Origin of the sequence: Mucilaginibacter galii (assembly GCF_014635825.1) — a bacterium.
GTDB classification, from domain to species: Bacteria; Bacteroidota; Bacteroidia; order Sphingobacteriales; family Sphingobacteriaceae; genus Mucilaginibacter; species Mucilaginibacter galii.
Map to the genome: position 1 here is coordinate 1 of NZ_BMDO01000010.1, position 57440 is coordinate 57440.

Here is a 57440-nt window from a genome sequence, read left to right on the forward strand (position 1 = left end):
CTATTACAACTGGGAAAGGCCACATCAAGGTATAGGCGGTAAAAAACCTATCGAAATGACCACCCTAAACAACATATCTTAAATCATCTGTTTGTCCTCGAATTACTAAACCCTTACAATTGCGAGCGTTAGCGTGGTAAACGCTCGTCTTTATACTTGCCACGTCGCTATCGCTAACCGCAATGAGAAAAGGTTCAACAAAAAAAGAGACATGTTCATCGCATGTCTCTTTTTTATTATTTGGCTGCTACCAATTTCTTGGTATCTATTACCGTTTTAGCTTCTTTATGCGGATGATAATAGTTTTGTAAGAATTTCTTCTTAGAATCATGGTATTCGGTTACGCCGCCTAACATGTTTAACAGTTTAATATAACACCAGGCTAAATCTAACTGGTGCGGCAAGAAGCCCGAACGTGCACTTTTTGGGTATAAATGGTGATTGTTATGCCACTCGCCGGCCACAATACCAGGCCATAGTTGATTGATGGACATATCGTCGCGGTTGTAATCAGTACCGTCCTGGCGCATATCTTTACCTTTTCCGTGTCCTTCGTAGTTAAAGGTACGCACACCTACTGCCCAAAAACCGGCAGCGCCAAAAATGGTGCAGGCCAGGGCATGTCCGCCAATCATAAAAAACACGAAGTACCAAAATCCCCAGTTCAATAAAATTCCACCTATAGTACGCACCGGGTTAGCCAGTGTTCCCCATTTTTGGTATTGCGCATACGTGTTGGAAACCTGCCCGGTATGGGCCATGAGTTTTACACAGCGACCGTAGCTGTTTTCATCCATGTTTTGCGCAATGGGCTGGTGGTTAACATCAGCCAGAAAGCAGTATAAGAAACCACCCTGGGCATTATAAGGATCGCCGGGTTGATCAGACTTAGCATGATGCACGTGGTGCGATATCACGTAAATTTCTTCGGGAATTATCTTAAGGGTAATATTTTGCGTTATAAAACGCCAAACGGGGTTGCGAAACTTATATGCTCTGTGGGTGCAATACCTGTGGTACCAAACCGTACCGTGCGAACCCATTACCACCATACTATATAAGAAGGCCACAAGCACTAAGCTCCAGCTAAAGTATTTGAAAATAAAAAAGCCTAAACAAGTGCCCAAAACCACAATCATCATCCAACTGGTAAAAGAAAGCCAGTTTTTGCGGTCGGCAAAAATGTTTAGTCTCTTAAAAAACTCTTTGAATATAGCGCCGGGCGTCGGCTTAGATAAATCTCCCTCAACAGTTTTCCAGCCATAAGATGGCTCACGTAACACACTATCTATAAATGCCATATATTAAGTATCAGTCTACAATTAATTAGTGGTGTGTAAGGTAGGCAAATTATTCAGAATATTTCTAAATTAATTAACAACCTTGCCCCCCGTATTATGTTATACGTATTATGGAAGACTTTGGATTGACCCTGGCCATTAACGGCCAGCAAATAGCATCAACGGTTCACCCTCACATTGAGGGCGAAAGCACATATTACGATATTATTACCGACGATTTTACGATTACCATCTACAAAGACACTTTGTACACCTGGACGGCCTTTGTAAATGCTGGTTTCAGCAATGATGAAATTCAAAGCATCGGCGAGCAGCTGATCGATTATTAAATGCAAAAAAGGTCATTCTGAATTTTACAGAATGACCTTTTGTTGGCGTTTCAATTGGCCTATGGCTCAATAAAGCTACCATCTCCCCTCCTGCGCAATTGCCTGCCGTTACGCGATGGCGAACCGGTCCACTTTTGAAGATTGGCACGCACGCTTAACATAAAATAACGGCTTAACGCATTTGATAAGGTATTGGTAAAACCATTTTCGGTAGTTACCTGGTTTACAAAGTTATTTTGTTTAAGTACATCGAAAACCTGTAAACGTACGATTAAGTTACGTTTGGAGAAAAACTCGTTTTCTATATAAGCATTTACCACAAATGGATTGCGGCTTATATTGTTGCTGATACCGGTAATGAAGTTTTTGCTGGCACTATAACCCACTTGCAAGGTTCTATTCTTCATGAAGAAAAATCTTCCATCAATGGCTAAAGCTGTGGTACGTATATCGGTGTTGGATGCTGGGTTGGCTTCGAAAAAGTTGCGGGTCACATCGTAAGCAACGTACGGATTCACTTCTATAGACTCGTTAGGATTAATCCTTGGCCCGAAACGCTCGTTCAATCTCCAGGTATTTCTAAAGTTTTGCACGTTGTTCAGCATGGAAACGGTGCGATTATAACCAACACTTCCAATTAAGGATAAATTATACTTACGATCGGCCAATTGTTTGGAGATGTTGTAGTTACCATTCACATTGTAACTGCCGTTCAAGTTTACATAACGGGTTTCGTTTTTAAATGCCCCATAAGCATCAGGAATACGCACATTGTTGGTCACAATTTGATTGTTGACTAAAGCCGCCACCACATTGGCAGACAGGTTGAGCCTTGAATTGGAGATGTAGTTATTATACTGCGTGTTAATAGCATGCCTGAAAGCCGGTTTCAAATCGGGATTACCTACTACCGGGTTTTGCGGGTTTGACACATCGCGCACGGGCTGTATCTGGTTAAAAGACGGTTCGGACGGATTACCCTGGTAACTGAGGGTAAACCTTTGCTGCCGCGACCACGCATACTGAAAGCGTGCAATAGGGATTAGGTTAAAATAATTTTGGTCAGTCATTATATTTCCCTGACTCACCCGCGTGCCCCGCAAATTGGTTGGCACAGCAGTTAGCCCCAATGAAAAATTATATTTGGTTTTTGTAAGCCGGTAATTTAACGCAATGCGGGTTTCGGTAAACGAATAATCGTAAACATTACTTAACGAGTCTATCAAAAACCGCTGCCCGTTGGCTGATATATTGCTGGTGTAAGCCGTGTTATCGTATCCGCGGTAATTTACCTGCGCATTTAATTCCAGTTGTGATGATAGCGATAACGGCTCCACATAAGTAAAGCTTGTCCGAATGTTTTTGGTCAAATTATCACGCTCAATGTAACGATGAACCAGTGAATCTACATTACCGGTAGGTAAATAATATCTGATGGTGTTGTTCTGCTCATTGTCTACCTCCTGGTTTGAGTTGGTATAGTTGAACTGGAACGACAAGTTACGCCTTGGTTTCTTAAAGATGTGCTGATAAAGAATAAGTCCTCCCCAGTTTGGCGTTTTATTGTAACTGTTGTTAGCGCCCAACCTGTCCTGATGCCTTAAACCAGTTTCAAAACGTGATGAGGTATTGGTATTGTCTGACGATGTGAAGTTAATGGTCGGCGTTATCTGTAAATAGTTGGCGCTGTCTATCTGGTAATCCAGCTTAAAATCGAGCTTGTGATTGATTCTATTGTTTTGTGAATCGCCATTGTTGGTGAAGAAAATCGTACTGTCGCCACGATTGGCCGGTATGGTGTTAAAAAACTGCTCGCCATTGCTGTTGGTAATGGCGTGCACTTTGTTAATGCTATAGCCATAACTACCATTTACCTGCACCTTCTTACTCAACTGATCGGCGAAGCTTATGGTAGGTGCAATGGTAGTGGTAGTACCACCAGAACCACTGTTGCTGTTGTTATTGTTCCCTCCCCCGGCCGAACCGCCATTGGTACCTGTAGAAGCTACGCCATTTACGGTATTCCTGAAATCACCAATCACACCTATTTGCTGGTTGCCGTTAATACGCTGTAAAAATGCCCGGGCCTCATACCTGTCATTGTTACCGGCACCGGCACTTAAGCGTGCAATGTTGCCTACCGATCTATCGGCGCGGGTGGTAATGTTCAGCACCTTTTCGGGGTCACCGTCCTTAATACCTGTACGGGCGGCCTGATCACCGTAATCATCCACCACCTGAATTTTTTCAACAATATCCGCCGGTAAGTTTTGAATGGCTTGTGCCAGATTACCGCCCGAATATATCTTGCCGTTCAATTTAGCCCTGGTTACGGCTTGCCCCTGGTGTGTAAGCGAACCATCGGTGCCCACTTCCATACCTTCCATTTTCTTCAGCAATTCATCAACCGATGCATTTGGGCGCACTTTATAATCGCTGGCTTTATATTCTACGGTATCAGTTTTATAAGTGATGCTGGGCGTGCCGTTAACCACCACGGCAGCTAACTGGTTCGACTGGCCGTTTAAGATGATCGGATCCAGCACCAGCCTTGGCACGGCATCGTTGTTGAGCATTTTTCTCACCACCGGCCTGAAACCTATACTGGTGATACTTAAAACGAAGGTAGCCGATTTTACGTTTTTGAAAACGAAGATACCATCGGCATTGGTGGTGGTAAGCATGCTATCGGTGCCTGTTTTGAGCTTTACCGTAGCGCCTATGATGGTATTGTCGATACTGTCTTTAATAATACCGCTTACTTCTCTAAAGGGTAATGGTGGCTTGGCTGCGGCCCCGCTCCTGGCGGGCACCTGGGCATAAACGCCGCACGTGACCGTAATCAAAACGATTAAAAGTATAAGTTTCTTCATTGTGTAAGGTTATAGTTGAACATAGAGAAGGTTTTACGGTTTGGCTAACTTGTACTTTCCCCAAAAATCTGTTGGCGTCATCATTTCCATCAAGGCACCACCACCGCCAAAATTACCGCCGCCGCCGTTACCACCACCGCCAAAGCCGCCTCCGCCGCCTTGCCTGTTGCCACCGGCACCGCCCTGGCGCGCCTGGTCGCGGTTGTTACCGCCAAATTGAATACCGTTTAGTTTAAGATTGTAGGCAAGCTCGGTACTTTTATCTGCACTGAGCCCAATAAGATTTAAAGGGATGGCCAGTTCGTAAAACATACTGCCCTTGGCATCGAAGCTGATCCCGGTTTTGATACCGTAAGTATTGTAAATAGACACCAGCGTGTCTGTAATGTCTTTGATGCCGGTAACGCTTAACTCTTTGGCCGCGGTTGCGCTTTGTTTACGTGCAGCTACAATAGCGGCAGTATCGGGTGCGGTGGCGCCTTGTCCGCCACGGTTGCCGCCCGGTCTGAAACCCCGCATACCGCCACGGCCCGCCATAGGGTATTCTATTACCACTGCATCTTTTTCCTTTTTCTTTCCATCGGTGTTAATGGTAAAGGTTAAGCCGCCGCCCAATAACTTATTAATATTTGCATCGTCGGTACAAGTTATGGCGAGGTATAGGTTTTTGGCATCGTTGGCCAGGGTATAGCGTAAAGTAGTACTTTTGTTGTAAGCCGGCAAGTTGCCCCACTCAGTTAATTTACCATCTACTTTAACGGTAGCCGGTGCCTTTACACCGGCAGATATATCTGCATTTTGCTGAGCCAATGCCGGGAGGGCCGATAGCATGGCAAAAGAAATCCCTGTAAACGTGGTTAAAATGCTGCTTCGCAACTGCATAATTGTTGTGTTTGGTTTAAAGTGAGTAATGATAAAAATCAGCTGGTAAGACTTTAGATTTTTACATTGGTTTATAACCCGATGAACATTTTTACGAATTAGCGCATCGGTTGTTCTTAACAAACCAAATTTAGCAGCTTAATGCATTTTATATCAACCTGTCAAGTAATAAATTAAATACAATGGATTATGGTGCAAACTTGTTACACAATAAGTGTAAATGTATTATTAATTAAATTCGGCCATTAAACTATAAAACCGCCGGTCGGTCTAATTTGCAGCAAACATTAACTCATACTTTGCTATTATTGTATTTTACAAATACCCCGTGAAAAATTTACTTATATGCCTTGGTGTGCTTTTGATAAGCCACAATTGTTTTGCACAGGAAACGGTTGAGCGCAGCCGTAAACTTACGCCCGAAGTAACCGAAAAGTACCATGTGCTCAAAAGCGATTATGAAGTTAAACAAGGTATGTATTCTGCCTACCTAAAAAAGGTACTGGTAGCTGCCGGTAATTATACCAAGAATAAAAAAACCGGTACCTGGACTTTTTTTGACAGTAAAGGCAAAGTGAGCCAACGCTTTAATTATGATAAACTAACGCTCATATACGAGGCACCGCAAGATACTACCTCACACATTAGGTATGTGGTAGATGATTCTTTAAAAAACAACCCAGTATTTAGCCGCCCTGTGCGTATTGGCGGCAACTACTTTGGTTATCTGCCTTATATAAATGTGATTAAGCTTCCGCAAAACCTTGCTAACTTAAGTAACGAAACAGACCTGGTTTTAATGGAATTATTGATCACACCACTTGGCCGCTTAGCCGGGTATAAGTTGAGGATCACACCCATGTGGGCAACCAGGCAATACGAGGATGTGGTGCTCAACATTAATTTGAACTTATTGGCTGACGAAGACAAAGTTTTTGTTCCGGCTACGCTGAACAATGAACCCACGGCAGTGAGAATAGTTGTGCCCTGCTCTTTTTTCAAATCAGACTTGATCAGGCTTTAAAGTAGGATACACTATATACAAAAAAGGCTGCCTTGCAATTGCAAGGCAGCCTTTTTTGTACTTTATAAAAGCCGATTAGTGATCGTGGTGACCATCCGGACCATGTGCATGGCCATGAGATAATTCTTCCGGGTTAGCCGGACGCACGTTAATGATACCGCCTTTGAAATGTAATTCCTGACCAGCCATCGGGTGGTTTAAATCAACAATTACCGAATCTTCAACTACCGATACTACCTGGCCCTGAAAACGGTTGCCCTGGTTGTCTTGTAACGGTAATACAGATCCTACTTCAGGCATATCTGTACCATCAAACATTTCTTTAGGCAGGTTGGTTACCGCCTCGTCATTATATTCGCCATAAGCATCTTCAGCGCTTAATTTGAAGTCAAAGTTATCGCCGGTTGAAAGCGTGCTTAAATGCTCTTCAAACTTTGGCAACATTTGGCCTGCGCCATACAAAAATGTTAATGGCTGCTCCTGGGTTGCACTCTCAACCAAAGCTTCTGTGCCGTCTTGCTGGTTAACATACAAATCGTAAGTTAACGATACGACGTGTTGTGGTTCAATCTTCATTGGATAATTATTTTTATTAAAAGCTAAGAAAGCGCAATTTGTTTTAAGGCTTCCGTTACCGTGTTAGCGGGTAATCCGCAGGTTTTATCTTTGCAGATAAAGATACGGGTTTGCTCGGCTACGCGATTTTGCAGTAAAGGTAAATTTTCTTGCGTGCCTCCCAACATTATTTTATTAGGAATATAATTTTCTTCAAACTCTTTTCTCGATTGCTGAGCATCATTACCGGTAATGGCTATTTCATAAACTCCAAAAACTTCATCAAGTAATAACATAGACCAGTTGGAGTATGATGAACCATATTTTGCCATAAACGGCATTACGTTGCGCAGCAATTGCGCAGCTATATCTTCATACTGTCTATTTTCTAACAGCAAACTTAGTTGATGAAGGTTACGTGCCATTACCGAGTTAGAAGAAGGAATAACGCCATCCATAATTTCGCATTTTCGGGCAATTAATTCTTCATCATCATTGGCGGTGTAAAAGAACATACCATCTTTAGCATCATAAAAATGTTCAATGGCAGTATTGGCCAGCCGTTGTGCCAGCGCTAACCAGCTAAATTCAAAGGTAACCTCGTACAAGGCCATAAATGCTTCAATTACATGTGCGTAATCATCTAAAAAAGCTACCTGGTGATTTTGGTCGGTTACTGCTCCGGGTTTATATATCCTGATAAGCCGGCCGTTTTCTTTAATAAGGTTGCTGGTGATGAAGTTAGCATTGTTTAGCGCTAATTGCAGGTATTCTTCCTTGCCGAAGGTACGGTAAGCTTCGCAGAGGCCTTTAAGCATTAACCCGTTCCACGAGGCCAGTATTTTGTTATCCAAGCCTGGGCGTATGCGGTGGCTTCGCGCTTCAAATATTTTGTGTTTGGCTGCTGCCACTTTACCTCGCAGTTGCTCTACCCCCATCCCTAACTGACCGGCCAGTAATTCATCCTCCTCGCGCCGTAAAAATATATTGGTTTGCTCTTCTTCCCAGTTACCTTCTTCGGTTACATGGTAATAAATGCAAAACACATCGGCATCATGGCCTAAAATTTCTTCGACCTCCGCTTTGGTGAATGTATAGAATTTACCTTCCACGCCTTCGCTATCAGCATCCAGCGCAGAATAAAATCCGTGATCGGCCGATGTTAATTCGCGCTGAACAAAGCTGATGGTTTCTTCTACTACGTTTTTATACAGTTCTTCTTTGTTCCAAGTATAAGCTTCGGCATACAAACCAACCAGTTGTGCATTATCATACAGCATTTTTTCAAAATGCGGTACATGCCACTTACCATCAACCGAGTAACGGGCAAAACCACCGCCAATATGATCATAAATACCACCAAAAGCCATTTTGTGCAGCGTTAACTTTACTTGTTGTGCGATGTCGCTATCTTGCATTAAATGTGCATACCGCATTAAGAACTGCCAGTTGTTGGGCATAGGGAATTTTGGCGCGCGGGCCATACCTCCCTCCTTTTTATCCAGGTAACGTTTCCAGGCGTTTACAATGGCTTCTGGGTCTGCCTTGGTATACTCAGGCTGCTCGGTGATCAGGTCTACTGATTCATACTGTTGTATCCCTTCGGTCAACCGTACGGCATATTCAATAGCCTCATCCTGACGGTTGGTGTAAAAGTCTGACAGGCTCATCAAAACATTCATCCAGTCGGTTTTTGGGAAATAGGTACCGCCGTAAATGGGCCGCTGGTCGGGCAGGCAAATACAGTTCAAAGGCCAGCCGCCGCGGTTGGTCATCAATTGTACGGCGCTCATGTAAATTTGGTCTACATCGGGGCGCTCTTCCCTGTCTACCTTAATGCAAACAAAGTGCTCGTTCATTAAAGTGGCCACCTGCTCGTCTTCAAAGCTTTCATGCTCCATAACGTGGCACCAGTGGCAGGCCGAATAGCCTATGCTAACCAGTATGAGTTTATTCTCATCTTTAGCTTTTTTTAGCGCTTCGGCACCCCATGGGTACCAATCGACCGGGTTATTGGCATGCTGCAATAAATATGGAGATGCTGATTGGGAAAGACGGTTCATATATTATATATCGGATTTCGATTGTGGATGTCCTAATTTAATTATAAAAATTTAAGCTAAGCTAAAGCTTATCTCCTTAAAACTAACAATGCCGTACTGCTTTAAGCAATACGGCATATGCGCTCATCTAATTAACTGTTTAGTCTTCGTGCACATGGCCCTCGTGTGAGGTTAAATCGCCCTGGCTGTTACCTGTCTTATTATTAATATGTGTGCGTTCTTCGGCCGATGCCTCATGTTCGGTATGTTGTTTACCGCTGGTGCTTTCGGCCGTTATACCGCCTGTCATGGCAGTAACCACGCTATCGGGCAGCGTATTGTTCATCGCAGTTTGTACCTTGTTGATGATACCGGGCACTACCTTGTCAGTACCGGCCATTAAACCTTCGTAAGCTGCCTCAGCAATTTCCTCTGGCTTATAAAAGACCAATTTTTTGTAAGCAACAGTATCGGTGGCGTTTGCTTTATGAAAAAAGTCGGTATCGGTAGCGTTAGGCATTAATGCCGTCAGCGTTACGTTAGTATCTTTTACTTCCTGCACCAAAGCCTCGGTAAAAGATAGTACGAATGCTTTAGAAGCGGCGTATACGGCCATTAAAGGCGTAGGCGATTTGGCTAAAGACGAAGCAAGGTTTAAGATTCTGCCCTCGTTACGAGCAAGCATATCTTTAAGGTAATACTTGGTCAAACTCATCAGCGCAATAATGTCTAAATGCACCAAGTCAATATCGCGGTCCAAATCGGTTTCGGCAAAGGCGCCGTATTCTGCCTGGCCGGCATTGTTCACCAGTACATCAACAGTAATACCCCATTGGGTGGTTTGCTCATAAACTTCTTTTGCTGCGCCGGGCTTAAACAAATCTTTAGCCAAGGTTTTAACTTGTATGTTGTATTGCTGTTCAAATTGGCGGGCCACGTCATCAAGACGTTCGTCGCTGCGGCTTACAATAATGAGATTGTATCCGTCTTTGGCAAACAGTTTAGATAGTTCGTAACCTATTCCGCTGGTTCCGCCAGTTATTAATGCGTATTTCTGAGTAGTTGTCATGGCTTGTATATTTACTATAAACAACCACAAAATCCATTTTTAGTTTATTAATTTTCTCCGAAAGAAATAATCTTAGAATTATGGATACCTAAGCGCCAAAGGTAGCCTTCATGATTAGTGATCTGCTTATCAATTTAAAGCGGGCTTTGGCTTACGCCGGGCGAAATAAATTATAGCGCCAATAATATAGATCCACCCTAATAGGCCGGGCAAGATTTGGCTATACGGTTTATAATCTCCAAATACCGTTCCGGTAAAAGCAGAAGTAATGGCAATAAACGAACTGGTCATTTTATAAATATGCTCTGATAGCCAGAGCCGCTTGCGAACTTCAACAGACATAACTGCCCGAAAAACATCATATAAACAAACCACCAATAAGGCACCCAATATAGAGTAGGTAACTACAGGAGCCCAAAACATGCCGGTACGCTGCAAGTAATATACGTAGCCGCCGGCAATGCCTAACGATACTGAAGGCACTACGTAATCATACCACAATGGCCTCATACCCTTTAACCGCAAAGTTCTAACACCACTCCAGGCGGTGTACCCGCTTAGTACAGTAACCACCAATAGAAAAATGCTTCTTTTAAAAATAAGTACGCCAAATAAACCCGTTACCACCACCACAACCATGGTTCTAACATACCAACGGCCAGTGTTAATGTGCAAGCCTTTGCCTTTAGGCACAATCATGGTAATAAGGCCCAGCAACAAAGCAATGCTGCCAAAGCAAATATGAATTATAATATTAAGCCGGTGAGCCCACTCCATATACTGATAAGATTTAGTTAAAAATACGTTTAATACTTAGCGGAACACAAACTTTCGGACGGATGGCACGGTATGCCCGACGGATGGCGTCACGCAAAATGAATTGAAAGCTTTCGGCTTTATACTTTCGGCTTTCGGCCTAAAACTTTAATTTCGCAGTTCAAGAAAAGAGGAAAAAGATTTGGATTACTTAGAGGGATTAAATCCACAGCAGCGCGGTGCCGCCGAACAAATTAACGGCCCTGTAATGATCATAGCGGGTGCAGGTTCGGGCAAAACGCGTGTTATTACCTACCGGGTAGCTCACCTTATACATACCGGCGTTGATGCCTTTAATATACTGGTGCTTACCTTTACCAACAAGGCAGCCAAAGAAATGCGCGAGCGTATTACCAAAGTTGTGGGCCCCGAAGCCAAAAATATTTGGATGGGTACCTTTCACTCCGTATTTGCAAAAATACTTCGGGTTGAAGGCACCAAGATAGGTTACCCCAGTAATTTTACCATTTACGATACCGACGACAGCAAGAGTGTACTGCGTGCCGTGTTGAAGGAAATGAATTTAGACGATAAGCTGTATAGCCCAAACTATGTGTACAACCGTATATCGGCCGCTAAAAATAATTTGGTATCGTGGGCAGAGTATCAGCAAAACGAGCAGATCCAATCTGATGATCATGCCAACGGTCGCGGGCACCTGGGTAAAGTATATGAAATGTACGCTACCCGCTGTTTCCGTTCGGGCGCTATGGATTTTGATGATTTACTTTTTCAAACTAACCGTCTTTTAAAAGAACATACCGACGTACTTTACAAATATCAGAACAAGTTTAAATACTTAATGGTAGATGAGTACCAGGATACCAACTTTTCGCAATACCTTATTGTGAAAAAGCTTGCCGCCATAAATGAGAACATTTGTGTGGTGGGCGATGATGCACAAAGTATCTATGCTTTCCGCGGGGCTAACATCCAAAACATCCTCAATTTCGAAAAAGATTACCCGGACTTAAAAGTATTTAAGCTGGAACAGAATTATCGTTCTACCCAAAATATTGTGAACGTTGCCAATAGCATTATTTCCAATAATAAGGAACAGCTTAAGAAAAACGTATTTTCGGAGAAAGACCATGGTGATAAGATCAAGGTAAACCGTGCGTTTAGCGATAACGAGGAAGGTAAGACCGTGGCCGAGGCTATAATGCAAGAGCGTAGTACCAATGGCCAAAAGTGGAACGACTTTGCTATTCTGTATCGTACCAACGCACAGTCGCGCTCTATGGAGGAAGCTTTACGCAAGCTTAATATTCCTTACAAAATTTACGGCGGACTCTCCTTCTACCAGCGTAAAGAGATCAAAGATCTGATCGCATATTTCAGGCTTACTTTTAACCCTAACGATGAAGAAGCGCTAAAGCGCGTAATTAATTACCCACGCCGGGGCATTGGCGATACCACGGTAGATCGTATTATCTTATCGGCTGGTCAAAACAACATTACCCTATGGGAGGTGATTGTTGAACCGGGTAAATACCTTGATGGCCGCAGTGCTTCGAGTGTGGGCGTGTTTTCTACCATGATCCAGAGCTTTATGGTGGTTACCAAAACACTTTCGGCTTATGACGCGGCATTGCATATAGCCCAGCATTCAGGTTTGTTAAAAGATCTGTATGAAGATAAATCGGTAGAAGGCTTAAACCGATATGAAAACATCCAGGAGTTGTTGAACGGGATTAAGGAATTTTCGGAACGAGAAGATATTGAGGAGCGCAGCCTGGATGTATTTATGCAGGATGTAGCATTGCTAACCAATGACGATAACGACAAAAACCCCAATGCCGATACAGTTTCGTTAATGACCATCCACTCTTCTAAGGGATTGGAGTTTCCGCATGTGTTTGTGGTGGGTTTGGAAGAAAACTTGTTTCCTTCACAAATGTCGCTTAATTCGCGCACCGATTTAGAAGAAGAACGTCGCTTGTTTTACGTGGCTGTAACCCGGGCCGAAAATAAATTGACCATCAGTTATGCTACATCGCGCTTTAAATTTGGCACACTCATTAATTGCGAGCCAAGCCGCTTTTTAGATGAAATAGATGCGCAATACCTGGAACTTGATTTTAAAGCTAAGCCTCAAACTGGCAATCCATTCTTCGACGATGAACGTAAAGCTTGGAGCCGCAATGCCGATACTTTTTCAAAGCCCAAGGCTGCCACTGCCCCACCGGCCGGCAAACCGGTTAAAACCACATCCTTGCTGGCCAAAGCACACGTACCATCGCCGGGGTTTGCTCCGTCAGATACTTCGGGCTTGCAAGTAGGGATGGAAGTGGAGCACGAACGTTTCGGCTTTGGCAAGGTGATTAACCTGGAAGGCAATAAACCTGATATTAAAGCCACTATATTTTTCAAGGAAATTGGTCAAAAACAGTTACTTCTTAAGTTTGCCAAACTCAGAATTGTGAGTTAATTACTTTTAAACTAAAACAAAAAAGCCGCTAATTAGCGGCTTTTTTGTTTTATGGATATTTCTTCTGCACAATCGTTAAACGAAATTTGCTTTAAGCGTCTAACTAAAATCTATTAATACAAAGGAAATCTGTAACAACATTGTTATCGTATGTACCACAATATGAGTAATTCATTACTAAAATATTACCCAACAATTGGGGAATTAAATCAACAAGTTTAACTGTAATGAACATAATAATTGATTATTAGTGTAAAAAAGCCCTTTCTGTTTCATGGCATATGCTTTGAACATTAGGGTATACACCCTTTTCCCTAATAGGTGTTTAAACAAATTTTATGAGTGCCTTAATCAACAACAAAGCAGTAAATTCGGTAGGTAACAACATTCGTACACTGCGCCATCAGCGTGGCTGGAGCCAGGAGGATGTAGCCAGCCGTTTAGGAATTTCAATACCCGCGTTTTCAAAAATTGAAACGGGTATCACGGATGTAAATCTTTCGCGCCTGGAACAAATTGCAAACATCTACGAGATTAGTGTAGTGCAATTATTAGGCTTAGGTTTAACCGAAACCGAAAAGCAATACTCGAGTATGAGTGCAGCGCAAAAAAAGCTAACCGATCGTGAAGCAGAAATTGCTGATTTACAACGTAAGGTTATTGAACTGTATGAAGAATTACATAACAGAAAATCTGTTGCCGTATAAATACGTACGCTGTTTGTAATAACTGACACTTATGTTGTATTAAAAAGATACCACTTAAGGTTTTATGGCCCATGCCGCAGCAATTGATTAAACGATAGGTTAATTCCGTTTACTTATAATCAATTATTGCGGCATTTTCCATTAAATGAACTTTTTAAATGTTTTTGGAGTAATAATTGTCGCGGTGTAGTTGTAAAAATTACAGATTATGACAATGAACTATTTGCTTTCAACATCTCCAGATGCAGCAGTAAAGTTAGGTACCATCCACGACCCAGATACCAAACTTAAGGTAACAGTAATTGATCTGTTAAAATCTAAATTTAAACCCCGCAAGGGTGAAGTAAGATTCTTTGTTACCGCAGGTAACGAAACACTTGCATTTGAGACTCAGGGCTATCGCAAGCACCGTAAGTTACTGATTTTAGAAATGGTGGCCTGGTATTGTGTTTATTTAGGCTTGCTAGAAGCGCAGATACACTCAAGTTTACCTATGCTCAAGTTAGGCTAACATCATTGGTGTTAGAAACCGGCACGTTCAGGATTGTGAAGCATATCACTCATATCAATGATTTTGTCATCAATTTCCGATACGCACTTGATCATCATCTGTATACATTCTTCCTGACTTACCAGCCCCTCCCTTTCCAGGTTCATGAGTCCTTTTAAAGTGGCAATTGGTCCGCGTATTTGATGCGACAAATGCGAAGAGTATTCTGAAAGCTTCCTGTTCTTCAACTGAAGATCTTTTGTGCGCTCGTCAATGATCTCTTCCAGGTGATGATTGATCCGGTCGAGGTTATCTTTTTGGTTAGATACTTCGGCGTTTAAGGCCGTTAACTTTTTATTGGTATCGGCCTTACGTTTTACGTTGTTAATAAGCAGTACAATTACCAGCACTAAAAATACAGCCAGTACAACTACGGCAATAAATATAATGCGGTCATAATGCTGCCTGAGTAATATTTGTTCATTCTTTTGCCTCAAAGCTTCCTGACGGTATTTGGCCTGCGACAGGCTGATGGCAGCAGAAGTTCGTGAAGAGTAATTAATACTATCCTGCTGATAAATAACCTGCAAGTATTTAAGCGCCTGCTCATAATTCTTGCGTTTAAGTTCCAATTGGTAAGAAGTCAATTGGTAATCATGCAAAACACCCTCATTTTTCACAAGTGCAGCATAAGCCTTACCCTCTACTAAACTGGCTTCGGCCCTATTATAATCTTGTTCCGACACATAAATTTCGGCCAGTGTAACGTTGATCTGAGCTACACGTTGATTCAGATCCAGCTCTTTGGCTTTGTTCAACGCATCAAACAAGTATTTTTTCGCCTTATCTTTTGCCCCGGTTGAGTAGTTTATTACACCCAAATTTTGCAGCAAAGTAACCTCCAGTTCAGGATTGCCAATATTATTGATAATGCTGTAGCTCTTTTGGTAACTGTTTAGAGCCTTGGAATAGTTTTTCTGAAGCTGGTAAATGTTCCCGAAATTGAGGTATAAAGAAGCTAAAAGATTTTGATTAGCAATCTTCCCCGACTTGTAAAGATCCATTGCCGAATTTAAATATTCAATACATTTATCTGCATCAATGCTCATATATAACGAGCTGATGTTAAGATATATACGAACCTCACCTATAACGCTTTGTATAGATTGATATTTATCCAAAGCGAGAAGATAACTTTCAATTGCTCTTTCACTATTGCCTAAATAATATTCGCCCAAACCCTTAATACGATATGCGTCTGCAGCACCCTTTGCAAAGTTAACTTTGTTGGCCAGCGATAAAGCTTTATCGGCATACTTTACAGTTTGCGAGGCGTCGGTTAAACGCATGTCAAAACCCTTGGCAATTAAGTCTAATACCTGGGTGGTATCTTGCTTTATACTACTGATACCGGCACGTGCCGATGACGCGCTACTAATAACAATCAATAGAATTATACAAGCAAAAAATCTCTTCATTTAGGCCTTATTACGGTATGTCGTATCAAATGTTATAAATATATAAAGAATGGAGATGCAATAGGCCGAAAAATTATTTTTTTATTTTTTTGGCGATATTAAAAACTTCTTTACATTTGCAGTGTTACTTTAAATAACACACATAAAACACTATTAAACATATTATTATGAAAAAGATTTTTTTAATCGCAGCTTTCTTTGTTTCAACCGGAATCATTTCTTCTTGCACTAAAGAAAACAACGTAACTCCTGTTGCCAAGTCATTATCTGCTACTACTGAAGATGAACTTTCAGAATGCCAAAATTGCTTAGGTACCGGTGATGGTGGTGTTGATCGTCCTACTCCTCCTAAAAAACCGTGATCTGTTAAAGGCCCTGTTTTTTATTAATAATTCATTCTCCGTTTCTATGAAAAAGCTGATCTTACTTTCTGCATTATTTGTTGGCGCAGGCACCATGTACTCATGGAGCGATGTACAGCAGGGAAAACCCGCAACAACTACTACAGTAGCAACCATTAAGTTGGCCGAAGCAAAAGCTTCGCTTAGTAAACAACCTGCCCGAAGTTCAAAAAACGTTTTAGGCACAGCCGACGGAGGAATTTAATTAATCAGTTGATTTCATATCAATTTTTGCAAGGCTTTATAATATAACAGTTTTAGCTTATTATAGGCTATACAAATATATACATATAGCCTTGAAGTTAAGGGTAGTTTAATTATTGCGAAATGATTTTAAACTTATTGTGAATAAGCATTGTAAAGATTTCTCTGTAAAATAATACCTTAACAAGCAGCAAAATAGCTTTCATAAGTTATTAGTTACCTTTTGAAAAGCAATATAATGTTGGTAAATAATTCCCGGTGTGGATTAATTTACTTTACGGCGATATTTTTTGATGATGCTTATATACCTGTTTGGGTATTTATAAATTATATCTTTGTTGCCTTAGCAATTTAGATATGCAAATTATTAAACAGTACATCGAAGAAAATAAGCAGCGTTTGCTCGACGAGTTGTTTGACTTGTTGCGTTTCCCATCGGTTAGCGCCGATCCGAAGTACAAAGAAGCTGTTTTGAATACAGCGGATTATACAGCGGAAAAATTACGCGCAGCAGGCGCAGATAATGTTGAGGTTTGCCAAACAGCAGGTTACCCTATTGTTTACGGCGAAAAAATAATTGACAGTACCAAGCCTACTGTATTGGTGTACGGCCACTACGATGTGCAGCCGCCCGATCCTTTGGAGCTTTGGGAAACACCACCGTTTGAACCTACGGTTCGCGATGGTAAGATTTATGCCCGTGGTGCTTGTGATGATAAAGGCCAGTTTTACATGCATGTAAAGGCCTTTGAACTCATGATGCAAACCAACACATTGCCTTGTAATATCAAATTCATGATAGAAGGCGAGGAAGAAGTTGGGTCAAACAACCTGGGCATATTTGTAAAAGAGAATAAAGAGCGGTTAAAAGCTGATGTGGTATTGATCTCCGACACCTCTATGATCAGCATGGAAACCCCTTCACTGGAAACCGGCCTGCGCGGCTTGTCGTACCTGGAAGTTGAAGTGTTTGGCCCAAATCGCGATTTACACTCCGGTGTTTATGGCGGAGCGGTAGCTAACCCGGCTACCATACTGGCTAAAATGATTGCGTCGTTGCACGATGAAAACAATCACATTGCCATACCGGGTTTTTACGATGATGTAGTGGAACTAACCGATGAAGAACGTAAAGCGTTAAACTCGGCTCCCTACAACGAAGAAGAATACAAAAAAGATTTAGATATAGCCGAAGTTTGGGGCGAGGCAGGTTACTCAACCATGGAGCGTACCGGTACCCGCCCAACCTTAGAGGTTAACGGCATATGGGGTGGTTACATTGGCGAAGGCGCCAAAACCGTGCTACCATCAAAAGCCAACGCAAAAATTTCGATGCGTTTGGTACCTAATCAAACTTCAGAAAAAATTACGCAACTGTTTACCGAGCACTTTATACGTATTGCCCCGCCTTATGTAAAAGTGAAGGTTACCCCTCATCACGGTGGAGAACCGGTGGTAACGCCTACCGATAGCGTGGCTTACCAGGCTGCTCAAAAAGCAATTACCGAAGCATTTGGCGTAGAACCCATACCCACACGCGGTGGCGGCAGCATACCTATTGTTGCTCTATTTGAAGCCGAATTAGGCATTAAAACCGTACTCATGGGTTTTGGTTTAGACAGTGATGCATTGCATTCTCCTAACGAGAAGTACGATATATTTAATTACTACAAAGGCATTGAAACTATTCCGCTGTTTTACAAGCACTATGCGGAGTTGAGTAAGTAAGCTTTTCATATAATAAATAAACAAACAAACCGGCAAGCATTACTTGCCGGCTTGTTTGTTATAAGACTTGCTACATTCACATTCAAATATTCCTTGTAAATTGCAGCACTTATGATGCAATGGGAAAAACTGATCTCGGCAAAACGCTGGGGTGTTCAAGGCGATAGCAAGGCCGACCATGATTACGACCGCTCGCAATTTCAAAAAGATTATGACCGTTTAATTTTCTCTTCGCCATTTCGCCGGTTGCAAAATAAAACCCAGGTTTTCCCTTTGCCTGGCAGTGTGTTTGTGCATAACCGACTTACGCACAGTTTGGAGGTAGCCAGCGTGGGCCGCTCATTAGGAACCATCTTCTACAACAACCTTAAAAAGCAGGAAGCAGACATTGACATCCGCCTCCCGCTCATTAGTGAGGTAGGAAATATTGTGGCAGCCGCTTGTTTAGCTCACGATATGGGCAATCCAGCTTTCGGCCATTCGGGCGAATCGGCTATGTCGAGATATTTTACCGACGGAGACGGTATTAAATACAAGGAACATTTAACGGACGAACAGTGGCAGGATGTGATCCATTTTGAAGGCAACGCTAATGCTTTTCGCATTCTGACACATCCTTTTACAGGTAAAGGGAATGGTGCTTTTGCGTTAACCTACACTACACTGGCTTCCATCGTAAAATACCCATGCGCTGCCATTGCTGGGCATGTAAAGGGCAATATCCATCAAAAAAAATATGGTTTTTTCCAATCTGAACAGGCAGCATTTCAGTCAGTAGCCAACGAGTTGGGTTTAATTAAGGAGGCCGAACATCCGCTCATTTACAAACGTCATCCATTGGTTTACCTGGTAGAAGCCGCCGACGACATTTGTTACAGTATTATTGACTTAGAGGATGCGCACCGCTTAAAAATACTTTCCTATGAAAAAATAAAGGAGCTACTGATGCCCATATGCAATAGCATACGCATGGGTAGCTGGTTAGAAACCGAATTTGAAGACGAGGATGCCAAAGTAAGTATTATGCGCGCCAAGGCAATTAACAACCTGGTTACGGCCTGTTCACAGATTTTTTTAGACAATCAGGAAGCTATACTAAACGGCACGTTCAACCAAGGACTTACCGATGCATTAGACGAGCCTTTCCTTACACCATGGATGAACATCAGCAAAATATCTGTAGAAAAAATCTACAACTACCAATCAGTTGTGCAAATTGAGGTAGCCGGTTATAAAGTTATGGGCGGTTTACTCGAAGAGTTTATACCGGCGCTCATCAACAACAATTCTAAGTACGATGCCAAGTTAGTTGCGCTTATTCCAAAGCAATTTATTACCCGCAACACCGATGTATACTCGAAAATTCAAAGCGTACTCGATTTTGTTTCAGGGATGACAGACCTGTATGCTGTGGAACTGTACCGGAATATTAAAGGCATCTCTTTCCCTGCCATTCATTAAGCAATATACTTCAGTAAAAATCAACAACTATTTACTGCTAAATAGCACGGCAATCAGAAAGAACAAACCAATGGCCCCCACAATATAAGCCCAGTATTGCATTTTAATAAAAAACAGGGAATGATCGGGCTTTATTAAAAACTCTTGTCCGGTCGCTTTATCAATCATTACCCTATCCTTAGCTGGCGAATTAAAGTGGTTTCCTGCATACCAAATAGCTACTGCGGCTGCCAATACCCCAATGCATACATCGTAAGGTTGTTTGGGGTGAAAAATGGCGCTAAGCAAGAGCGTAGTTATAGCAACCACTGCAGCAGCAATAAACGGAACTAAGAAACCATAGCCTTTCCAAATAAATATCATATTGTCTTCAGATAAATAGTTAATAATCAAGCTTGCTTGCGTTATAAGTGTTAGCTAAGATATTTGTTTGCAGCAAAATAGCTTTGAACTAAAATTACCTAAACTCGCCAATGCTCGCACTTATCTAAAAATTCAGGATCGGCATCGGCACCAATACCCGGGGTATCGTTAATATGAAGATGATAGCCGTTATGGGTTACCCCATCCACACAAGGGTCTTCCAGGTGACCCAGCATACAGGTATCCATATCAAAAAACTTAATATTGGGACAACTGTAAACCAAATGCAGTTTGGCACTCAGGGCAATGCGGCTTTCCAGCATTCCACCCATCATACAGGGTACCTGATGTTCGGCAGCCAAATCATGAATTTTCAGAGCTTCCAATATACCACCTGATTTAGCCAGTTTGATATTGATATAATGGCAAGAGCCAGATTCTATTTGCTGACGAGCATCATGATGGCTGTAAACACTTTCATCGGCCATAATTTTAACTGGCGATAGCTGCATGAGTTGGGGCAGGCGGCTATTGTACCAGGTACGCATAGGCTGTTCGCAAAACTCCACACCCAAATCGCCCATGGCCTGCAAGGCATACACGGCATCATCGAAGCTCCAACCCTGGTTGGCATCAATCCTGATAAGCATTTGCGGGCCTATAGCCTGCCTAATCTTTTTCATACGCTCAACATCCTGCTGTGCATCTTTACCTAACTTTACTTTAAGTATGGTAGCTCCGCCTTCTTTAAATTTTATTGCTTTTTGAGCCATTGCCTCGGGGTCGGCAATACCTATGGTGATGTCGGTTTCCACCTCGCGCTTTTGTCCACCTAAAAACTTATATAAAGGCAGTCCCGCATTTTTAGCGGCAATATCATACAGCGCCATGTCAAAGGCACTTTTAATGGTATAGTTACCGGCGGTAAAATCATGCAATTGCTGCATACGTGCCGGGATATCGAGCGCATCCTGACTGTCCCACAGTTTGGCAAAATCGCGGGCCATGGCCAGGCAGGTATCCTGTGTTTCACCAACAATCATGGGGAAGGCCGAGCACTCACCCACCCCGTAGAAGCCTGCATCTGTATGAATACGAATGAGCACATTTTGGGCATACCGCATAGTACCGGTAGCAATGGTAAAGGGTTCCATTGCAATGCTAAAGCGGTAAATATCTATGTGTTTAATATAAATGTGCTGTTGCATATAATTGTTGAATAATACTATAACCTTTAAAATGACCGGCTGTTGTAAAATATTTTACAAAATTGTGTGCATAATTGTAGCTGCACCCACACAATTTAGTTTATATTTGCGTTACTCAGATATATTTGTAACTTATCAAATCTTATAGCCCGCTTGTTTACCTCTTTTTTAAGGTAGCGGGACTGACTAAAACCCTTACTTAACTAAATACATGGCTCAAAAAGTAACGCCTGCTGATTTTGATTATAATTCCACCCGTAGCAAGCTTTTATTAACCGAATATGGCCGCAATGTGCAAAACATGGTCAAATACATTGTTGCACTGCCTACCAAAGAAGAACGTAACCGTTATGCTAACGTAGTAATTGACTTAATGGGCTTCTTAAACCCGCATTTGCGCGATGTGGCCGATTTTAAACACAAGCTTTGGGATCACCTGCACATTATATCTGATTATAAGATAGATGTAGATTCGCCTTACCCATTACCATCGCCTGAGGCTATACACATCAAGCCCGAACCATTAGGTTACCCAAATAAACGCATCAGGTACAAGCATTATGGCAAAACCATTGAGCTGATGATAGCTAAGGCCAAAGCTATTGACGAACCTGCCCGCAAGCAACACATGGTGCAGGCCATTGCCAACTTCATGAAAATGGCTTATGTGCAATGGAACAAAGATTCGGTGACCGACGAAAGTATTTTAGCCGATTTGCGCGAACTTTCAAACGGTGAATTGAAGCTGGAAGATAATGTGAACTTGGCCCGCGTTGAATACCGCACACCGGTACAAAATACGCGCACCAATAATCAGAGCCGTAGTAATAATCAAAACCGCGGCACAAGCGGCGGACAACAAAACCGCACAGGCGGGCAGCAAAACCGTCCCGGCGGACAACAAAACCGCAGCAACAACCAAAACCGCAGCAACGGCGGCTCAAGAAAATACTAAGAAAAAGAGACAAGAAACAAGAGCCAGGAACCAAGATTTTTCATTTGCTTGAGAAATTTTGTTTCCTGGCTTTATATTTATTTCAATATTTTAGGTCTTGTTTCTTGATTCTTAGCTCTTGTTTCTTTTTTTTAAACATCTTTGCAGAAACAAATACAGTCATAGTGTCTGTTAAACACTATTTGGAATATATGAAAAATGCATTTGTAATTAATGGTGGTAAACCGCTAAAAGGCGAAATTATACCGCAGGGCGCTAAAAACGAGGCTTTGCAAATACTTTCTGCCGTATTATTAACCAGCGAGAAGATCACCATCAGCAATATACCCGATATCAAGGACGTAAATAAACTCATTGAGCTTTTGGGCGATATGGGCGTAACCGTTGAGCGTTTGGATGCCGATACTTATACTTTTGAAGCAGCCAATATTGATCTTGAGTTCTTTCACTCTGAGGAATTCAAGTCTAAAGGTGGCAGTTTGCGTGGCTCTATCATGATCGTTGGTCCGTTGTTGGCCCGTTTTGGTAAAGCCTCTATCCCTAAACCGGGTGGCGATAAAATTGGCCGCCGCCGTTTAGATACACACTTTTTAGGTTTCGAAAAATTAGGTGCCCGTTTTGATTATAACCCCGAGGACGGTTTCTTTAAAGTAGATGCCTCTGACTTAAAAGGCACTTACATTTTGTTGGATGAGGCCTCGGTTACGGGTACTGCAAACATTGTAATGGCTGCCGTATTAGCCAAAGGTATTACTACTATTTATAATGCCGCCTGCGAGCCTTATTTGCAACAGCTTTGCAAAATGCTGAACCGCATGGGTGCTAAAATTACCGGCATTGGTTCAAACCTGTTAACTATTGAGGGTGTAACCGAATTGCATGGCACTGAGCACCGCATGCTGCCCGATATGATCGAGATAGGCTCTTTCATAGGTCTGGCTGCCATGACTGGCTCAGAAATTACTATTAAAAACGTACAGTATAAAGAACTGGGCATTATCCCCGATACTTTCAGGAGATTAGGCATCAAGCTGGAACTGCGTGGCGATGACATTTTCATACCTGCACAAGAACATTACGAAATTGAAAGTTTTATCGATGGTTCTATCATGACCATTGCCGATTCTCCTTGGCCAGGCTTTACGCCAGATTTGATCAGCATTGTATTGGTGGTGGCTACACAAGCTAAGGGCTCGGTGTTAATTCACCAAAAGATGTTTGAAAGCCGCCTGTTCTTTGTAGACAAATTGCTGGATATGGGTGCACAAATTGTGTTATGCGATCCGCACCGTGCTACCGTAATGGGTTTAGATAAGCAGGTACAACTGCGCGGAATCTCGATGACCTCTCCCGATATTCGTGCCGGGGTGTCATTATTAATTGCCGCACTATCTGCCCAAGGACAATCTACAATTTATAATATTGAGCAAATTGAACGCGGCTATCAGCACATAGACGAACGACTTAAAGCATTAGGTGCCGACATTACCCGTATCTGATATTCATAAAGATACCAATGTTATAAAACCACTGCTTTAAACAAGCAGTGGTTTTTTTGTTTTAATATGTATTTGATATTATTATGCTGAACCTGTGGAAAACTTGCCGCTTCGTAAGTATCCAACAAGCTCATACTGACTAATTGCCAACTTAAGATCAACAACTAATACAGATTCTATACATTACCTTTACTACTCATGTTAGCCTATACGTTACAATTGTACAAAAATGCCTACTCAGGCTTATCGCGTAACAGCTGGTACTTGTCGGTGGTTATGCTGGTAAACCGCGCAGGCACCATGGTGTTGCCTTTCATGTCAATTTATTGCACACAGCAACTGCATTTCACCATTGCACAAGCGGGTATAGTATTGTCGATGTTTGGATTTGGCTCCTTAGCGGGTGCTTTTTTGGGTGGACGGATCACTGATAAATATGGATTCTATTACGTTCAGTTAGGCGCTTTGATAAGCGGAGGTATATTATTCCTGGTGTTGGGATTTCAGCAAAGCTTTTGGTCGGTTTGCATTACCACTTTTATTTTAAGCGTTTGTAACGATGCTTTCAGGCCGGCAAACTCCACCGCCGTGGCGCATTACAGCACGCCCGAAAACCGTACCCGTTCTTACTCGCTTAACCGGCTGGCCATAAATTTGGGCTGGGCAGTTGGCGGCGCATTGGGTGGTTTTTTAGCATCGGTAAATTATCACTTACTGTTTTGGGTAGATGGTTGCACTAACATCCTATCAGCCATGCTTCTTTATAAATTAATGCCACGCGGAGCAGCGGTTAAAAAAGTGATAGGTCAAAGTAAAAATACAATTGCTGTATTATCGGCTTATAAAGACAAAGTTTACTTGTTCTTTTTGCTATGTACCGTTTTATTCGCCGCCTGCTTTTTCCAGCTGTTTACCATGCAACCTGTATTTTACAAAACCCAGTGGCATTTTAACGAAACTTTTATCGGCGTACTCATGTCGGCCAACGGCCTGCTCATTATAGCTGTAGAAATGGTGTTGATACACAAGCTTGAAGGCAGGCGCCATCCTTTGGTATACGTGGCTTTTGGCATTATCATGATGGCTTTAGGCTTTGCGCTTACTAACATGCTACCGGTGGCAGGGTGGTCGGCCTTTATTATTATCCTATTCATCACCTTTGGCGAGATCATGAGCATCCCGTTTATGAACACATTTTGGCTGGCGCGTGCCAATCCAAACAACATGGGTCAGTATGCAGCTCTTTACTCCATGGCCTGGTCGGTTGCCCAAATAGTTGCCCCGTTGCTGGGCGGCGAGGCTATTGCGCGCAGTGGTTACCCGTTATTGTGGTGGCTGCTGGTGATCATATGTGGTATAGCAGCCTTGGGCTTTTTAAGTTTGTACCGGGTAAAAGAGCGACACATTGCTGTATCTACGAGCGCTAAAGTTACCTCAGAGTTAACTTAATATATTTAAATTAAAACCCACAGGTTTTTTGTGTGTTAGAAAAATCCAAACATACCGCTTATGATCAGTGCATTAATATTAGATATGGACAACACCGTTTTTCCAACAAGCTCCATCACCGACGAATTATTTGAGCCCATTTACCAACTACTGGAAAAGCATAAAGATAAAGTAGGCGAAGAAAACATTCAGGAGATCAGGAAACTGATGAGCAAAAAAGCATGGCAAAAAATTGCTGAGGAATACAATTTTAACGAAGAACTGACCAAAGAAGGAGCCGATATACTGCGTGAAACTACTTATAATAAACCAATAACACTATTTGACGATTACGCTCTCGTTAAAGAGCTTGCTATTGGTAAACATTTGGTTACCATGGGCTTTACCAAGATGCAGTGGAGCAAGATAAAAATGCTGAATATAGAAACCGACTACCAGGAAATTGTAGTGAACGACCCCGAGACAACAGAAGATACCAAAAAAGAAGTATTTGAGCGCATTATAAAAAAATACAACCTTAATCCACAAGAAGTTTTAGTTATTGGCGATGATCCGGAATCGGAAATTAAAGCAGGCAACGATTTAAAAATGCCCACTGTATTGTATGACCGTATGAACGAGTATGAAGACAAACATGCTACACACCACATTCATCATTATAGCGAACTAAAGGCTATTATAGAAAGGTATCAGGATTAGCTCAATCAATTTTATGGGCAAGTTTTGTCAATCTGAGCTTGTCGAAGACTTGTACGCCTTGCGAAGTCTTCTATAAGTTCAGACTGACATGGCATTATTATATCTTAAGCGTTTTGCAATCGTAGGCCTACAAAGCTAATACTCGTTCAATTGTAAGCTAATTCTTAAAAACAAATATTTTATCCCTCATGCGTTAACACCTTCACCGTAACCAGCAACTGCCCCAAATGCCTCATGGTATGTTCGGCCGAATGCGTATATAAGCCTATAACGGTAGATGAAACTTGTGCCCTGCCTACTCCCCTAACCTGAGTTAGTGTTTGTTCATTGGTTTGATGCAATTGGGCTAAAGCAAGATCTACCTGTCTGTTAAAATACTGCACTAAATCTTCGCTGGTAAAATCATTAACCGGTGGCTTGCCTTCATTAGCCAAATAATTCAATTGCTCTTCGTTCAAACTTTCGGCACGGGCATAAGTGAATAGCCGTTCTAATACACCGCTTAAATGCTGAAGATGAAATCCGGGCGACGCAAGGCCTGCAGGCTTTTTCCAAAGTAGTTTATCAGGAAAGCGGGCCATGAGTTCGTTCAACTCTTCGCGCGCCTGCAGTAGAGCATGAGCAACCGGTTGCAACAGAACCGGCATTTTGGGCAGTGGCCCGCGCAGCCATACTTCGGGTAGTTTATTTGCCATATACAAATTTAGTGTTACACCAATAATAACCTATTAGCGCCTAGCTTAAAGTATAAGAAAATTGATTTGAAGATGAGAATAAAATATCAACTATTTAATAATGTCAATTAAATATAACAATACAATCAGCTATATATCAATATCTTAACTACAATTCATCTTAACAAGCAAACATATGGTACAGTCATTGCTTATAGTGGATGATAAATTATCTCATCCCTATGATACGAAACAATACTTTCCGAAAAGCTAAATGGCTTATGCCCGTTTTGGCAATATGCACCCTGCTCATAACCTTTGAGAGCTGTAAGAATACCAAACGGTCAGATATGGCTCAAACCATTTACAAGGTAAATAAAAACAAAGCATTTAATAAAGTTACCCCCGAAGGCTTTGAGCCGGTGTTTACAAAGGTATTGGCCGAGAAGAAAAAATTGCTTCAAAACCCGGTACAAATTACTACCTTTTACGAGCAAAACGGTCATGATCCTGTGTTGGTTTTGGACCACATGGCCGGTGAAGACTTAAAGACTCTGGCCAGTTACCTTAAACGCTCTGGCGAACATGGCTTAGATCCAAAAATGTTCCAAGCCGATCAGGTTAATAACCTGGTAAACAAGTTTTACAGCAAAGACGCCATCAAAACTACTGAAGAAGCCTACCAAACTATGGCTGAGTTAGAAGTGATGCTGGCAAACTCATTGATTAATTATACCAACGCGCTGCAATATGGTGTAATTAGTCCCCGTAAAATATACGCCCGTTATTACACTGCTACCAAACGCCCCGATAGTGCATCTATGAGCAAGGTGTTTAGCATCAGCAACATTAAAAGCTTTTTAGATAGTGTGCAGCCGAAAAGCCCACAATACTTAGCTCTGCAGAAAGCGTTAAAAGAAAACGTACAGGTACCGGGAAAAACTGCCGAAGAAACTGACCGTATTTTGAAAGTAAACCTGGAGCGTTTACGTTGGAAAAACAAGCCATCAGAAAACAAATATGTATTGGTAAACATACCTGATTTCCGTTTGGATGTTGTTGAAAATGGTAAATCGACTATGAACATGAAAGTTTGTGTAGGCGAAGGCCGTAATATTGACCGTGCAGATAACTTGGTGGAGTATGATGAAAGCGACAAAAAAGACCGTCCTTTTTCACGCGAGACACCACAGTTGAACAGCATGATTTACCAGGTACAGGTTAACCCGGTTTGGAACATTCCAGAAAGCATTGCCAGCAAAGAGATCATGGTACAGGCAGCACAAGATCCTTACTATTTATCCAACAAAAATATTGATGTATACCAAGGTGGCAAACTAGTTGATAACCCTGAAACTATTGATTGGGCGTCGGCTAATAAGGCTGATTACTCTTTTAAACAACGCCCGGGTGATGATAATGCCTTAGGTAAGATCAAATTTTTGTTTAAAAACAATAGCAGCGTTTACCTGCACGACACCCCTGCCAAATTAGCTTTCGATAAGCCCATGCGTGCCGTAAGTCATGGTTGCGTACGTGTAGAACGTCCGCTTGATTTGGCTCATGCTTTGTTTGGCGATGGCAATCAATACGATAAAATTGCGCAGTATATGAGCATGGATAAACCAGATCCATCGGATATTCAGTTACCTAAAAAGACAGCTGTATACTTAACTTATGTTACCTGCTGGGCCGATGATAGTGGTACGCTACAATTTAGATCGGATGTTTACGGTTTAGATATTGTACTGTATGCCCACTTAAATAAATTCTTAACTGCCTAATAAACACAGGTTAACTTATGCCTAAACAAAGTGCAGGAATACTATTATACCGAAAACCTTCAGCATTGCTGGAGGTTTTTCTCGTTCATCCCGGGGGGCCCTACTATGTAAAAAAAGATTTGGGTGTTTGGAGTATACCTAAAGGAGAATTTGAACACGACGAAGACCCTTTAGAGGCGGCCAAACGTGAGTTTGAAGAAGAGACAGGTCAAATTGTAAACGGTAAATTTATACCACTGCAAAGCATTAAATACAAGAATGGAAAGCTGGTACATGCCTGGGCTGTAGAAGGTGATATAGACGTAGATAAAATAACGAGTAACACCTTTGAAATAGAACATCCTTACAAGTCGGGTAAATGGATTACCATACCTGAAGTTGACCGGGGAGGCTGGTTTGATATAGCTACCGCTAAAACTAAATTGATCCCGGCACAAATAGCATTGGTTGAAGAGTTAGCAAATACTCTTCAACCAAGCTAATTGTAAAACATTACTGTTGTGCTGGCGGTGTAGCCGGCTGTTGGGCAGGTGGCGGGCCTTGTGGGCGTGGGCCACGGCGCATAGGTTCAGGTGCTTTAACTTCTGGATGCGCACCCCCTTTATGACACATGTTGCAGTTTACGCCCATTTCCATCACCATACCTATAGAGTCTTTACCTGCTTTAAAATATTTTTTGTTAATATTTGAGGTCATGCGGTACATCTGGCGTGCCATTTCCTTTTCGGGCTTGGCATCGAGTGCCCAATCCATTTTCTTGGTTTCTTCGTTACGCGAATGGCAAAAGCCGCACTGCACTCCTAATGAAAGCTTCCAAGTGTCCATTACCGCATCAAGTTGCTTTTCGGTAATGTTCTTTGGAAGAACTTTTAGGTTTTTAAATTTCTTTTCTTCTTCAGGTTTGTTCTGTTTTATTGATGTGGCAGACACCAATACCACGGCCGAAAGCAGGCCTATAGTTACCATGATTTTTTTTCCGTGCAGCATATATTTAGTCAGTGTTTAGATTGAGCTAAATATAGCACTTCTAACCTGCATGACATAACTATGACACAATTAATGTTGTAACATTATAGTGATAAACATACAAACAATAGACAATGTAAATCATTACAACAGAACGAATAGCTTAGCAGTTATTAAGAAAAAAATCAAGTTAAGAACGGAGCAACTAATTGCTCGCTTATTTGCCATAGTTTGTTACGAGCTGATGCATTTTGAGCAGCTAAAGTTGTTTTAGCTACCTGGCTTTTTTTGAAGTATTGCCCGTTTAACTTAGGACTTAATTTAATTTGGCCTGCCAGGTAAATCGAAGTTTGGGCACCTTCACGCGGGGTAATCATAAAAGGCGACGCTAAAATTTTAAGGATAGCGTTCAAGCCGCCCATACCGCTCCAAAAGTCAGACTTTACCACGCCAGGGTGAAGCGCATAGGCTGTAATACCACTTTGGGCATACTTTTCGGCCAATGCTTTTGCAAAATATATATTAGATAGTTTAGCAAGACCATAAGCCTTCCAGGAGGAATAGTCTTGTTTAAATTGCACATCGTTCAACAATTGTGGCCTTGCCATTTTATGTGCTTCCGAACTTACGTTAATTACGCGTGCCTGTCCCTTTTGCAGCAACGGTAACAAGCTCATGGTTAGTAAAAAATGCCCCAAATGATTCATGGCAAAGGTAAGCTCTATACCGTCCTTACTTTCATGTCGACTTGGGTTAATACCACCTGCATTATTAATGAGCACATTGATGGCTATTAATTTACCTTTCAACTCATCGGCAGCCTGCTTAACCGTTTGCATATCTGCCAAATCGCAATGAATCACAAAGACGCTACGATTGCCCGACTGTTCTATAATTTCCTTCTTTAGTTCCTCGCCTTTAGCAACATTACGTACCAACAAATATAAGGCATGATCTTTTTTGGCCAAAGCTAAAGCGGTTTCTTTACCTATACCCGAGGTTGCACCTGTAATAACTGTTGTTCTGAAAGGCATCTTGGTGAGTAGTTAAGTAGTGAGTTGTTGATCAATTATCAATTGCTAAATTAAAGACTTAAAGCTTTCGATTTGTTTGCCTTTAGTAAAATCGCACAATCACTCACCACTTAACAAAGTGACTATTTCTGCATTACCATAACGCCATTCATTAGGAACGTGGTGCCGCCATCGGCTACCATATTGTAAACCTTTTGTATGCCACCTGCCTTTTCGGTTTTTTGCAGCACAGTGTAAGCCTCATACTTACCCGTTTTTTCGTTCAGGCATAAAACTTCCTGTCCTTCGGTCACCTCTCCTATTTTGCAGTTACCTTCTTTGGTCATCATGGGGTGATTGGGCGTGGCTTGCAGCAACTTACCGGTCAGCCTTACTTCCATACCGAAGGCCGTATTAATGGTCTTCGCCGATACCAGGGTAAGATGCGTTATAGCATAGTTCTTAGCTTCATGCGTAGTCAACTCTTTAACCTTTACAATATTTGATTGATGGGTAGCCGGATCTACAGTAAGTACCTCGTCACCCGCCTTTACTTCCTTTAAAAGCTTTTTGGCTCCGTTAGCCATTTGTACTACCTCATTACCCGGGAAGCAGATGTCGTTACCATAAGTAGCACCCTCTTCCTTCATTTCCTTACCTCCATTCAGCACTTTGTACTGCTGAAAGCTCATTTCTTTGGATAAAATGTAGGATAACTTCAAGATGAAGTTCTTTTCCTCTTTGTTGATGTTATCAATATCCTGAAAATACTTTTCCCATATTTTGCCATCGGCTGTAAAATCGGGCACCAGGGCTTTGTATACTTTACCTTTTTCGTTGGTATAGAATACCATCAGGCCAATTTCCTGCATGCCTTCTTTAGCAATGAGTTTGTACAGGTCAATTCGTTTTTTAAGGCCATCATCTCCGGTGATGAAGTAGGGTTTGCGGGCTTCGTAACGGTCAAGGATGTAAATATTTTCAAATTTCACATAGCTATCCTTATCCAAATCGGCTATAGCAAAGGTTTTAGCTTTATCATACTCGGCCATGGTAAGTGGACGAGGGTTCACCTTGGTTTGAGCCTGTACTAAATAGAATGAAGAGGCCAGTAGAAAAGTAAGTGTAGTTTTACGCATTATAATTCAATAAAATGTAAAACTCGCCATTGCTATAAATACAATGGCGAGTTGGGTATATATTAAGGTCAGTTAATATTTAAGATAGTTGTTTAAAGGCATCGGCGAAGGCTTGCATTTCGTCCATACGGCCAATACTTACGCGACACCAGTCTTTGTTGTTAAATTTCCAGTTCCTGATGCTTACCCCACGGTTGTTCATCTCCTGCGAAAACTTAGCGCCATCCATATTGATGGGAAACATCACAAAATTGGCTGATGATGGAATATAAGTGTACCCCTCTTTTTTAAGCACCGAATACAAGAATTCTTTAGAAGCCATGGTCTTCTTTAAAGCATCCTGTAAAAATTCTTTTTCCTGATAGGCAGCGGCAGCGGCAGCTACCGTAGTGGCCGATAAACTCATCATACCGGTTGCATAGCTCGACAGAATCTTAACCACTTCAGGCTGGGCTACTATGTAGCCGCAACGCAAGCCGGCAAAGCCGTATAGTTTTGAAAAGGTGCGGGCAACAATTATGTTCTGCCCGGCTTTAACAGCATTCATCATGCTCGATGCTTGTGGGTCGGGCAGGTAATCAATATAAGCTTCATCCACAAACACCACCGCTTTTTTGCTTACGCGCTCACAAAAGCCTTTCAATTTATTTGTATCAACAATAGTGGCTGTTGGATTATTAGGGTTACAGATGTATACCAAGCCGGTGTTAGGGCCTACTTTGGCTTCCATAGCGTCCAGGTCAAGCTTATAATCTGCAGTTAAGGGCACCTTGATCACTTTACTGCCCAGTTCGGCAGCGGTCGATGGTAAATCGTTGTAAGACGGATCACCGGTAATGATTTCAGCTCCATTTTTTCCGTAGTACATAGCAGCGGCATGTAACAACGGACTGGAACCGGCATCCATCAAAATGTTGCTTTGTTTCACACCTTCGAATTCGGCAATTTTCCCTATCAGTTCGCGGCTTTTCATGAAAGGATACTGATAGCTGGTTTCCATGGCATCCATCAAAGCCTTTTTAGCAGCGCGCGACGGACCAAACGGATTTTCGTTGGCCGAGAGCCTGGCTTTCATTACCGGTGCGCCCTGTAACAGATTTTGCTCAATAACGCGGTCGGAACCAAAAAAAGCAGATTTAACCTTCACCGGCATTGCCGAAAGTTTACTGAGCGCGCCTGAAAAAAAAGTGACGCTACCGGCCATAAAGGCGCTTGTTTTGATCCAGTTTCTGCGGTTAATTGAGTTTGCCATGGTTGTATTGTTTGTTGAATTGTGCTGATTCTATCCTTTGACGTTAGTATCGGGGTAAGCCACTCTTGCCTCGGTAACACGTCCATGCAGTGATGCTACCACACTCCTGGCTGATTCAAATGCCCCGGCCATCCAGGCGTTTAAATATGTTAAGTGCTCGCCTGCGAAATACACATTTTTATCGGGCTTTAACAGCGCCGGATAATAGTCTTTGCGGGTGGTATTACTGTAAACCGCCCAGCCACCCTGGTTATACTTGGTTTTGTGCCAGCTTACCGAAAACGAGCGTTCAAACTCCTGGTCGTATTGCGGGTGTATAAGTCGGCCTTTTTGCAAAGCCAGCTTTTCGCGGTCGGTAAAGCTCAATTCGCCCACACGTTCGGCCTTCTCGTTAAAATTATAGTAGCCAATTAAGATTCCTTTTTTGCTCAGGTAATCATAAGACGGGTAAAATATCTGAGTCAAATCGTTATTGGTATGCGTAATACCCCCATAAATATTTTCATCTTCTTCCCAAAAACGTCGTTTAAACTGCAAGCCTATTTTGCCAGTTTGGTTATAGCTAATAAAATCAATAGCCTTACTTACCTCGGGCGAAAAGTTGTTGTTCACATTACTCAGCACAGGCAGCGGTAGCGTGCAAATGCACATATCGCCATTGATCACTTGCTCGCCCTTAGCGTCTTTGTAAGTAATTTTCACACCTTCGGGCAAATTGGTGATGGCAGTTACCTCGGCGCTCATCTTGAGCATTGGAGCCACTTTCTTTTCCAACGCCTTAGCTATCTGATCCATACCGCCTAAGGCTTGAAACATGGTCATTTGCAGCTCATAGGTATACTCGGCCACGTTATAAAAATCGGGGTCCATCAGGCCGGAGTGTATCAAATCGGCCAGTTTGTTAGGGTCAGCTATCTTGCCCGGGCGATTACCAGCGCCCGGTGATTCCAGGTAACCGCGCCGGGCCGAAGCTTTATACAATTTATCTATGTCGAGGCCGCCTTCGGCCATCAGGTATTCAATTACTTTTTCAGCATCTTCTTTAGTCAATCCCGCATCAAGGTTTCCATGATCCATGGTTTTAGCCATCATTTCGGTCATATAGCCACGAATGTCGTTATGAACCTCGCGGTTACGGATCTTCTTATTAGAAAGCGGGCCTTTACCCTCTGCATAATAATAGGCGCTTTCGTTCACGTTATTATATACCTGAATAGGCACACCCAGTTCCTTACAATAATGCAGCGTTAACTGGTGATGGTGCGGTATACGCGACGGGCCTGCATTAAAATATAAGCCTTCATCAAAACTGGCAGTAACTGCGGGCTTGTCTAACTCACCATGTTTACTGCCATTTCGAATGCTCCAGCATCGGCCACCGGTCCGTTCTCGGGCTTCTAAAACGGTGCAGTTATAGCCTAATTTGGTTAACTCGTAAGCACAGGTCATACCCGCTAAACCGGCTCCAAGTATAATAACTCTTTTGCCGTTACCCTTACCTTCTAAATTGTAAGCGTGAGCGGGTGCCGCTTTTAGCATCCCTAAAGCCATCATGGCCGGGTACGCAGCGCCAGTTAACATAGCTCCCCGGCCTAAAAAATCACGTCTTGAGATAGATTTCAAAACTTTCGCTTGATTATGTAAAATATTACGTCATAAATATAAGTTATTTTAATCATTTTATATAAAACACTTAAATTATTCATCAGTATTAATAAATAAACATACAAAATCATAAAAAAAGCAAAAATTAAAAACGATTTTCTTATAAAATAGACTTTTTTATGACTTAAAGTAAATCTTGCTTGATTTTTAATATATCATCTTTTGTACGAAAGGTTTGATGGGGTTAGCCATTGTAGTTTTGAAATATTTTAACAATCTATTTGTTATTTACGAAAGTTTCGTAGATTTACGAAGTTATCGTAGAAATGGAAAAATTATCACAACAGGAAGAGGATGTCATGCAAGTAGTATGGCAAATGGGCGAAGGTTTTATTAAAGACTTTTTAGACCAAATGGCAGAGCCTAAGCCCCCCTATACTACCCTTGCTTCTACAATAAAAAACCTGGAACGTAAAGAATTTTTACGGGGGGATAAATTAGGCAACAGTTACAAGTACTCAGCCTTAATTAAAGAGGAAGATTACAAGAAGCGGTTTATGAACGGCTTTGTAAACAACTACTTTCAAAACTCTTACAAAGAACTGGTTACGTTTTTTGCTCAAAACAAAAAAATAAGCACTGATGAATTACAAGAGATCATCAAAATGATTGAAAACCCTAAAAAGTAACCGTTATGCCTGCTATACTCATGTACCTGTTAAAAGTAAATATAGCCTTGTTGCTGTTCTGCCTTTGCTATTATACGGTTTTAAGGCGCTTAACCTTTTACACGCTTAACCGGGTGTACCTAATTACGGCTATACTATTCTCGTCGTTATACCCGCTAATTGACTTTACCGCTATAATGCAACGGAACGAAAAATTAGTAGAGCCCATACAGGTGGCCGTTATAAATTTCAACATACGTGCAGCCAATTTTGCTCAACCTGTTGCCCAAACTAACTATTGGGAATGGCTGGTTATCGTTTTTTGGACAGGTGTTATTTTTATGGCTTTGCGATTAGCCCTGCAGTTTATATCGCTGTTGCAAATTTACCGCCGTTCTAAACCCGCTACTATAGACAATTATAAGGTTAGAGTAATAAGTGACGAGGCTAACCCTTTTTCTTTTTGGCAAAGCATCTATATAAACCCACACCATCATGGTGCCGAAGAATTGAGCTCTATCATAGCGCATGAACAGGTACATGTAAGTCAGTGGCACACCTTAGATATTTTACTGGCCGAAATTAGCCTGGTGTTTTACTGGTTTAACCCAGGCGTTTGGCTTATGAAAAAAGCGGTGGCCGAAAACCTCGAATTTATAACCGACCGCAAAATACTGCAACAGGGTATTGATGCTAAAAGCTATCAGTACAGCTTATTGTATGCCAGCTTTAATACATCGCCCAATGCCATGGTAAATCATTTCAATATATCTACCATAAAAAAACGAATTATAATGATGAACTCAAAAAGATCTTCGGCTTATAATTTAAGCCGCTACGGCCTTATTGCCCCGGCCGTTTTGGCTTTGGTTTTAGTCTTTGGCACCACTAAAGCCGAATTATTAAAAAAAGGAGCTCGCGAAGTAAAAAAGGCAACAGAAAAAGCAATTACTGCGGTCAGTTTAACATTGAACCACATCCCGGATAATACGGAGGGATTGGCTTCAGCAGACAAAGTAAAAGACGGTGCAACAAATCTTACTGCTGCCGCTGGTAAAAAAAGCAAGATAGACACCACTATTAAATTGGCTGGAATAAGTTTTACAGCCGATACACCTAAATACAAACCTGCCGCAAAAATGCATTTTACTGGTCCAGACAGCGGATTTTACGTTATTGACGGTAAACCTGTTAACGCCAGCGAAATGACCAATATAAACCCTAATGATATTGTAAGCATAAACATATTTAGCGAATTAAACTCAAGTAAGATATTTGGTAAAGGCGCCAATAAAGGTGGAGTATTGATCATAACAAAAGCCGGTGAAAACTCAGAAGTTGTTAAAAGTCTATTAAAGCAAATTAGTGACCTTAAAGGTACTGCCTCTGCTAAAGAGGCCGGCATTTACAATATAACTCCGCCTAAAGGTTCATTAAATTCTATTACGATAATGAATACCAAGGATAGTTCTAAGTTAGGAGGATCGGTTACGGTAACGGGTAGTGCCAGCTATAGCGAAAATGGCAAAGCAAATAAATACGTAGGGCAAGTAAATATAGCGTCTGTTGAATATTCGAAACACTATCCAAAATCATTTATGGACAGCGTGAATGGAAGCAAAAGACCGATTGTTGCTATTAGCACAAAGCATGGTATTACAGCTAACGATATAACAAGGGATTGGAGCCTTAAACATGACATTACCGCAAAGAATATCTTGGATGAGCAGCCAGGTATTATAATAAAAGGAATATCGGGTGTTAACGACCCTCTTTACATTATTGATGGAAAACCTGCGGAAGTAACCGTAATCAAAAGCTTAAAAGCATCGGCTATTGAACGCATTGATGTTTTAAAAGATGCATCTGCTACCTTAATATACGGCGAAAAAGGAAAAAACGGTGTAGTAATCGTAACCACAAAAGAAGCCGCAAAGGCAAACTCCTTAAGACCGGCAGGAAGTAAAAATTAAGACTAGCTAGCTTCGGCCAGCTTTTCTTTTTCTAAAATTTCGAGCAGCGCTTTTTCGGCAGTGTTCAGTTCTGAGGCCCTTACATCTTTGTCTTCATCCAGTTCCTTAATATATTTAAACAACGTACCTTCTTCGTAACTTTTAATAACTGTTGGATGCACGTAGTACTTTTTACATACTGTACGGGTGTTTCCTAAAGTGATGGCTACCTCATCAAGCACGCTGATAATATTCTTTTTACATTGCGTTTGATTTTCGTACTCGCCGGCCTCTTTAAAGGCATATAAAGAACTTACGCTACCCGCCCAGGTACGAAAATCTTTGGCCGTAAAGTCTTCCCCTGTTATTTGTTTCAAGTAAGCATTTACATCGCCCGAATCAATGGTGCAGCGCTGGCCTTCATCATTGTAATACTGAAATAATTCTTTACCCGGAATATCACGACATTGTTTAACCAAACGGGCCAGCTTTTTACTTTGCAGGTCTATTTTATGGTAAACACCTTTTTTGCCTTTAAATTCAAAGTTGATTTTGGTACCCTCTATCTTCACATGCTTGTCTTGCATGGTGGTTAAGCCATAAGAGCCATAAAGTTTCTTATACGATTCGTTACCCACACGAATACTGGTTAATTCCATTAAGCGCACCACTAATGCTAATACCTTATCATGATCAAGTTTGGGCCGGCTCAGATCGGCATCTACCTGCTGCCGTATAGCCGGCAAATGCGTAGCAAACGATTGCAGGCGATGATATTTGGATTGGTTACGCAATCTATTCCAATCGGCATGGTAACGGTATTGCTTTCTTCCTGCGGCATCGGTACCTGTAAATTGCAGGTGACTGTTCTCATAAGGCGAGATCCAAACATTGGTATAAGCCGGTGGAACAACCAGCTTGTTGAACCGCTGAATCAACTCTTTATCTTTAACCGCAGCACCATCCTTATCTAAATAGGTATAGCCTTTACCTGATGCCTTGCGCGTGTAGCCGGGCGATGTATCAGATACGTATCTTAATCCGGCGGCTTTGGCGGTGATCTTAGGGTCGCGGCCTATTTTTTCGAGTTTTTGGAGGAGGCGGTTCATATGATATAAAGAACAGCACAGTTGTATTTAAGTTTTGATAGTCCATAGTCCATAGTCCATAGTCCATAGTCCATAGTCCATAGTCCATAGTCCATAGTCCATAGTGTGAAGTTATCGTATCGCTGCTTGTTTCAGCCATTTTGAAACATCGTTTATAGTCTATCGACTCATAGGCTCTTAAAAACACTTACCGCATATTCTATTTGCTCAGGATGTATATCCAAATGTGTCACCAAACGAATGCGTTTGGTATCGGTATATCCGGCCTTAATACCTTTTTCCAATAACTTGGCTACCACCACATCGGCCGGGCCTTCGGTGTCAAACAAAACAATATTGGTCTCGGTTGGCATTACGCTGGTTACCCATGCACATTGGGCTAACTCGTCGGCTAGTATCTGGGCATGTTTGTGGTCAATTTTTAACCTTTCTACATGATGATCGAGTGCATAAGTTGCTGCCGCAGCCAGGAAGCCGGCCTGGCGCATGCCCCCACCAAATACCTTGCGCAAGCGGCGGGCATATTTAATGGTTGCCTTATTGCCCAATAAAACCGAACCTACAGGTGCACCCAATCCTTTAGACAAGCACACTGATATACCATCGAAGTGCTGACCATAATCAACAGCATTGTCGCCGGTATGAGCCAGTGCATTGAATATTCGCGCACCATCAAGATGCAATTTAAGTCCCCGGGCTTTACATAACTGTGCTATGGGTGCAATTTGCTCGAGCGAGTAGCACTTCCCCCCGCCTTTGTTAACCGTGTTTTCCAGCACCACCAAGCTGGTATGTGGGTAATGAATATTTTCTGCGTTAATTTCCGGTTCAATCATTTCGGCAGTTAGTATGCCACGCTCACCGTTGAGTAAACGGGCAGATACGGCCGAATTAAAAGCAATGCCCCCACCCTCGTAACGATATACATGGGCGGTTTGATCGGCAATAAGTTCGTCCAGCGGTTGAGTGAAGCACTTAATGGCAATTTGATTTGTCATGGTACCCGACGGGCAAAATATACCTGCCTCCATGCCAAACATGGCGGCCGCTTTAGCTTCCAGTTCGTTTATACTTTCGTCCTCCCCAAAAACATCATCACCTACCTTGGCGCTCCACATGGCTTCGAGCATGCCAGGGGTTGGTTTGGTTACCGTATCGCTGCGAAAATCAACAGTCATCATTACTTATTCTTTTTATATTTAGCTTTTCAAATATCTAAATCTTATGCGTACAATTTTACTTTTAGTGTGTATTTTGAGTGTTACATTTTCGGCAAAAGCACAAATGTTTGGTCGTGATTGGGTGGAAGGCCGTGTTTATGATCTAAATAACAAAAAGTTCAATGGCTTTATAGCATGGACACCTCCCGAGCCTACATGGGCAAGTAAGTTAGATGACCACTTATATTTTAAAGACGATAAGAAGAAGAAAAATGAAATAGAAGTACGATCATCAAAAATAAAAGGCTTTGTAATGGGTGCAGACAGTTTTGTAGTATCTCATGATATTCAAGTTGCCACAGCACCGTTTATAGCAGTTATTTTGAACAATCCAATCAAGCTGTTTGCATCTTACGCCACCAGATCAGCTCCGGCCGGAGGTATTGGACCTTTACCTATTGGTTTTTCATTCAGGAGAAGCAAAAAAGTTTTTTATTACGGCGTTGATCATGACTTATTAACCAAATTGGAAAAGAGCAACTTCATTGAAATCATGAGTGCTATCATGAGCAATAAACCCGATGTAGTTGCTAAGATAAAAGACAAAACATATAAGTATGGCGACATTCAAGACTTATTAGACTATTACTGGTTAAATCAGCCGCCGACGCAAACCAGCAATTAATACGTATACACTATCTCCTTTGGCTCAACGTTATATTCAATATTATAATTCCCGATGAAGTACTCGCTTATTATCTGCTTTATAACCCTTACATCAGCAGCCTTTGCCCAAAAATGGCAGCCGGGCTATTTTTACGATATTAAAGGCAACCAAGTACCGGGGCTTATACAACATAATCCGGGTGGCAAAGGCCCCATCAAAAATGAAGGCTTTATTATCTATAAAGACAACCCAAAGGCAAACGAAATTAAACTAAGTGCCAGCGATATCAAATATTATGTAATTGGCAAAGACAGCTTCATCGTAGCCCACCCACCTTCGTATGAAGTTTGGCCAAAAGGCGACCTTGACTTTGTTAAGGTAGAACTGGACGAGCCCCTGAAGCTTTATACTTACGGTAGCAGTAGCGGCGGAGGTGGTGGTTTTAGGGTATCACCCAGTTTTTCAGGAGGTTTTGGTACCGGCGGATACGGTGGTGCAGGTGTAGGCATTAACCTGGGCAGCGGAGGCGGTGGCGGTGGCAGATCGAGCCGTGTTACCTATTATTTTGGCACCGGTGTTGGCGATATGAGCCAAGTTACGCCCATGAATTTTATTGATGTAATGACCGATATCATGGCAGATGAACCCCAAGCTGTTGAAGCCATTCAACAAGGCAAGTTTAACATCACTAAAATGCTGGGGCTTGTTAACTATTATAAGCAATTAAAAACCAGTCGCAAAAAATCTGAGTAATTAAACTTCGACACCCGGTTTAGCATCTGTCAAATTCGTGCCCGCTTGGTCAGTTACTTTTGGCATGTGTAAATGCTCAAAATTTTTGACTAACAATTCATAAGTGATCATGAGCCAAACGGCAATACATGGCCAGGCTTTCATGACATACTTATTGATAAACGCATGCCTGATGTACCTTGGAAAGGCATCTGTAGGGCCCAGTCCGGTAATCAATACCAGCAATACAAGCAGCACAATATTTTTGCGGCTAAACGGATCTTCCTGCATAAATATCCAGATCATGGCTCCAGCCACTGCAATGATATAGGTAGGATGCTCAGATCCGGTACTAAATAAAACAATAAGCATTAAAGCCGAAGCTAAAACCTGGTACCTGAACCGTGCATATTTATACTGACCAAAGCGCAACAAAGGCAATCCGAAAGCTACTACACCAAACAACAAGAAAGGCCAGTTGGGTACCGTGGCATCGCGCAACAAATGGCGAACGCTTCCCATAACCGAAATATCTTGCGAACTGGTTAAATCGGCATTTAGCATATTCTTTTCATGTAACGATGTGTACCAGTCGGCGTAACATTGCAATACAAAATGCGGACTTGAAATCAACATCGGCAGGCATATTAATATCGCCAGCCAGAAAAATCCCCATAATATAAATGCTATCTTGTTTTTAGAAAACAGGAAAAAAGTAAGGCCTACTATAGGGTATAGCTTTACAAGCATACCTATAACAATAAACAATGTACCAAAAGCCTCGCATTTCTGCTCAATCATCAAGAAGCTGAGAATAATAATAGCAGCAATAATAGCATTGAACTGTATATAATGCGCCGAATTTCCAAATTCGACGATGCTGAACAGCAGGATAAACATCTTATGCTTGTTGGGCAGGGGCAGCAAATGCACCGCCCAAACAAATACACCAGCATTAAACAAGGTAAAAAGCAGGAACCCGGCGCCATCGGGAAGTAATGAGAAAGGCGCTACAATTAAGCTAAATAATACTCCGTAATGATTACTATCATAATATTCTTTAGGATAGTAATCATACAAATTGGTTTGCGCTACCGTATGGTAGTACACGTATTTAAATATAGAGTAATTGTTATACCGATTATTAAAAAACTTAAATACCCAGATAACAGTGGCAACCAAAAAGTATAGTATACCTACAAGGTTGTAATTGGTTAATTTCTTAGTCATTTGTAACAGCAGGATTACAAAGATATACTTACCTTAAGTACTGAGCAACTTATAAATTATACTACAAGTTTTGCGCTATTACAAAACCGGCAGCCCAGGCCCATTGAAAATTGTATCCTCCCAGCCAGCCGGTCACGTCAACGCACTCGCCGCCAAAATATAAGCCGGGCACTTTTTTGGCTTCCAATGTTTTTGACGATAGCTCGGCAGTGTGTACACCACCGCGCATAACCTCGGCCTTATCGTAACCTTTATCGCCTGCTGGCTTCACTTTAAAGTGATGGATTGTTTGTTCTATAAGTTCCAGATCTGCCTTACTTAACGATGCCAGATTTTTTTGCACCGGTAACTGGCTACTCAAAGCATCGGCAAACTTACGGGTATATAAACCGGCCAATAAGTTAAGTAAGGCTTTTTTAGGGTTTGCCTGCCGCTCACTCAAAATTAGTCTTGCAATATTTTGGTTCGGCAACATATCCATATAAAACTCTTCGCCGGCCTGCCAGTAAGACGATAACTGCAAAACGGCCGGGCCGCTTAAACCCCAATGAGTAAATAAAATATTTTCTTCAAAGCTGATCCTATCGTTCCATACCCTGCAAAAAATACTATTTCCAGAAAGCTGCTCGTACCATGCTTGGTCTTTACCGGTAATAGTCAACGGCACCAGCGCCGGCATGGGCTTAATAACATTTAACCCAAATTGCCGGGCTACACGCAAACCAAAATCGGTAGCACCTAATTTATTTACCGGTAAGCCGCCGGTGGCTATTACCACTTTAGGGGCATGAAGTGTATTTACCTTGCCCTGCCGCTCAAAAGTAACTGCAAAACCATACTGATGCTGCTGTATTGATTTTACATCAGTTTCCAGCCATATTTGCTGTTCTAAATCGGCACATAAGTTGGTGAATACCTCTGCAATATCTTTAGCCTTGTTGGTGGTTGGAAAAAGCTGGCCCAGCGTTTTTTCCTGCCCGGTAATACCATAGGTTTCAAAAAAACTGATGGTATCATCTACCGTCCACTGCCCCAGGGCCGATTTACAGAAATGTTCATTTTCAGAAATGAACTGCTGCGCCGTGGTATGCAGATTGGTATAGTTGCACCTGCCGCCACCACTTATTAAAATTTTAGCACCGGCACGGTTATTTTTTTCGAGCACCAAAGTGCGCTTTCCTAAAAAACCGGCTTGCACGGCACACATTAAACCGCAGGCACCAGCGCCAATTATTATGGCATCAAAGTTTGATAGATTTGTTAAATTTGCACACATGAACGAAGTTTCGCAAATATCGGAATTTGGCAAGATATTTATCTTTTTGATAACAGGCTTTGTTTTAGTAGGTATGACCTTGTTTTTAAGCAAGTTACTTTCACCTAACAAGCCCAACCCCGAAAAACTGGCCTCCTACGAGTGCGGCGAAGAGCCAACAGGCACCGCATGGATACCCTTTAATACCCGCTTTTATGTTATTGCCTTAATATTCTTATTATTTGATGTGGAAATGGTTTTTATATTTCCATGGGCAACGGTATACGCTAACGCCAGCCTTATTGCTGCAGATAACCGGTGGGGCTTATTTACACTGATAGAAATGTTCACATTTGCCGGCATACTCATCTTAGGCCTGGTTTATGTTTGGCGCAAAGGCGATCTGGACTGGATCAAAGCCAAACCCGTTATTCCTACCACTAACTCCCCTATTCCATTATCATTATATGAAGAGTTAAATATTAAACAAGCAGCATTTAAAAAAATATTAATTACCGAGCAAAGTACAGCAACACCTCACCATGAAGTACCGCCGAAGCCCGTTGTTGTAAATAAACCTATGTTTAAACCATCATTTAAGAAAGCATCAAATGAACCAGGGAATGAATGAAGAAGGTGGCATAGTAGTTACCAAATTGAACGATTTGATGAACTGGGCGCGCTTATCGTCTATATGGCCTTTAAGTTTTGGCATTGCCTGCTGTGCTATAGAAATGATGGGCATGTATGCTTCTACTTATGATGTTGACAGGCTGGGCGTATTTCCACGTCCATCTGCCCGCCAGGCCGATGTGATCATAATTGCCGGCACGGTAACCTTTAAAATGGCCGAACGCATTAAACGGTTGTACGAGCAAATGCCCGAGCCACGTTATGTTATATCTATGGGGTCTTGCTCTAACTGCGGCGGCCCTTACTGGCAACACGGCTACCACGTGGTAAAAGGGGTTGACCGAATTATACCGGTTGATGTGTATGTTCAAGGCTGCCCCCCACGACCTGAAGCTTTAATCGGAGCTATCATCGAACTTAAGAAAAAAATCGAGGGCGAAACGTTAATAAAAGTCTAAAACGCGTTCTGTAATGTTAATTTAAAATTAACATTATAAGTTACAACAAAAACAAACCAAATATTATATAGATTTGTAAACTATTTAATATTTAATGTAACTATTTGTTATCCAATAGCGTAAAAGAACAAAAAAACGAATATGAAAATTAATTACAATGCTCCATTGATTTGCTGTGTGTTGCTGGGAGCCGTAACAATTTTAAGCAGCGGTTGTAAAAGCTATAATGATGTTGCCGGACGTTACACGTCAAAGCACATTAAGGCGAACACAAACCAAGTTACTGCACAAATTCCGGAAACAGACGAATTAGGTTACATTTTATTTGCTTTAACAGATGTTGGTCAGGCCGACAATTCAATCTTAAATAAGGAAACTCCATATTACAAAGAAGTAATGAATAGCTTTGCCGGTTTTAAAAACCACAAGGCAGTTAAGTTGCTTAATGCAGATCTATTAAATGATGCAAAAAGTTTCAATCACTTCCGTAACGGCCTTTATGCTTTTACATTTAATGAGCGTAACCAACTGGCACTAAAAACGGATTATCGCATTGATTTAAACCGTGTAGATTTTAGACGTTATGCGCCATTAATACATGACTTCGCTGTAAAATCGAAGTTCCGTAAGTTTTACAAAGAGCACTCTGACGTTTATACTCAAATTATACAAAACCAAAGCGTGCAATTAGATATGAATTCTGCCTGGGCAAGTATGGGCAAAACTTATACAGAGCCTTTTCAAAGCTATAAAGTAATTTTATCGCCATTGATGAAAGGTTACTCAAGCTCATTGGCCATTAGCAGCCATGGTTTCCGCGAGTGTTTAATATTTTCAGAATCTGCCAGTAAAGCAATGTTGTACTCTGCTACCGTTCAACCTGTAAAAGGCAGCAATTACAACGATTAATTACTAAATAATATTTTTAAAGCCCGGCTCATTTACTTGAGCCGGGCTTTTTTGTGTTACCTGTTTTGAAGAGAAAGGTTCAATAAACTGATATTCGCCCATATAGCAGATGGATTCAATTGCTTAAATTTGGTGTAGGGTTTTTGAAAGATTTGGGTTAAAATTGCAAATCGAATTATGAAAGCATTTTATGGCGATTTAAGGCTGGGAATTTTAGGCGGCGGACAGTTAGGCCGCATGCTTATTCAACAAGCTGTAAATTATAACGTAACGGTTAAAATCTTAGATCCCGACCGCGAGGCGCCTTGTCGTAAATTATGCGATGAGTTTATAGTGGGCTCACTTAACGATTATGAAACCGTATATAACTTTGGCAAAAAAGTTGACCTGCTTACCATTGAAATAGAAAAAGTAAATGTTGATGCCTTAGAGCAACTTGAAAAAGAAGGTGTACTGGTATATCCGCAGCCGCGCGTGATCAGACTGATACAGGATAAAGGATTACAAAAGCAGTTTTTTAAAGAAAACGATATTCCAACAGCCGAGTTTCAGGTCATTTCTTCTCCCGAACAGCTTAAAGACAGCACAATTCCTTTTCCATACATTCAAAAGTTACGACGCGATGGATATGATGGCAAAGGAGTTTACAAGGTTGTTGATGAATCGTACCTCGAAAAAGCCTTTACCGAGCCCAGCCTCATTGAGCGTTGGATAGATTTTGAAAAGGAGATTGCGGTTATTGTAGCCCGCAACGAAAATGGCGACATCGAAACCTTCCCTATGGTGGAGATGGAGTTTAATCCGGAAGCTAACTTGGTAGAGTTTTTAATATCACCATCTACCCTGCCCTTTGCCGTGCAGCAGGAAGCGGCTGACATTGCTAAAAAAATTGCAGAAAGCTTGAAGATTGTAGGCTTGCTGGCGGTAGAGATGTTTTTAGATAAACAAGGCAAAATACTGGTTAACGAGCTGGCGCCACGTCCGCATAACAGCGGCCATCAAACTATTGAAGGTAATGTGGTATCGCAATTTGAGCAGCACTTACGCGCTATTTTCGATCAGCCGTTGGGCAATACCGATAGCCTGAGCAATGCTATTATGATCAATGTTTTGGGCGAACAGGGTTACGAAGGACCGGCCATTTACCAAGGCATTGAGAAGGTTATGAAATGTGCGGGTGTATATATTCACCTATATGGCAAAGCTTTAACAAAACCTTTCCGCAAAATGGGGCACGTAACCATCGTAAATACTGACCGCGAAAAAGCTATTGAAACTGCACGTTACGTTCAGGAAACGCTTAAAGTAATTAGCTAATAATTAATGGTTCATGGCTGGTAGTTCATAGCAGTTGTAGAACTTTTTATTTACTATGAACCATCAACCACAAATCATGAACCAATCTATAAAAGTAGGCATCATCATGGGCAGTACATCTGATTTGCCCATTATGCAGGATGCTGCAGATATACTTACCCAATTAGGTGTTGACTATGAAATTACCGTAGTATCGGCACACCGCACACCCGACCGGTTATTCGATTATGCAAAAACGGCTGCCGGCCGCGGTTTAAAAGTTGTTATTGCTGGTGCCGGTGGTGCGGCGCACTTGCCAGGTATGGTAGCATCGCTTACGCATTTGCCCGTTATTGGCGTGCCTGTAAAATCAAGCAATTCTATTGACGGCTGGGATTCGGTTCTATCCATCTTACAAATGCCTAATGGCATTCCGGTGGCTACGGTGGCATTAAATGCTGCTAAAAATGCCGGTTTACTGGCAGCTCAAATACTTTCTACAGCCGACGAGCAACTCACACAAGCATTAATTGACTACAAAAACGACTTAGCCAAAAAGGTTATAGACTCTGCTTCGGACATGAAAGCAAAAGGCCACCCCTCAAAATACGAGTAAGGGTTAAGAGTTAAGGGTTAAGGGTTAAGGGTTAAGGGTTAAGGGTTAAGGGTTAAGGGTTAAGGGTTAAGGGGAAATTCTTGACTTGATGAATGTTTCCCAAACTTAAATATACATACAAAAAGCCATTGTCTAATTAGACAACGGCTTTTTGTATTTGACTTTCATCTCAATCACCTGCAATTTAATTCAATGCAGGATTTTCGGGGAAATTAGCGATGTGCGCATAACGTTGACCAAGGCTAATCACTACTTCGCGCCAAAGATTTTGCTCATCGTGCATAAATAATATCTCCGGATTAAATTTGTTAGCCACTATCCATGTATCTTCCGCAATTTCATTATCCAATTGTCCTGGTGTCCAGCCGGAATATCCTGCAAAAAATTTAATTTCATCTTCATTGATCTGATAGGCAGAAATCAATTCTTTAACTTTTTCAAAACTACCTCCCCAATATATACCGTCCCATATTTCTACGCCACCTTCAATTTTATCGGGGCAACGGTGTATAAAGTGCAGGGTATTGTTAGCTACCGGTCCGCCAATGTATACCGGCATTTCTGAATAAGAGATATCAGGTAAAATATCGCTTAAATTATATTCACTCAGGTGATTAAGTACATATCCAAGTGTACCTTCTTCCGAATGTTCAGCCAATAAAATGACCGACCTCTTAAAATTAGGGTCCATCATAAAAGGTTCAGATATAAGTAAACGGCCCGAAGCCGGAGTAATTGAACTTAGCATGCGTTAATTATTTTATTAACATAACGTGAACTGTCGAAATATGTTCATTTTAACCATTTGCCCGCTAAAAGATAATCTCAATTAGTAAGTTTGCAATAATGGATCAAAAAGACATACAAAACCTCCGGCAAGATTACAGGGTTAGTACACTGCTCGAATCGGCTGTTAGCCCAAACCCTATAAAATTGTTCGATACATGGTTTAACGACGCCGTTAAAGCCGATATACACGAGCCAAACGCCATGACCCTGGCCACGTCAACACATAACGGCAGACCATCGGCCCGTATTGTTCTGCTCAAGGGTTTCGACCAAAACGGGTTCGTTTTTTACACTAACTACTTAAGCCGTAAGGGTAAAGAGATTGCTAAAAATCCACATGCAGCCATGGTGTTTTTTTGGGGACCTTTAGAACGCCAAATACGTATTGAAGGCACCATCGAAAAATTGAGTAAAGAGCGCTCAGAACATTATTTCCATTCGCGCCCTGTTGGTAGCCAGATAGGTGCCATTGTTTCGCCACAAAGCCAGGAAATTGACGGTCGTGAAGTGTTGGAAACCAAATGGACGCAACTGGAAGCCGAGTACGAAGGCAAGGAGATACCTAAACCGGCTTATTGGGGTGGATATATTTTGAAGCCAGAATTGATCGAGTTTTGGCAGGGCAGATCGAGCCGTTTGCACGACCGTATCTTGTATAAGAAAGCTGATAAGAATACCTGGAAAATTGTTAGACTGGCACCATGATTTTTGAAGACGTTAAACAATTGATCATCGAACGCCTGGGTAACGATGTAGTAATAGGCGAAGAAACAGGCGGTATGCAGCCAGCACTATTGATAGCGCCCGAACGCATTGCCGATGTTTGCCTCGAACTACGCAATAATCCGGCCACTTACTTCGATTTTTTAGCCTGCCTTTCGGGGGTAGACTATGGTACTGATGCAAGTAAGTTTGGTGTAGTATATCATTTAACGTCTATCCCCTATCAAACGCAGCTTACGCTTAAGATAAGCAAAACACAAGACCGCTTCTTTGACGATTTGCCGTCTTTTCCAAGCATATCATCAGTCTACCGCACGGCCGAATGGCATGAGCGCGAAGCTTACGACCTGGTAGGCGTATTTTTTGAAAACCACCCCGATCTTCGAAGAATATTATTGCCTGATGATTGGGAGGGATTTCCATTGAGAAAAGATTACGTTACTGCCGAGTATTATAAAGGAATAAAAATAGATTAGGGCTTTAATCTCCAAGTGGGGAGTGTTATAATGACTAACAACGCGTTACAAAAATATCATGAAAAGATAGCCGCTGCCGCAACGCAGGATATGGTGCTGAACATGGGTCCGCAGCATCCGTCGACGCATGGCGTATTGCGGCTGGAACTGATCACTGACGGTGAGATCATCAAGGAAGTGATTCCGCACATTGGTTACCTGCACCGTTGTTTCGAAAAACATGCCGAATCGCTTACCTACCAGCAAACCATACCTTTCACTGACAGGCTCGATTACCTGGCATCTATGAACAATAGCCACATTTGGGTAATGGGCGTAGAACGGATGCTGGGCATTGATAAAGAAATCCCCAAACGCATTGAGTATATTAGGGTACTGGTATGCGAGTTAAACCGCATTGGCTCACATTTGATTGCCATTGGTACTTATGGTATTGATATTGGCGCCTTCACTCCTTTCTTATGGTGTTTTCGCGACAGAGAACACATTATGGGCCTTTTAGAGTGGGCTTCTGGCTCGCGTATGCTTTATAATTACATTTGGGTTGGCGGCTTATTTTTTGATTTACCTGTAGGATTTGAAGAGCGTTGCCGCGAGTTTGTGGACTATTTTAAACCTAAAATGGTGGAGCTAAATAACCTCCTTACCGACAACCAAATCTTTATTAGCCGTACGGCAAATGTAGGCGTATTGCCCTTAGATGTAGCCATTAACTACGGTTGCACTGGGCCGATGTTACGCGGATCAGGCTTAAAGTGGGATTTGCGACGGGTAGATAATTATTCGGTATACCCTGAAATTGATTTCGATATCCCGGCCGGAACGGGTTTAATGGGTACTAAAGGCGATTGTTGGGACCGCTATAAGGTGCGGGTCGACGAGATCGAGCAATCACTAAAAATAATTGAGCAATGCTTAGACCGCCTGCAATCCGACCTAAAACGTACCCCTGATTTTGACCCGCGAGCCAAACTGCCCCGTAAAATTATACCTAAGGCACAGGATTATTATATGCGTGGAGAGGGTGCTAAAGGCGAATTAGGCTTCTACTTTGTCACCGACGGCAAATCGGAAGTACCCTACCGGGTTAAGGCACGAGGACCAAGTTTCAATAACTTATCTGTGATCTCCGAAATATCTAAAGGCGTAATGATAGCCGATTTAATAGCTATTATTGGTTCAATAGATTTCGTATTGGGCGAGGTGGACAGGTAACATTTGTATATGACAATTTACTTGAAAAGGTAAAAATTAAAAAATCCTTAAAACTAAAAAGCCTCTGATACCATATATCAGAGGCTTTTTAGTTTCATACAAATTGATAATTAATTATAAACCTTTACTAAAAATACATAATTCTTCACTTTTTCAAACTGCTGGGCTTTGCTCAGGCTCATTAAAGTGTTTTTGCTGTTCAGGCTAATTTTACTATTTGTCGAATCTTTGGTGAGCTGTTGGGCAACTTTAAAAAGGTATCTCGATTTTACGGCAAAGGCAGCACCTTCGGTTTGTGTTTGCTTACTGCTGATCATACCAATCAAGTTGCCTTTGGTATCTAACAACGGACCACCGCTGTTACCCGGGTTAACCGGCAATGAAACCTGGTAAGCAACCGTATCGCCGTTGTAACCGTTAGCAGAGCTTAAATACCCCCTGCCGTATACAATGGAATCACTTGGGAAACCCGCAGTGTATACATCCTCTCCTACGCTGCTTGCACCTTTGCGGAAATTGTAAGGAATGTTAGGCAAACCGGCAAATGAAACATCGTCTATCTTTAATATGGCAATATCATAAGCAGGTTCGGTATAAACTACTTTAGCACGATAAGAGTCGCCCGAGGCATTTTGAACGTATAATGAGTCAGAGCCTTTAATTACATGATAGTTGGTGGCAATGTAACCGTTAGATGTTAACGCAAAGCCCGAACCCCCAAACTTGCTTGGTGCCAATATTCGTTTGCCCGATTTAATATCGTGCAGCAGGGCATTGGTAGAGCGGTTAAGGTTTTCGGTAGTGCGGCGGTAGCTGTCTACCTCGCGTCTTAAAGCAATAACGTTGCTGCTGGTTTTATTGAAGTAACCGCTAACATACAGGGTTGCCAAAACTGCAAATATGGCAATAGAGGCGGCAACCGATATTTTAGAATGATGGTTACGCCACAGCTTTACCACCCAGCCTGGGTGCACGGTTAACTCCTCGGTTAAGGCATGAACATCAATTTCCTGGTGTATGGCGTTCAGGCGCTTTTCCAACTCTACGCGCTCACCGTATTGCTTAATTAGCCCGGTAAAATGTGCATGATCGGTAATGCGGTTATCAATCGTCGCGTTTTCGCGGCGCAGGGCTTCAAAGCGTTCCCGCTCCTCGCTGCTCAACTCGCCGTTAAGGTAACGCTCAATTAATTCTGTTAGTTGTAACTCACTCATCGTTGTACTTTTAAACGCTGTTCTTATTGTTAACCCTTGTCAGTCTGAGCTTGTCGAAGACCTCACCAAGCGGCAAATGCTTCGACAGGCTCAGCATGACAATTGTCATTAACTAATATTTTTAAACAGTCTCTTATACTTGCTGAAAAAACAATTTTTTCAACCTTTGCAGGCACTTGTATTTTTGAGTTTTAGCATTATCAGCATTAGTATATCCAAACCGCTCGCATATATCCTGCATGGAGTGGTTGTGGATATAAAAGTCTTCAATTATGGTTTTGCAAGGCTCGCCTAAAAGCTGCAATGCTCCTTCCATTTTCGTAAACTGCAAATCTCGTTCGGTATGCAGGTCACTTTCATCTTCCATGGGCACATGATCCTGAAAGTCTTTGATATCGCCACCGTAGCGGCTCATCTGGCTCAATCTCTTTAACCAAAGCTTACGGCAAACCGCGTAAATAAACGTTTTCAGTTTACTGCTTAGCTCAAAGTTTCCACCTTTAACCTTATTATAAAGAACAATGATAGCCTCCTGGTAAATATCCTTAGCATCATCGGCTGTGCCATTATTATTGATGATGAGTTGTAACACCATCGGGAAATAGGCCACGTACACCCTTTTAAGGATGTTTTCCGAATTGTTTAGTATGCCAAAAACAACCTCGCTATCTGTTGGTGCTGAACTATTTAACACTTTACTCACTATTTAATACTATTTATACGAAATTGTAACCCATTGTTTCTAAAAAAATTAAATTCAAATTTAAGTTGGGTTACTTTTTTCTGTTGGGGGCATTAATATAAAAACGCAGATACCCTATCAACAACGGTTGATACTGCGAAAACTGATACAACAAAATAATAAATAAAAGCCGACAACTTCTAAAAACAAAACATTATGAAAAACTTATTAAAATCTGCCCTCATTTTAGCTGCTGCTTCAAGCATGCTGGTAGCCTGCGACCCTGCTCCAAAAGGATCTGATGCTAACGCAACCGATTCTACCTCGGTTCAAACCAGTGCCGATAGTACCATTACTGTTGATACTGCTAAAACTGCCGACACCACCATGCTGGGCGATACCGCTGCCAAAGCTGGCGACACCATTACCAAGACCGTTAAAAAAACCACCGTTGTTAAAAAATCGGTAACTAAAAACGACTAATTATCAAACCGTTAACAGCGGTTAAAACTTTTTTTAAAAATAATTCAAAATAGCGGGTTACCTTTTGAGGTTACCGGTATTAATAAGAAAACTATTAATCACTTATTAAAAGAAATTAACATGAAAAACGCATTTAAAATTGGCTTTTTTGCTTTAGCAATCTCTGTATCTATGGTAGCTTGTAAAGGTTCTGGTTCTGGTTCAACTGCTGATTCAGCTGCTGACACTACTGTAGCTGTTGATACTGCTGCTAAAATGGATACTACTATGGCTCCAGCTACTGCTGATACTACAGTTGCTGTTGATACTACTAAAAAAATGTAATATCTGCTTCAAGCAAATAAAAAAGCCTTCCGGATATTTTCTGGAAGGCTTTTTTATTGGGTAAATATTTCATAAAACATAATTACTAAGTACTAGGCAATACCTGCCTAAATGGAAACGATCGCTCGCCCTTTGCAGCAATGGCTGCTTATTTAGTAAATGCTTGCTAAAAAATAAACTGTCTTAACTTTACTTTTTAGTGGTATCTTTTTTCGCAGTATCGGCGACGGCTACAGGTGTAGGCGTGGCCGCTATGATTGGCGCATCCATATTCGTACGGGCTGTTGGTTTACCTTTAGGCGTTTTAACACCGCCCGAACCCGAATAATCAAGCAGCGTGGCTCCACCGGTAGTGGTCATGGTTTTAGAAGTATCTTTGTTAGATACATCATAATTTGTAACCTCCCTTACCGAGTCAACACCATCTTTACTGGCACTTCCGCTATTGCAGGCCGTCATTACCGAAACACCGGCACCCAGCAAAATCATTAAAATTACTTTTTTCATTAATATACTTGTTGATGATATTTAAACAGCTAAAAGCTGCTATTGTATTTTTTTGCCAATATACAAAATAGCCTTAGTTTGCACCCAATTTATAGATAACTAAAAAGCATGCCGGGGTAACCAGCATGCTTTTTAAGTTTCAGATTATTGATACAGTAAGCTAAATCATGAGAAATTCAACTTACATGCTCAACTATGACTCTTGTCTTTCGGCATCGCGCAGGGCTTTCACCTTGTCGTGTGCTGCTTTTAAAGTTACTTCCTGCTCGGTAAGTATATCTTTAATGTAAGCCGGTACGCCCTCATCCTCAATAGCCGATTTATAGGCTTTTTGGGTGGCATCTTCGCCAAACTCACATTCTTCTAAAACGCTTTTAGGAGTATGGCCGCTAAAAAAAGCTTTCACGTTTAACCAGGTACGGTGAATATCGCCGCTGCTTGAGGTGGTGTTCTCAATGTCTTTATGAAAAGTTTGCACCTCGGTTGCTAAAGCCAGTTTAAATTTATGGCTATCTCCTATAAAGCTTGTAAATAATTGTTTCAGGTCGGCATCTTCAACCTCAACGGTTGCGCGCTCATAACCTTGTATACGATCGTTATGAATCTTGATCAGATCGTTTAATACTTCTACTGATTTTTCAGAATTGTTCATGATATTGTTTTTATAGATAAGTGTAACTTGAAGAGTTTACAGTAAAGTTATATTTCTATAACTATGATCTGCCTCTGAACAATGAAAGGATCCATAATATTAATCCTATTACAATAACTACGCCTATAATGGCAGTAACGGCACCAGCCTTAAATATACCGGCAATAAGATCGCAACTGCTCAGGGTCATAACCAGAACGGTGAGTGTTAATAAACTTAATTTTTTCATGAGGTAGATGTTTTAAATGTATAGATGCTTTATAAAGAGAAAACCTGCAAAAATTGTTTTGCAGGTTTTCTAAAAAGTTGGTCCTAAATTCTTATCATTAAGAGCAATGTGGCAAACGCAAAACTATTGGCTTCCTTACGGTTGCTGCATCGGCTTCGCTCCTCGCAATAACATGGCCTTACTTACCAAAAGCGCTTTTCAACTGGCTTACTGCATACCCTTCGGCTTCTTTAGCCTGTGGCACTAATGCTCCCATTCCAAAAAACTCGTGGGTTACACCATTATACACCTTACGGTCTACACTAACCCCGGCAGCTTTTAGCTTACCGGCCAGGGCTTCGCCGTCGCTCAATAGCGGGTCAAGTTCGGCATTAATAATGGTAAATGGCGGTAGCCCTTTTAAGTTGGCAGCAACTAGGTTAAGGCGCGGGTCTTTAGCCTCGGCAGCGTTGTTGGTGTATTTATCTGTAAACCACATCATCATGGCTTTATCTAAAGGCTTAGCTTCGATGTATTTATTGTATGATGTGCTGAACATATTTGCACTGGCAATAGGGTAAACGCTAACTACCTGTACCGGTGCCTGCACTTTTTTATCGCGTGCCATAATGGCCACGTTAGTAGCCAGGTTACCCCCTGCACTTTCGCCCACTACGGCAATCATTTTAGGGTCGCCGTTCATGGAAGCCGCGTTTTTAACTACCCATTGGTAAGCTTCGAAAGAATCGTTGTGTGCAGTTGGAAATTTGTGCTCGGGCGCTAAGCGGTAAGCTACCGATACCACTACGGCGCCAACCTGGTCGGCCAGGGTTTTAGCCGAGGCGTCATACACATCAATATTGGCAATTACAAAACCGCCGCCATGGTAATAAACAATTACAGGTAAAGCACCGGTAGCGCCCTGCGGAGTGTAAACACGCAGATGTATGTTGCCTCCGGTAACCGGGATATCTTTACCCATGGTATCAACCTTCATCACTGGCATTGGAATCTTGTAATCCTTCATTACATCCATCACGGCATCAGTAGCGGTGTGATTTTGACGCGCTTCGGCAGCAGTTAGCTGAGGAATTGGCTTATCGTGATAGCTGGCCAGTTTTTCAAGTACAGCCTGCATTTGCGGATTAATATCAGGCGCCCAAACCGGTTTTGGTCCTTTAGGTTTAACACTGTCTGGTGTACCGCCCTTTACAGTGTCAATGGTTTTTGTAATAGTAGTAGTACTGTCTGTAGCCGTATCGGTACTTTTAGAGGGGCCATTACAGGCAGCAACTACCGATGCAAGTGCCAGCATGGCCAGGCAGCTTTTTACAGGAGCTTTAATAAATTGAAGCGATGTTTTCATAGGTGTAGTTCGTATTATTTAATATCACCTACTTAACCCCAGCGCTTACTATTTGTTGATATTATTCGTTATATGTTTATGAAAGCACTTTGAGCAGCTATTTAAGGGCTAATTTCTTTTTAAGCTTACCTGCATAAGCAGATTTTGATTTAGGCTCCAGCAATTTGGTCACCGCAGCCGACACAACACCACCGGCTAAATAATATAATACCGACAGTAACTGCGTTTGCCTTGTATAGTTACTATGCTTTGGGTTTAAGCCCATTGGCTTGGGTAATAATACAGCGCCAATACCTGCAGCCAGGCCCAAACCCGGCCCTTTGAGCCAGGTTTTCTTTTTTCCTATACCGGTTAGGCTGTAGTAAAAGGTATTGCTCAATATATCGCCCGCCATGGTAATGTAGTATAATTTATCATCGGCAGGTGGCTTTATACCTACCTTGTTAAGCGCTTTAGTTAACGATTCCATGCCCAGCAAATCCATGCGGGGAGCCTCGTTATCTTTACTTTTTATGATCTGGTGTAAAACGGTAATGGCACATGCACCGGCCAGTCCTCCTAATAGCGCGTTCACTGCTTTCATACATCCTTAATTTAAGGTTAAAGGTTTGAAGCGGGTGTTTTGTTCGTTGCCTATATAACTTTAATATTGCAGCGCGCTACACTTTTACCGCGTTTGAATGCTATGCCCGTTTTAAAACTTGAAAATATTTGTGTAAAAAGTCAGCAGCAAACCTTGCTGAATAATATTAATCTTACCGTGCAAAACGGAGAGCATTGGTTAATTACAGGTGCCGCAGGCGCAGGCAAAACAGTTTTATTAAATACCATTGCCGGTAGGTTGAGGCCATTTTCGGGCAATATAGAAACAGCGTATAAGACCAACCAGCAGCCATCGGTTTTATGGAACCCGGTTAGCCTGGTGACCTCCAAACATCATTTTAAGGATATTACCAATACCAGCAACCTGTATTATCAGCAGCGCTATAACTCGTCGGATTCAGACCAGGCATTGACCGTTATACAATACCTGCAAAACAGCATTATACACGAGCATGATAACAACAACTGGACGGTAGAAAAAGTAGTTAGCCTGCTACAGCTTCAACATTTATTGGATAAAGAAATTATCAAGCTTTCTAACGGCGAAACCAAAAGGTTGCGCATTGCATCGGCTTTACTGCACCAGCCCAGGCTGCTACTGCTCGACGATCCGCTTTCAGGACTGGACTATGATACGCAACAGCGCTTCGGTGATATTTTAGCAGAGATCATTGCAGCAGGAGCTACTATCATGATGTCGGGTAGCGGGCACGAAATACCGGCACCCATTACGCATGTAGCTATTATGAAAGATGGGACCATTGTTGAAACCATGCCTGTTGCCGAGTACCGGCCCGAAACCGAAACGCATTTACCCCCAATAGACAGGCAACAGATAGCGCAATTAACAAGTGGTGTTAAATCATCTACTTACAACGACATCGTAAAAATGGCAGATGTTACGGTGAAATACGATGAGCTTACCATTTTGAATCAAATTAACTGGCTGATTAAACCGGGCGACCATTGGGCGCTGTTTGGGCATAACGGTGCCGGTAAATCAACCTTGTTAAGTTTGATCAACGGTGATAATCCGCAAGCTTATGCCAATGATATTGTATTGTTCGATAAAAAGCGCGGAACAGGCGAAAGCATTTGGGATATTAAAAGCAAAAT

General features: G+C 41.9%; 58 protein-coding genes (1 of these 58 running past the window's edge). 30 read left to right on the forward strand and 28 right to left on the reverse strand.

Annotated elements, in window-relative coordinates; translation table 11 throughout:
- Nucleotides 1–236 precede the first annotated feature (236 nt).
- Nucleotides 237–1301, reverse strand: coding sequence for a fatty acid desaturase (locus tag IEV61_RS16250; protein ID WP_188418105.1), 1065 nt, complete (start codon nt 1299–1301; stop codon nt 237–239).
- Between the two features lie 110 nt (nt 1302–1411).
- Between IEV61_RS16250 and IEV61_RS16255 the strand changes: the two genes are divergently transcribed.
- Nucleotides 1412–1630: a hypothetical protein gene (locus IEV61_RS16255; RefSeq protein WP_188418106.1), complete on the forward strand. Its 219-nt coding sequence runs from the start codon at nt 1412–1414 to the stop codon at nt 1628–1630.
- A 59-nt stretch (nt 1631–1689) separates the two neighbouring features.
- Here the strand turns inward: IEV61_RS16255 and IEV61_RS16260 are convergent, their stop codons facing one another.
- Both IEV61_RS16260 and IEV61_RS16265 read right to left on the reverse strand, forming a co-directional pair.
- Nucleotides 1690–4503, reverse strand: coding sequence for an outer membrane beta-barrel protein (locus tag IEV61_RS16260; RefSeq protein ID WP_188418107.1), 2814 nt, complete (start codon nt 4501–4503; stop codon nt 1690–1692).
- 33 nt (nt 4504–4536) lie between these two features.
- Complete coding sequence (locus IEV61_RS16265; protein ID WP_188418108.1) at nt 4537–5385, reverse strand: hypothetical protein; 849 nt, start codon at nt 5383–5385, stop codon at nt 4537–4539.
- Nucleotides 5386–5713: 328 nt separating this feature from the next.
- On the opposite strand from IEV61_RS16265, the gene IEV61_RS16270 reads away from it, so the two are divergent.
- Entirely contained in the window at nt 5714–6409 is a 696-nt protein-coding gene (locus IEV61_RS16270; protein ID WP_188418109.1) for a hypothetical protein, read from the forward strand.
- Between the two features lie 75 nt (nt 6410–6484).
- On the opposite strand, the gene IEV61_RS16275 is transcribed toward IEV61_RS16270, so the two are convergent.
- The 4 genes from IEV61_RS16275 to IEV61_RS16290 all read right to left on the reverse strand — a co-directional run bounded on the left by IEV61_RS16275 (nt 6485) and on the right by IEV61_RS16290 (nt 10852).
- Nucleotides 6485–6985: an FKBP-type peptidyl-prolyl cis-trans isomerase gene (locus IEV61_RS16275; protein ID WP_188418110.1), complete on the reverse strand. Its 501-nt coding sequence runs from the start codon at nt 6983–6985 to the stop codon at nt 6485–6487.
- 23 nt (nt 6986–7008) lie between these two features.
- Nucleotides 7009–9027: a thioredoxin domain-containing protein gene (locus tag IEV61_RS16280; RefSeq protein WP_188418111.1), complete on the reverse strand. Its 2019-nt coding sequence runs from the start codon at nt 9025–9027 to the stop codon at nt 7009–7011.
- 139 nt (nt 9028–9166) lie between these two features.
- Nucleotides 9167–10075, reverse strand: a complete 909-nt coding sequence (locus tag IEV61_RS16285; RefSeq protein ID WP_188418112.1) for an SDR family NAD(P)-dependent oxidoreductase — start codon at nt 10073–10075, stop codon at nt 9167–9169.
- Between the two features lie 129 nt (nt 10076–10204).
- A complete protein-coding gene (locus tag IEV61_RS16290; protein WP_188418113.1) occupies nt 10205–10852 on the reverse strand; it encodes a hypothetical protein in 648 nt (215 codons plus the stop codon).
- Between the two features lie 181 nt (nt 10853–11033).
- Here IEV61_RS16290 and IEV61_RS16295 point away from each other — a divergent pair, with 181 nt between their 5' ends.
- From IEV61_RS16295 to IEV61_RS16305, 3 genes are all read left to right on the forward strand, one after another.
- Complete coding sequence (locus IEV61_RS16295; RefSeq protein ID WP_188418114.1) at nt 11034–13322, forward strand: ATP-dependent helicase; 2289 nt, start codon at nt 11034–11036, stop codon at nt 13320–13322.
- 338 nt (nt 13323–13660) lie between these two features.
- On the forward strand, nt 13661–14029 hold the full coding sequence (locus tag IEV61_RS16300) for a helix-turn-helix domain-containing protein (RefSeq protein WP_188418115.1): 369 nt from the start codon (nt 13661–13663) through the stop codon (nt 14027–14029).
- 214 nt (nt 14030–14243) lie between these two features.
- On the forward strand, nt 14244–14540 hold the full coding sequence (locus tag IEV61_RS16305) for a hypothetical protein (RefSeq protein ID WP_188418116.1): 297 nt from the start codon (nt 14244–14246) through the stop codon (nt 14538–14540).
- A gap of 11 nt (nt 14541–14551) precedes the next feature.
- Here the strand turns inward: IEV61_RS16305 and IEV61_RS16310 are convergent, their stop codons facing one another.
- On the reverse strand, nt 14552–15997 hold the full coding sequence (locus tag IEV61_RS16310; RefSeq protein ID WP_188418117.1) for a tetratricopeptide repeat protein: 1446 nt from the start codon (nt 15995–15997) through the stop codon (nt 14552–14554).
- 167 nt (nt 15998–16164) lie between these two features.
- On the opposite strand from IEV61_RS16310, the gene IEV61_RS16315 reads away from it, so the two are divergent.
- The 4 genes from IEV61_RS16315 (at nt 16165) to IEV61_RS16330 (ending at nt 19791) form a co-directional block, all read left to right on the forward strand.
- A complete protein-coding gene (locus tag IEV61_RS16315; protein WP_188418118.1) occupies nt 16165–16359 on the forward strand; it encodes a hypothetical protein in 195 nt (64 codons plus the stop codon).
- Between the two features lie 46 nt (nt 16360–16405).
- Complete coding sequence (locus tag IEV61_RS16320) at nt 16406–16603, forward strand: hypothetical protein (protein ID WP_188418119.1); 198 nt, start codon at nt 16406–16408, stop codon at nt 16601–16603.
- 356 nt (nt 16604–16959) lie between these two features.
- The gene (locus IEV61_RS16325; protein ID WP_188418120.1) at nt 16960–18330 is read left to right on the forward strand and encodes a dipeptidase; all 1371 of its coding nucleotides are present in this window, start codon (nt 16960–16962) and stop codon (nt 18328–18330) included.
- A 114-nt stretch (nt 18331–18444) separates the two neighbouring features.
- On the forward strand, nt 18445–19791 hold the full coding sequence (locus tag IEV61_RS16330; protein ID WP_229747189.1) for a deoxyguanosinetriphosphate triphosphohydrolase: 1347 nt from the start codon (nt 18445–18447) through the stop codon (nt 19789–19791).
- 27 nt (nt 19792–19818) lie between these two features.
- On the opposite strand, the gene IEV61_RS16335 is transcribed toward IEV61_RS16330, so the two are convergent.
- Both IEV61_RS16335 and IEV61_RS16340 read right to left on the reverse strand, forming a co-directional pair.
- Complete coding sequence (locus IEV61_RS16335; protein ID WP_188418122.1) at nt 19819–20154, reverse strand: hypothetical protein; 336 nt, start codon at nt 20152–20154, stop codon at nt 19819–19821.
- Between the two features lie 98 nt (nt 20155–20252).
- Entirely contained in the window at nt 20253–21362 is a 1110-nt protein-coding gene (locus IEV61_RS16340) for a mandelate racemase/muconate lactonizing enzyme family protein (RefSeq protein ID WP_229747176.1), read from the reverse strand.
- A 211-nt stretch (nt 21363–21573) separates the two neighbouring features.
- Between IEV61_RS16340 and IEV61_RS16345 the strand changes: the two genes are divergently transcribed.
- The 4 genes from IEV61_RS16345 to IEV61_RS16360 all read left to right on the forward strand — a co-directional run bounded on the left by IEV61_RS16345 (nt 21574) and on the right by IEV61_RS16360 (nt 25964).
- Nucleotides 21574–22317 (forward strand): DUF4290 domain-containing protein, encoded by a 744-nt coding sequence (locus tag IEV61_RS16345; RefSeq protein ID WP_188418123.1) that lies wholly within the window; start codon nt 21574–21576, stop codon nt 22315–22317.
- Nucleotides 22318–22508: 191 nt separating this feature from the next.
- Nucleotides 22509–23816 carry a UDP-N-acetylglucosamine 1-carboxyvinyltransferase gene (murA, locus tag IEV61_RS16350; RefSeq protein WP_188418124.1) on the forward strand — a complete coding sequence of 436 codons (1308 nt, stop codon included), beginning with the start codon at nt 22509–22511 and terminating at the stop codon, nt 23814–23816.
- Between the two features lie 198 nt (nt 23817–24014).
- Nucleotides 24015–25265: an MDR family MFS transporter gene (locus tag IEV61_RS16355; protein WP_188418125.1), complete on the forward strand. Its 1251-nt coding sequence runs from the start codon at nt 24015–24017 to the stop codon at nt 25263–25265.
- Nucleotides 25266–25325: 60 nt separating this feature from the next.
- Nucleotides 25326–25964, forward strand: coding sequence for an HAD family hydrolase (locus IEV61_RS16360; RefSeq protein ID WP_188418126.1), 639 nt, complete (start codon nt 25326–25328; stop codon nt 25962–25964).
- A 179-nt stretch (nt 25965–26143) separates the two neighbouring features.
- Here the strand turns inward: IEV61_RS16360 and IEV61_RS16365 are convergent, their stop codons facing one another.
- The gene (locus IEV61_RS16365; RefSeq protein WP_188418127.1) at nt 26144–26659 is read right to left on the reverse strand and encodes a DinB family protein; all 516 of its coding nucleotides are present in this window, start codon (nt 26657–26659) and stop codon (nt 26144–26146) included.
- Nucleotides 26660–26988: 329 nt separating this feature from the next.
- On the opposite strand from IEV61_RS16365, the gene IEV61_RS16370 reads away from it, so the two are divergent.
- Both IEV61_RS16370 and IEV61_RS16375 read left to right on the forward strand, forming a co-directional pair.
- Nucleotides 26989–28422, forward strand: a complete 1434-nt coding sequence (locus IEV61_RS16370; RefSeq protein ID WP_229747177.1) for a L,D-transpeptidase scaffold domain-containing protein — start codon at nt 26989–26991, stop codon at nt 28420–28422.
- Nucleotides 28423–28439: 17 nt separating this feature from the next.
- A complete protein-coding gene (locus tag IEV61_RS16375) occupies nt 28440–28904 on the forward strand; it encodes an NUDIX hydrolase (protein WP_188418129.1) in 465 nt (154 codons plus the stop codon).
- A gap of 10 nt (nt 28905–28914) precedes the next feature.
- Here IEV61_RS16375 and IEV61_RS16380 read toward each other — a convergent pair whose 3' ends face one another.
- The 5 genes from IEV61_RS16380 to IEV61_RS16400 form a co-directional block, all read right to left on the reverse strand.
- Complete coding sequence (locus tag IEV61_RS16380) at nt 28915–29409, reverse strand: c-type cytochrome (RefSeq protein WP_188418130.1); 495 nt, start codon at nt 29407–29409, stop codon at nt 28915–28917.
- Between the two features lie 164 nt (nt 29410–29573).
- The gene (locus IEV61_RS16385; RefSeq protein ID WP_188418131.1) at nt 29574–30422 is read right to left on the reverse strand and encodes an SDR family NAD(P)-dependent oxidoreductase; all 849 of its coding nucleotides are present in this window, start codon (nt 30420–30422) and stop codon (nt 29574–29576) included.
- Nucleotides 30423–30544: 122 nt separating this feature from the next.
- Entirely contained in the window at nt 30545–31540 is a 996-nt protein-coding gene (locus IEV61_RS16390) for a Hint domain-containing protein (RefSeq protein ID WP_188418132.1), read from the reverse strand.
- 79 nt (nt 31541–31619) lie between these two features.
- A complete protein-coding gene (locus tag IEV61_RS16395) occupies nt 31620–32792 on the reverse strand; it encodes a pyridoxal phosphate-dependent aminotransferase (RefSeq protein ID WP_188418133.1) in 1173 nt (390 codons plus the stop codon).
- Between the two features lie 30 nt (nt 32793–32822).
- A complete protein-coding gene (locus IEV61_RS16400; RefSeq protein WP_229747178.1) occupies nt 32823–34415 on the reverse strand; it encodes a flavin monoamine oxidase family protein in 1593 nt (530 codons plus the stop codon).
- A 308-nt stretch (nt 34416–34723) separates the two neighbouring features.
- On the opposite strand from IEV61_RS16400, the gene IEV61_RS16405 reads away from it, so the two are divergent.
- Nucleotides 34724–35086, forward strand: a complete 363-nt coding sequence (locus tag IEV61_RS16405) for a BlaI/MecI/CopY family transcriptional regulator (protein ID WP_188418134.1) — start codon at nt 34724–34726, stop codon at nt 35084–35086.
- A gap of 5 nt (nt 35087–35091) precedes the next feature.
- Nucleotides 35092–37038: a M56 family metallopeptidase gene (locus IEV61_RS16410; RefSeq protein ID WP_188418135.1), complete on the forward strand. Its 1947-nt coding sequence runs from the start codon at nt 35092–35094 to the stop codon at nt 37036–37038.
- 2 nt (nt 37039–37040) lie between these two features.
- On the opposite strand, the gene IEV61_RS16415 is transcribed toward IEV61_RS16410, so the two are convergent.
- Together IEV61_RS16415 and IEV61_RS16420 are read right to left on the reverse strand one after the other, a co-directional pair.
- A complete protein-coding gene (locus IEV61_RS16415; protein ID WP_188418136.1) occupies nt 37041–38126 on the reverse strand; it encodes a DNA topoisomerase IB in 1086 nt (361 codons plus the stop codon).
- A 167-nt stretch (nt 38127–38293) separates the two neighbouring features.
- The gene (locus IEV61_RS16420) at nt 38294–39307 is read right to left on the reverse strand and encodes a threonine aldolase family protein (protein ID WP_229747179.1); all 1014 of its coding nucleotides are present in this window, start codon (nt 39305–39307) and stop codon (nt 38294–38296) included.
- Nucleotides 39308–39350: 43 nt separating this feature from the next.
- Here IEV61_RS16420 and IEV61_RS16425 point away from each other — a divergent pair, with 43 nt between their 5' ends.
- Nucleotides 39351–39971 carry a hypothetical protein gene (locus tag IEV61_RS16425; protein ID WP_188418137.1) on the forward strand — a complete coding sequence of 207 codons (621 nt, stop codon included), beginning with the start codon at nt 39351–39353 and terminating at the stop codon, nt 39969–39971.
- Nucleotides 39972–40025: 54 nt separating this feature from the next.
- Nucleotides 40026–40706 (forward strand): hypothetical protein, encoded by a 681-nt coding sequence (locus IEV61_RS16430; protein WP_188418138.1) that lies wholly within the window; start codon nt 40026–40028, stop codon nt 40704–40706.
- On the opposite strand, the gene IEV61_RS16435 is transcribed toward IEV61_RS16430, so the two are convergent.
- Both IEV61_RS16435 and IEV61_RS16440 read right to left on the reverse strand, forming a co-directional pair.
- Nucleotides 40707–41915: a glycosyltransferase family 87 protein gene (locus tag IEV61_RS16435; RefSeq protein ID WP_188418139.1), complete on the reverse strand. Its 1209-nt coding sequence runs from the start codon at nt 41913–41915 to the stop codon at nt 40707–40709.
- Between the two features lie 61 nt (nt 41916–41976).
- Entirely contained in the window at nt 41977–43191 is a 1215-nt protein-coding gene (locus IEV61_RS16440; RefSeq protein ID WP_188418140.1) for a BaiN/RdsA family NAD(P)/FAD-dependent oxidoreductase, read from the reverse strand.
- Here IEV61_RS16440 and IEV61_RS16445 point away from each other — a divergent pair.
- The 5 genes from IEV61_RS16445 to purE all read left to right on the forward strand — a co-directional run bounded on the left by IEV61_RS16445 (nt 43190) and on the right by purE (nt 47082).
- The gene (locus IEV61_RS16445; RefSeq protein WP_188418141.1) at nt 43190–43801 is read left to right on the forward strand and encodes an NADH-quinone oxidoreductase subunit A; all 612 of its coding nucleotides are present in this window, start codon (nt 43190–43192) and stop codon (nt 43799–43801) included. The two genes, IEV61_RS16440 and IEV61_RS16445, sit on opposite strands and share 2 nt — an antisense overlap.
- Nucleotides 43794–44261, forward strand: coding sequence for an NADH-quinone oxidoreductase subunit B (locus IEV61_RS16450; protein ID WP_229747180.1), 468 nt, complete (start codon nt 43794–43796; stop codon nt 44259–44261). The genes IEV61_RS16445 and IEV61_RS16450 overlap by 8 nt, the downstream gene beginning before the upstream one ends.
- 141 nt (nt 44262–44402) lie before the next feature.
- Entirely contained in the window at nt 44403–45170 is a 768-nt protein-coding gene (locus tag IEV61_RS16455; RefSeq protein WP_188418143.1) for a DUF4932 domain-containing protein, read from the forward strand.
- A gap of 177 nt (nt 45171–45347) precedes the next feature.
- The gene (locus IEV61_RS16460; RefSeq protein WP_188418144.1) at nt 45348–46487 is read left to right on the forward strand and encodes a 5-(carboxyamino)imidazole ribonucleotide synthase; all 1140 of its coding nucleotides are present in this window, start codon (nt 45348–45350) and stop codon (nt 46485–46487) included.
- Between the two features lie 55 nt (nt 46488–46542).
- Nucleotides 46543–47082, forward strand: coding sequence for a 5-(carboxyamino)imidazole ribonucleotide mutase (gene purE, locus IEV61_RS16465; protein WP_229747181.1), 540 nt, complete (start codon nt 46543–46545; stop codon nt 47080–47082).
- Between the two features lie 184 nt (nt 47083–47266).
- On the opposite strand, the gene IEV61_RS16470 is transcribed toward purE, so the two are convergent.
- On the reverse strand, nt 47267–47830 hold the full coding sequence (locus tag IEV61_RS16470; RefSeq protein ID WP_188418146.1) for a YqgE/AlgH family protein: 564 nt from the start codon (nt 47828–47830) through the stop codon (nt 47267–47269).
- A gap of 98 nt (nt 47831–47928) precedes the next feature.
- Between IEV61_RS16470 and pdxH the strand changes: the two genes are divergently transcribed.
- The 3 genes from pdxH to IEV61_RS16485 are packed head-to-tail and all read left to right on the forward strand — an operon-like array spanning nt 47929 to nt 50285.
- Complete coding sequence (pdxH, locus tag IEV61_RS16475) at nt 47929–48576, forward strand: pyridoxamine 5'-phosphate oxidase (RefSeq protein WP_188418147.1); 648 nt, start codon at nt 47929–47931, stop codon at nt 48574–48576.
- Nucleotides 48573–49070: an NADH-quinone oxidoreductase subunit C gene (locus IEV61_RS16480; RefSeq protein WP_188418148.1), complete on the forward strand. Its 498-nt coding sequence runs from the start codon at nt 48573–48575 to the stop codon at nt 49068–49070. The genes pdxH and IEV61_RS16480 overlap by 4 nt, the downstream gene beginning before the upstream one ends.
- 30 nt (nt 49071–49100) lie before the next feature.
- Nucleotides 49101–50285, forward strand: a complete 1185-nt coding sequence (locus IEV61_RS16485) for an NADH-quinone oxidoreductase subunit D (RefSeq protein ID WP_188418149.1) — start codon at nt 49101–49103, stop codon at nt 50283–50285.
- 110 nt (nt 50286–50395) lie between these two features.
- Here IEV61_RS16485 and IEV61_RS16490 read toward each other — a convergent pair whose 3' ends face one another.
- Nucleotides 50396–51499: a trypsin-like peptidase domain-containing protein gene (locus tag IEV61_RS16490; RefSeq protein WP_188418150.1), complete on the reverse strand. Its 1104-nt coding sequence runs from the start codon at nt 51497–51499 to the stop codon at nt 50396–50398.
- 133 nt (nt 51500–51632) lie between these two features.
- Complete coding sequence (locus IEV61_RS16495; protein ID WP_188418151.1) at nt 51633–52202, reverse strand: RNA polymerase sigma factor; 570 nt, start codon at nt 52200–52202, stop codon at nt 51633–51635.
- Between the two features lie 195 nt (nt 52203–52397).
- On the opposite strand from IEV61_RS16495, the gene IEV61_RS16500 reads away from it, so the two are divergent.
- Together IEV61_RS16500 and IEV61_RS16505 are read left to right on the forward strand one after the other, a co-directional pair.
- Nucleotides 52398–52664 (forward strand): hypothetical protein, encoded by a 267-nt coding sequence (locus tag IEV61_RS16500; protein ID WP_188418152.1) that lies wholly within the window; start codon nt 52398–52400, stop codon nt 52662–52664.
- A 120-nt stretch (nt 52665–52784) separates the two neighbouring features.
- Nucleotides 52785–52988: a hypothetical protein gene (locus IEV61_RS16505; RefSeq protein ID WP_188418153.1), complete on the forward strand. Its 204-nt coding sequence runs from the start codon at nt 52785–52787 to the stop codon at nt 52986–52988.
- Between the two features lie 189 nt (nt 52989–53177).
- Here IEV61_RS16505 and IEV61_RS16510 read toward each other — a convergent pair whose 3' ends face one another.
- The 5 genes from IEV61_RS16510 to IEV61_RS16530 all read right to left on the reverse strand — a co-directional run bounded on the left by IEV61_RS16510 (nt 53178) and on the right by IEV61_RS16530 (nt 56304).
- Nucleotides 53178–53495 carry a hypothetical protein gene (locus IEV61_RS16510; RefSeq protein ID WP_188418154.1) on the reverse strand — a complete coding sequence of 106 codons (318 nt, stop codon included), beginning with the start codon at nt 53493–53495 and terminating at the stop codon, nt 53178–53180.
- Between the two features lie 193 nt (nt 53496–53688).
- Nucleotides 53689–54147: a PA2169 family four-helix-bundle protein gene (locus IEV61_RS16515; RefSeq protein ID WP_188418155.1), complete on the reverse strand. Its 459-nt coding sequence runs from the start codon at nt 54145–54147 to the stop codon at nt 53689–53691.
- A 61-nt stretch (nt 54148–54208) separates the two neighbouring features.
- The gene (locus IEV61_RS16520; RefSeq protein ID WP_188418156.1) at nt 54209–54376 is read right to left on the reverse strand and encodes a hypothetical protein; all 168 of its coding nucleotides are present in this window, start codon (nt 54374–54376) and stop codon (nt 54209–54211) included.
- 178 nt (nt 54377–54554) lie between these two features.
- Entirely contained in the window at nt 54555–55721 is a 1167-nt protein-coding gene (locus IEV61_RS16525) for an alpha/beta hydrolase (protein WP_229747182.1), read from the reverse strand.
- 97 nt (nt 55722–55818) lie between these two features.
- Complete coding sequence (locus tag IEV61_RS16530) at nt 55819–56304, reverse strand: hypothetical protein (RefSeq protein WP_188418157.1); 486 nt, start codon at nt 56302–56304, stop codon at nt 55819–55821.
- 102 nt (nt 56305–56406) lie between these two features.
- Here IEV61_RS16530 and IEV61_RS16535 point away from each other — a divergent pair, with 102 nt between their 5' ends.
- Nucleotides 56407–57440 carry the 5' portion of an ATP-binding cassette domain-containing protein gene (locus IEV61_RS16535; RefSeq protein ID WP_188418158.1) on the forward strand. The gene runs 451 nt beyond the window's last position, so the window shows 1034 of its 1485 coding nt (coding positions 1–1034); it begins with the start codon at nt 56407–56409; the stop codon falls past the right edge of the window.

What these genes read in the sequence shown, in the direction of transcription:
- IEV61_RS16250 (WP_188418105.1), bottom strand. Translation starts at nt 1,301, where the DNA reads ATGGCATTTATAGATAGTGTGTTACGTGAGCCATCTTATGGCTGGAAA.
- IEV61_RS16255 (WP_188418106.1), top strand. Translation starts at nt 1,412, where the DNA reads ATGGAAGACTTTGGATTGACCCTGGCCATTAACGGCCAGCAAATAGCA.
- IEV61_RS16260 (WP_188418107.1), bottom strand. Translation starts at nt 4,503, where the DNA reads ATGAAGAAACTTATACTTTTAATCGTTTTGATTACGGTCACGTGCGGC.
- IEV61_RS16265 (WP_188418108.1), bottom strand. Translation starts at nt 5,385, where the DNA reads ATGCAGTTGCGAAGCAGCATTTTAACCACGTTTACAGGGATTTCTTTT.
- IEV61_RS16275 (WP_188418110.1), bottom strand. Translation starts at nt 6,985, where the DNA reads ATGAAGATTGAACCACAACACGTCGTATCGTTAACTTACGATTTGTAT.
- IEV61_RS16280 (WP_188418111.1), bottom strand. Translation starts at nt 9,027, where the DNA reads ATGAACCGTCTTTCCCAATCAGCATCTCCATATTTATTGCAGCATGCC.
- IEV61_RS16285 (WP_188418112.1), bottom strand. Translation starts at nt 10,075, where the DNA reads ATGACAACTACTCAGAAATACGCATTAATAACTGGCGGAACCAGCGGA.
- IEV61_RS16290 (WP_188418113.1), bottom strand. Translation starts at nt 10,852, where the DNA reads ATGGAGTGGGCTCACCGGCTTAATATTATAATTCATATTTGCTTTGGC.
- IEV61_RS16300 (WP_188418115.1), top strand. Translation starts at nt 13,661, where the DNA reads ATGAGTGCCTTAATCAACAACAAAGCAGTAAATTCGGTAGGTAACAAC.
- IEV61_RS16305 (WP_188418116.1), top strand. Translation starts at nt 14,244, where the DNA reads ATGAACTATTTGCTTTCAACATCTCCAGATGCAGCAGTAAAGTTAGGT.
- IEV61_RS16310 (WP_188418117.1), bottom strand. Translation starts at nt 15,997, where the DNA reads ATGAAGAGATTTTTTGCTTGTATAATTCTATTGATTGTTATTAGTAGC.
- IEV61_RS16315 (WP_188418118.1), top strand. Translation starts at nt 16,165, where the DNA reads ATGAAAAAGATTTTTTTAATCGCAGCTTTCTTTGTTTCAACCGGAATC.
- IEV61_RS16320 (WP_188418119.1), top strand. Translation starts at nt 16,406, where the DNA reads ATGAAAAAGCTGATCTTACTTTCTGCATTATTTGTTGGCGCAGGCACC.
- IEV61_RS16325 (WP_188418120.1), top strand. Translation starts at nt 16,960, where the DNA reads ATGCAAATTATTAAACAGTACATCGAAGAAAATAAGCAGCGTTTGCTC.
- IEV61_RS16330 (WP_229747189.1), top strand. Translation starts at nt 18,445, where the DNA reads ATGCAATGGGAAAAACTGATCTCGGCAAAACGCTGGGGTGTTCAAGGC.
- IEV61_RS16335 (WP_188418122.1), bottom strand. Translation starts at nt 20,154, where the DNA reads ATGATATTTATTTGGAAAGGCTATGGTTTCTTAGTTCCGTTTATTGCT.
- IEV61_RS16340 (WP_229747176.1), bottom strand. Translation starts at nt 21,362, where the DNA reads ATGCAACAGCACATTTATATTAAACACATAGATATTTACCGCTTTAGC.
- IEV61_RS16345 (WP_188418123.1), top strand. Translation starts at nt 21,574, where the DNA reads ATGGCTCAAAAAGTAACGCCTGCTGATTTTGATTATAATTCCACCCGT.
- murA (WP_188418124.1), top strand. Translation starts at nt 22,509, where the DNA reads ATGAAAAATGCATTTGTAATTAATGGTGGTAAACCGCTAAAAGGCGAA.
- IEV61_RS16355 (WP_188418125.1), top strand. Translation starts at nt 24,015, where the DNA reads ATGTTAGCCTATACGTTACAATTGTACAAAAATGCCTACTCAGGCTTA.
- IEV61_RS16360 (WP_188418126.1), top strand. Translation starts at nt 25,326, where the DNA reads ATGATCAGTGCATTAATATTAGATATGGACAACACCGTTTTTCCAACA.
- IEV61_RS16365 (WP_188418127.1), bottom strand. Translation starts at nt 26,659, where the DNA reads ATGGCAAATAAACTACCCGAAGTATGGCTGCGCGGGCCACTGCCCAAA.
- IEV61_RS16370 (WP_229747177.1), top strand. Translation starts at nt 26,989, where the DNA reads ATGGCTCAAACCATTTACAAGGTAAATAAAAACAAAGCATTTAATAAA.
- IEV61_RS16375 (WP_188418129.1), top strand. Translation starts at nt 28,440, where the DNA reads ATGCCTAAACAAAGTGCAGGAATACTATTATACCGAAAACCTTCAGCA.
- IEV61_RS16380 (WP_188418130.1), bottom strand. Translation starts at nt 29,409, where the DNA reads ATGCTGCACGGAAAAAAAATCATGGTAACTATAGGCCTGCTTTCGGCC.
- IEV61_RS16385 (WP_188418131.1), bottom strand. Translation starts at nt 30,422, where the DNA reads ATGCCTTTCAGAACAACAGTTATTACAGGTGCAACCTCGGGTATAGGT.
- IEV61_RS16390 (WP_188418132.1), bottom strand. Translation starts at nt 31,540, where the DNA reads ATGCGTAAAACTACACTTACTTTTCTACTGGCCTCTTCATTCTATTTA.
- IEV61_RS16395 (WP_188418133.1), bottom strand. Translation starts at nt 32,792, where the DNA reads ATGGCAAACTCAATTAACCGCAGAAACTGGATCAAAACAAGCGCCTTT.
- IEV61_RS16405 (WP_188418134.1), top strand. Translation starts at nt 34,724, where the DNA reads ATGGAAAAATTATCACAACAGGAAGAGGATGTCATGCAAGTAGTATGG.
- IEV61_RS16410 (WP_188418135.1), top strand. Translation starts at nt 35,092, where the DNA reads ATGCCTGCTATACTCATGTACCTGTTAAAAGTAAATATAGCCTTGTTG.
- IEV61_RS16415 (WP_188418136.1), bottom strand. Translation starts at nt 38,126, where the DNA reads ATGAACCGCCTCCTCCAAAAACTCGAAAAAATAGGCCGCGACCCTAAG.
- IEV61_RS16420 (WP_229747179.1), bottom strand. Translation starts at nt 39,307, where the DNA reads ATGATGACTGTTGATTTTCGCAGCGATACGGTAACCAAACCAACCCCT.
- IEV61_RS16425 (WP_188418137.1), top strand. Translation starts at nt 39,351, where the DNA reads ATGCGTACAATTTTACTTTTAGTGTGTATTTTGAGTGTTACATTTTCG.
- IEV61_RS16430 (WP_188418138.1), top strand. Translation starts at nt 40,026, where the DNA reads ATGAAGTACTCGCTTATTATCTGCTTTATAACCCTTACATCAGCAGCC.
- IEV61_RS16435 (WP_188418139.1), bottom strand. Translation starts at nt 41,915, where the DNA reads ATGACTAAGAAATTAACCAATTACAACCTTGTAGGTATACTATACTTT.
- IEV61_RS16445 (WP_188418141.1), top strand. Translation starts at nt 43,190, where the DNA reads ATGAACGAAGTTTCGCAAATATCGGAATTTGGCAAGATATTTATCTTT.
- IEV61_RS16440 (WP_188418140.1), bottom strand. Translation starts at nt 43,191, where the DNA reads ATGTGTGCAAATTTAACAAATCTATCAAACTTTGATGCCATAATAATT.
- IEV61_RS16450 (WP_229747180.1), top strand. Translation starts at nt 43,794, where the DNA reads ATGAATGAAGAAGGTGGCATAGTAGTTACCAAATTGAACGATTTGATG.
- IEV61_RS16455 (WP_188418143.1), top strand. Translation starts at nt 44,403, where the DNA reads ATGAAAATTAATTACAATGCTCCATTGATTTGCTGTGTGTTGCTGGGA.
- IEV61_RS16460 (WP_188418144.1), top strand. Translation starts at nt 45,348, where the DNA reads ATGAAAGCATTTTATGGCGATTTAAGGCTGGGAATTTTAGGCGGCGGA.
- purE (WP_229747181.1), top strand. Translation starts at nt 46,543, where the DNA reads ATGAACCATCAACCACAAATCATGAACCAATCTATAAAAGTAGGCATC.
- IEV61_RS16470 (WP_188418146.1), bottom strand. Translation starts at nt 47,830, where the DNA reads ATGCTAAGTTCAATTACTCCGGCTTCGGGCCGTTTACTTATATCTGAA.
- pdxH (WP_188418147.1), top strand. Translation starts at nt 47,929, where the DNA reads ATGGATCAAAAAGACATACAAAACCTCCGGCAAGATTACAGGGTTAGT.
- IEV61_RS16480 (WP_188418148.1), top strand. Translation starts at nt 48,573, where the DNA reads ATGATTTTTGAAGACGTTAAACAATTGATCATCGAACGCCTGGGTAAC.
- IEV61_RS16485 (WP_188418149.1), top strand. Translation starts at nt 49,101, where the DNA reads ATGACTAACAACGCGTTACAAAAATATCATGAAAAGATAGCCGCTGCC.
- IEV61_RS16490 (WP_188418150.1), bottom strand. Translation starts at nt 51,499, where the DNA reads ATGAGTGAGTTACAACTAACAGAATTAATTGAGCGTTACCTTAACGGC.
- IEV61_RS16500 (WP_188418152.1), top strand. Translation starts at nt 52,398, where the DNA reads ATGAAAAACTTATTAAAATCTGCCCTCATTTTAGCTGCTGCTTCAAGC.
- IEV61_RS16505 (WP_188418153.1), top strand. Translation starts at nt 52,785, where the DNA reads ATGAAAAACGCATTTAAAATTGGCTTTTTTGCTTTAGCAATCTCTGTA.
- IEV61_RS16510 (WP_188418154.1), bottom strand. Translation starts at nt 53,495, where the DNA reads ATGAAAAAAGTAATTTTAATGATTTTGCTGGGTGCCGGTGTTTCGGTA.
- IEV61_RS16515 (WP_188418155.1), bottom strand. Translation starts at nt 54,147, where the DNA reads ATGAACAATTCTGAAAAATCAGTAGAAGTATTAAACGATCTGATCAAG.
- IEV61_RS16520 (WP_188418156.1), bottom strand. Translation starts at nt 54,376, where the DNA reads ATGAAAAAATTAAGTTTATTAACACTCACCGTTCTGGTTATGACCCTG.
- IEV61_RS16525 (WP_229747182.1), bottom strand. Translation starts at nt 55,721, where the DNA reads ATGAAAACATCGCTTCAATTTATTAAAGCTCCTGTAAAAAGCTGCCTG.
- IEV61_RS16530 (WP_188418157.1), bottom strand. Translation starts at nt 56,304, where the DNA reads ATGAAAGCAGTGAACGCGCTATTAGGAGGACTGGCCGGTGCATGTGCC.